Here is a 57,671-nt window from a genome sequence, read left to right as displayed (position 1 = left end):
CGGCCAAAGCGATCATACCAAAGCCATCCAACAACGGGCTTCTTCCTTTGATGGACTTTGCCAAACCTACCCCCAACGCAGTTACTAAGGGCACTGTCACCGTAGAGGTAGTCACGCCGCCAATATCGTACGCCAACCCTACAATCTCTGCAGGCGAGAAGATGGTCATGACCATAATGAGCAGATAGCCTCCGATTACTAGGTAATAAAGCGGCCAACCCTTCAAAATCCGAATCACCCCAATCAAAATTGCCAGCCCTACAGAAAGTGCAACAGACACACGTAGCCCCACCGTGTAGGCCTTAAGTACCGAAGGATCATCAGGAATCAGTCCGGCAAGCGCTGCGATGTTGCCTGCCTCCTCCGCCACTGCGATCAGAGCGGGTTCGGCAATCGCGGTAGAAAACCCCAGCAAGAATCCAAATGTCAAAAGCCAGACCAAGCTACCCTTTAGCGCCAACGCGTTTGCCATATTTTCCCCAATCGGAAAAAGGCTCATTTCCAAGCCCTCTATAAAAAGTAACAGGCCAATCATAACCAGTATGCTGCCGTAGATTACCTCCCCGACCTGGGGCAACGGCTGCCTGATCACGAATAGCTGAAAAAAGGCCACCACAATAATGATCGGCAGCAGATCCATAAAGGTGCGCTTTACTTTTTGGGCTATGTGCCAAAGAACCTTCTCCAATTTTACCTTACTTATCGGGGTCAGATGCGAGTTGCTACTGTTCCGGAATCAGAAGCAGATTTCGGTCTTGGGCTTCTGCCAAGAACTGGCTAAAAGAACCTTTTAGCAACGATTCCAGCATGGATTTCCTCCGTGGAAACGCTACTACCCATTGATCGGATGCAGCAGGCCTGTCACCAAGCTCTTCTTTGGATTCCAACAGGTTAATGGTTTCCAGCTTTGCCAATAGGGAGGCTGGAAGGGCATTTACCAACGATTTCTCAAGTTCGTCGTCAGTCAGATTCCGTCCCGAGGCATAAACCAAATCCCAACGCACTCCAAACAGTTCCAGTAAGGCCTCCACCAAATCAAAACGCGAATCGTCCGCCGGGGAATTAAGGTCCAGCGCGAGTAGAAGCTTTGAAATGCCCAGAGATCCCGACCCCGGAGAAACAAGCAGCATAGGAACTCCAACCTCACCTCTTCGTAAAAGACTGGTCAGGCCACTGCCTACGAACATACGTTCCAAAGCAGACCGTTTCTTTTTACCGAAAATCAGGAGACAATTCGGCGAAGCTTGCGCCGTCCGCTCCACTGCCTCTTCGAAACCAAGCTTGGCTATGACAGATGACTTGACCACAGTCGCTTTGTGGGCTTCTTCAAGCCGCTTCACGAGCGAGCTTAGCGTCAGCTCGGCCTCTGCTTTTGCGGATTCCAACAGCTCATTTCGCATGGCGACACCCGCCATTGATGGTATGGGGGGTGCTGTCAAAACGTGAAATACCTCCAACGGCCTCTTCAACCGCTTGGCCAACTCTACAGATACCTGAACGGCGTGCTGAGAAGGTTCGGAAAAATCTGTGAATACGATTAGCTTGTCGGGAAGTCCTAGAATCATGCGTTACGTGTTTTTTTTACCCATTTACCTAGATTTAATGGGAATGGAACTAACTTAAGTATACGTAGAATATGGCAAACTGTACAAAAAATAGGGCGATAAATCATTGATCGGGAAGGGTATTTTTATAGATCTTTCCATCCTTCATGATGACCAGAAATTTTTCAGACGGGTTGGCTACAAGGGAGATATCTGCCAGCGGATTGCCGTCTACCAACAAGAGGTCGGCCAAAGCTTCCTCTTCCACTACCCCAACTTTGCCCTGGTAGGGACTTCGGAGACCCGAAAGCTGAAGAAGGCGGCCATTGTCATAGGTAATCATCTTGAGTATTTCGGCAGGAGAATACCATTCGGTAAGCTTTAAGATATACTGGTTTTGTTGAAGATTCAGATCAGGCTCGAAAAGAAAATCCGTTCCCCAAGCCACATTAACCTTCAATTGCTTGGCCAAGGGCCAGATCTTTGCCTGCCCCTCCAGCACAGGTTTCCGCTTTTCCCGCCTGACGGGATCCATGTCCGGTGTATCGGCAACCAGGTTTTGGAGGCTTAGCCAAACGTCTTTTTTCGCCATCATGCGTAGCGTCTTTTTGTCTAGCATCTGCCCATGTTCTATGCAACGCACACCGGCAGCAATTGCTTTCTGCACGGCCCGCTCGGTGTAGGCATGTACCGTCACGTAGGTACCCCAATCCTCCGCTGCCTCCACGGCTGCCTTCATTTCTTCAAGGGTATATTGGGTTACATCCACCGGATCGTAGGCAGATGAGGTACCACCTCCCGCCATCAGCTTTATTTGGCTCGCTCCAAAACGAAGGTTCTCACGTACGGCGGTTAAAACCTCAGCTGTGCCATCGGCAATAAAAGTGGCATTGTATCGCTCGGCCCGGGATACCTCCCCAAAAAACCTCCTCGACCTTTCTTCGGGTGTCCTAAAATCACCATGCCCTGCGGTTTGGCTGATGGTTGCGCCCGATGGCCAAACCCTAGGCCCCACCGCCTTACCGTTGTCGATAAGTGCTTTTAAGGGAAATATAGGCCCTCCAACATCGCGAACAGCCGTAAAGCCACGCAATAAAGTCTGTTCCGCACTTTGCGAGGCTTTTTCCAGAATCAAACGCTCGGATAGCATCGGCGACATCATCTCCCGCATGGTCAAAGCACCAAACACCAAATGTACATGCACATCGATCAAGCCAGGCATCAAGGTGCGTCCCCCGCCAGCGACAACTTGCACAGGGCCGGATACCTCAATGGGACTGGAACTCATACGAACGATCTGATTGCCCTCAACCAAGACATGGAGCGGAGCAGTCAAAACGGTGGATCGCCCGTCAAATACACGAACATTCTCAAACAAAACTCGGTTGGTCGATTCTTGGGAAAAAAGTTCGATTGGATTACCCAGCAAACCAAGGCAGAAGGTCAATAAGAAAACGAGTCGGTTCATTCAAAAAGAATTTTGTGATGTATAAAAATAAACACTAGAACCCACAAAACGTCGATCATCACCCACTTTCTTTTATGGAGGCCTCGCCTACTGCTTGAGAAAACGCATTGACAACTCCCTTTCTAGGCCTAACCCCAGCTGATTAGGGTAAAGCACCTAGCCATTGAACACAACTCTCCATCCAGCCTTTCTGGGTTCCTTCTTTGGTAACAGAGAGCGAAAAACCATGCCCGCCTGTCGGATATAAATGCATCTCTGCCGGCACTTGGTGCAGGGTAAGTGCCTCGTAAAAACGTATGCTATGGCTTATTGGAACCACTGTGTCATCCTGAGAATGAAACAAAAAGGAGGGAGGTGTCTCCGAAGTCACCTGTTTTTCGTTGGAAAAATACTCCACCCATTTGGAATCAGGCTGTTGGCCGATTAGGTTATTTCTAGAACCGATATGGGTATAAGCCGGGTCAAAGGAGATCACTGGATACGCAAGTATCGCAAAGTCGGGCCTGCAACTAAACTTTTCAACCACATCCGATGCACTTGGATCTCCGCCGTCAAAATGCGTTGCCAACGAAGAGGCAAGATGACCACCTGCCGAAAAACCCATGATACCAATTTTACCTGGGTCAATATGCCATTCCGCTGCCCGGGACCTTACCAAACGCATCGCCCGCTGGGCATCACTTAAAGGAACTAGGTGAGGTTCGGTCTGATTTTCTGCAGATGGAAGACGGTACTTTAGGACAATGCCCACAATGCCATGACCGTTCAGCCATTTGGCTATATCTAACCCCTCCCAATCGTACGCCAACACACCGTAACCACCACCAGGACAGATAATCACAGCTTGCCCGGTTGCGTTGCGTTTGGCCGGCAAAAAAACCTGAAGCGTGGGTTCCTGCACCTTTCTGACTACCATAATATCACTCACCTGTACCTCTTCCTGCTGATCGGAAGCCTTTCGATAAGGGATGTCTCCATCGTAAAGAGGGACAAGAACAGGATCAAATTGCGCGCTAACTGCCGTCATCTGCAAGGAAACGAATAGTAGAAGAATCAGTTTTTTCATGTGTCTATAATTGTTTTTCAAAGGTCACAACTTGTCCCGGTTTATCGGGATGGAATCTCGCACGTATTCCCCGATAGCTATCGGGGCGTCCCTCCGTGTGTCGTTTGCGTCGTGCTCGATTTCATGTGTTTATAGTTTTAGCCTTACTGAACAACTATCGTGTACCATGGTCTTGGCAGGCTTGCTACATCGGTCGGGAAGACATGCGCAATATGAGCTCAATAGAACCGAGCACACAAAGGCTATTTCAGCATCAAAGCCGCTCCGTAAGCAGATCCCAGCGGAAAATCGGAGAACTGCAGGTCATAAAACGGCAACAATTCCTTCAGCATACGAATAAACAGCTTGTTGTTGACAAACCCTCCGTCGATATATACTTTCCTAATGTCCGAACTGCCCAATGCCAATTTTAAAGAAGCCACCTGCATGCGCACCAGTCCCCACATAACCTGATGGTAGGCCTGTTCAAAGGTCTGGTACTCGGACGGATTCCATTGGTTGTCCCCAAACACCTCCCGGACAAGGGGCGTCAATGCCATGGTTTCCGGGTAGAACGTCGCAGGAATTTCCTCAAACACAATATCCTGAAGCATACGCTCGTCACATGGAACGTCCTTATAATATTTCGAGGGCTTTTTGAACAGGGCATTTAGCTTTTCCACCTGATAATCCAGTTCGTAACCCAAAAAAAACCGACTCGCCTTTACCGTGGTACCATGAATGGAGAGGAAGTTCAAGCAGTCACTCTGAAGCTCCTCAAAGGTTAGATCACCCGTCGGGTACGGGTTTAGCGTGATAGACCAGGTACCGGTAGAAATCAGGGCAAATGGCTCCTCCGTCTTTATCAGGTAGGCAGCCAATGCAGAGGAACTGTCATGAATCCCTACTCCAACCTTCACCGATTTTCCGCAGATTTTTTTGGTGAAATAATGAGTCGTCGGAACGATCGTGGGAAGCTTCTTGGAGATCCCTTCATCGTAAACCCACCGGTGGTAATCCTTCTTGGGAAAATCCCACATCTTGGTATGACAACCTATCGAGGTAGGTTCAGCGACCGCTTCGCCCGTAAACAAGTAGGAAATGTACTGAGGCAAATGCAGCGAGTACTGAACACGGTCAAACACGGCAGGGCGCTTTCTCTTCAACCAATAGAGCTGCAGACCGGAGTTGAGCATACCTAAGGTAGGGGATGCCGTAACCCGGTTGATTTCCTCCTCCGGATACGCATTGTAAAATGCCTCATGGAGGTCGGTTGGAAATTCCTTAAGGTAATTATAAATTGGCGTCACCGGTTTTCCGTCTACGCCAATGGAAACAAAGGAAGCACCGTAGGTGGAGAAGTTGAGTGCTTTGAGCTCGTAATCGGGATTATCACAAAGTAAACGTACCTTTTCCTTTGCCCAAGAAGCTATTTTTTCCAAATCATCACATTCATCTCCATCTTCATCTTCGATCGTGGGGAACTTTATGTACTCTTCGCTTATCTCATTCAGTTCTTCGTCAAATAGGAAGAATTTCTTATTCGTTTTGCCTATATCAAATATTGCGATAACAGGTCTAGCCATGGGTCTGGTTTAGGTTGACAATAGTAAAATGAAGGGGCCTGACAGTAACATGTGCCCTATCAGGCTCCCCAATTATAATCCGGTAGAGATGGACTTTGCACCTCTCTCCTCTATCAATCGCTTTCGCACTTCGAGCGCACGGAAGGCCTCTATGGGCTGTATCGCCGCTCCGGCCCTTAGTCGGGCCTCGGCTATCAAGGGCCGAACGTCCGTCCTGTGTGCATCCTGTAGCAATTCCTGTGCCTTAGCTGGGTCATTGGACTCCCTGGCCTCTTCTAGGCGCGGGCGATCAATAAGCAGGGCTTGGGCATAAGCTAGCTGAATCGCTTCAACCGACTGGAGCAAATCCTCCAGCGGATCTTTGAGGTTGTGGCTGGCATCAATCATCCACGCAGGACTTGGGTTGGTACTTCGAGGGTCTTCCATCCCCTCTACCAGCTCATTGAAAATCAAAAACAACTGATAGGGCTTCAAGGCACCCACAGTTAGGTCATCGTCTCCAAATTTGGAATCGTTGAAATGGAAGCCTCCCAGCTTGCCTCGCATCATAAGCGTGGCAACAATCTGTTCGATGTTGGTATTGGGCAGGTGATGTCCCAAATCCACCAAGGTGAAGGCTCGGTCTCCAAGCTCGGAGGCCAACAGATGAGAGGTACCCCAATCCTGTATAACCGTCGAGTAAAAATACGGTTCATAAGGCTTGTATTCCACAAATAACTTCCAATCCTCCGGCATACCTGCGTATATCTCCTTCAGGGAATCCAAGGTACGTTGTAAGGCCTTTCTGAAATTCATCTGTCCGGGAAAGGAGGAACCGTCTGCCAACCACACCGTCAAGGATTTTGACCCCAATGCTTCTCCATGGCGTATTACCTCCAAATTGTGGTCAATCGCCTGTTGCCTTACCGCATGAGAAGTATGACACAGTGACCCAAACTTATAAGAATGTGCCTGTGCCGGTTGGTCTTGAAAGGTGTTGGAATTTACGGCATCAAAAACCAGTCCGTGTGAAGCAGCATGAGCCTTAATAGCATCCACGTCGGAAGGGATATCCCAAGGAATATGCAATGAGATTGCCCCTGAGGCTCTATTGAGGGCATGTAGGAGCCCAACATCGTCCACCTTTTCCTCCAGAGATCGGGGCTCACCCCCACCGGGAAATCGCCCAAACCGGGTGCCGCCAGTCCCAAGGGCCCAGCTGGGAATGGCAATTTGGAATTTACTGATTTTTTGGATAAATCCACTGACATCCACTCCTTTTCTATCCAGCTTTCCGCTTAAATAGGCAAAACTCTCCCGATGATCCGAGAGAGTTTTACCATTATGCGACTGGATGAATTCTGCATCAATACGCATAGTTCGTTGTTTATCTTACAAAAGCAGCAGCTACTCCACCGTCCACGTTTAATATATTACCTGTACTCTTGCTGAGGTCTCCACCTACGAAAGCAAATACCGCAGAAGCTATGTCAGCCGTGCTGATGATTTCGTTCATGATGGTTCGCTTCGCATAAAACGCCGGAAGTTCCTCGATACTAATACCATACGCCTTTGCCCGTCCTGCGGCCCAAGCGCCTTCCCATATCTTACTGCCCTCAATGACCGCATCCGGATTTACCACGTTAACACGGATTTTATCCGGCCCCAGTTCGGCAGCCAACAGACGGCTCATATGTACCTGTGCTGCCTTGGCTGTACCGTATCCTACGTTGTTTGGCCCGGAAACCAAGGCGTTCTTGCTCGCAATATTGATGATATCTCCTCCCTTGTTCTGGGCACGTAGGATGGCCACTGCTGCTTTGGAAACTGCAAACTGCCCCTTTACCAACACGTCCTGCAACAAGTCCCACTCTTTCTCTGAAGTTTGATCGATGGGCTTGGAAATAGCAAGTCCGGCACAGTTTACTACGACATCTACACCGCCAAATTTCAAAATGGTTTCTTTCAACGCTCTTTCTATGTCAGCCATGCTGGTGACATCCATAAGCGTACCTGCTCCGGTATCTCTGTTGTACGTCGCGACCGCGGCGTCCAGGTTGTCCTTGTTGATATCAGTGATAAAGACGCATGCACCTTCGGCAGCCAACCGGTCGGCGATGGCTTTTCCTATGCCACCTGCACCTCCCGTGACGAACGCAATCTTTCTGGAAAGTGGTTTTTCTTTAGGCATACGCTGTAGCTTTGCCTCCTCCAACAACCAATATTCGATGTCAAAGGCTTCCTGAAGAGGCAGAGCCACATACTCGGAGATTGCCTCGGCACCTTTCATCACATTGATGGCGTTGATGTAAAACTCGCTGGCTACCCGCGAGGTTTGCTTATCTTTCGCATAAGAGAACATACCTATGCCCGGCCATAGAATAATAACCGGATTGGAGTCACGTACCCCTGGACTATTGGGATGCTTGTGGTCTTCATAATAATTGACATAGTACTCACGGTATTTTTGGAACTCCACTTCCAGCTTTTCCTTCAGCGCAGCACCGTCGCTCAAATCATAATCTGCGGGGATATCGAGTACCAGCGGCCGAATCTTTGTTCTAAGGAAGTGATCCGGACAGCTTGTCCCAAGAGGAGCCAGCTTGTCCAGGTCATGGCTGTTGATAAACTCCAGCACACGGGCGTCGTCGGTAAAGGTGCCCACCATTCGGTTGTAACTGGAAGCCAACCCACGCAAAATAGGAGCGATCTTCGCTGCCTGATCCTGGCGCTGATCCGCTTCAAGCGATTGCACCCGCTGACCACCAAACACAGGGCGGGATTTTCCATAGTTATCCTCTAGGTATTGGGAAGCTTTTTCGATAACCTCAAGGCTGTTGATATAGCATTCGTAGGCCGTATCACCCCAGGTAAACAAACCGTGACCACCCAACATGATGCCCCGGATACCCGGGTTATCCTGTACGGCTTTTTCCAGCTTTAACGCAATGTCAAACCCAGGACGTTGCCAAGGCACCCAAGCAATCTGACCCTCAAATAACTCTTGGGTTATTTTTTCGCCATCTTTGGAAGCGGCAATGGCAATGGCGGCATCCGGATGTAAGTGATCGATATGCTTAAACGGCAAAAAAGCGTGGAGTGGTGTATCGATAGAGGGCGCCTTTGAGTCGAGGTCGTATATACAATGGTTAAATAATCCTACCATCTCATCTTCAAACTCCAGGCCTCTGTACACGTTTTTCAGTGAATGAAGTTTCTCTTGGTACAAGCCCGCAAGCCCACTGCGCTTCAGCGTACCAATATCGCCTCCAGAGCCTTTTATCCACATCACCTCGGTCTTTTCCTTCGTTAGCGGATCTATCTCCATGGTTTTGCAACTGGTGTTGCCCCCACCATAATTGGTAATCCTCAGGTCTGAACCCAAAATATTGGAGCGATAAAGTAACAGTGCTACCTGATCATCTCCCAGTTCCTTTTCCTTTTCTTTGTCCCAAAGGTAATTTACGTGTTTAAAGCTCTTTTCTGAAACTGACATACTGTTTTATTCTTTAGTTGTTAAAATACATCTTTTGGAAGTACGCAAATATAAATCATCTGGTTTGTCCAACTATCCTGTTCTATGCTGGAATAGGCCGAGAATTTATCAAAAAGCGGTTAATTCAGTGATAAATTCATACATCTACACACATTTTTCGAACCATTTTCGCCACTGGCGACAATTTCTTCGATGTTTTCAAATTCGTTTTGCCTTGCATTATTTATAGGGAGAGGGGCTTACCGAGGTCCAGCCTCCGTCGATGACCAAGCTTTGACCTGTAATATGCCTTGCCTCTTTGGAAACCAAAAAGGCAACCGCATGGGCTATATCCTCGGGGCTGGCGGGCCTTCCCATCGGTGTAATCGAGGACCAGATGCCCACAAAGTCCTCCTGCTCGAGGGTGCGCTCGGTAACCGTTGCGCCAGGTGCAACGGCATTCACGTTGATGCCAAACTCAGACACTTCTACGACCAGACCTTTGGCAAGCATTTCCAAAGCTGCCTTGGTCATGCCGTAGGGAACGAGGTTCTTATGGGCCTGGTGCCCGGTAACCGACGACATCAAAACAATTGATCCTCCCTGCCCCTGTTTTATCATTTGCCTGGATCCGGCCTGGGCCAAAAAGAAAGAACCGCCAAGATTGAGGCGAAGCACGCGCTCAAAATCCGACGGCTTATAGGTAAGGAAATCCCCGTAAATGGTGATTCCTGCATTGGCAATTACCGCATCCAATTGCCCAAAAACCTCCACCGCTGCCTCCACAAGTTGCTCGATGAAGCTGGGATCAGATGCATCACCGGACAGCCCAACACAGGAAGCTGGGAAGGATCCATTGATACGTTCGGTGGCCTGTTGGGTCAGTGTCGGGTCTAGGTCGTTTAGCAGGATACGGTAGCCCTTTTGAGCCAACACCTGGGCGATTGCCAAACCTATGCCGACACCCGCTCCGGTCACAATTGCGACCGGAGGGGATACCTGCTGTTGATTGTTCATGAAAGTCTGGTTGGTTTGTCTTTCCCGTGCATCATGAAGCGGGAATTTGTTAATTGGCTAGTGGGAGTCTTTCGAAACCTCACTCCCGGAGCTTCCTTTTAGAAAGTCCAGGTCAGCACCGAAGTTGGCCTGCTCTACGTGCCTCACATAAAGTCCCACGTAGCCACGGTCGGTAATAGGCGCCGGCTTTTTCCAAGATTCTTTTCTGGCGTTTAACTCCTCGTCAGATACGAGGACATTCAGTTTTCTCGCCAACACGTCCAATTCAATGATATCTCCTGTCTGGACGACGGCAAAATTACCCCCTTCTGCGGCCTCCGGAGTGGCGTGAAGCACTACGGTACCAAAGCCTGTACCGCTCATCCTACCATCGGAAATACGGACCATGTCCGTAATTCCCTTTGCAAGCACTTTGGGGGGAAGTCCCATGTTTCCGACTTCCGGCATTCCCGGATAGCCCCTGGGGCCTACGTTTTTAAGGATCATCACGGAATTTTCGTCTATGTCCAGGTCTGGATCATCGATCTTGTGCTTATAATCGTCTATATCATCAAATACGACGGCCTTACCACGATGTTTCATCAAGTGCGGGCTGGCGGCGGAAGGTTTGATGATTGCTCCGGTCTCGCAAAGATTCCCCTGCAGAACCACTATACCCGAGGTAGGGTTAAACGGCTTGTCCAGTGGGGCGATGACTTCTTCGTTGTAGTTTTTGAAGGATGCGTTTACGTCTCCGATCGGCAAACCGGTCACGGTGATGCTGTCATTGTTCAAATGATCCTTCAGCTGATGGATGATGGGTGGTAATCCGCCGGCATAATAAAAATCCTCCATGAAATACTTTCCGGAGGGCTGAAGGTTGGCAAGGAGGGGAATATTTGCCGAAAAACGGTCGAAATCTTCCAGCGTAAGCTCAACTCCGATACGCCCAGCAATTGCCAGCAGGTGAATCACAAAATTAGTGGATCCCCCTATGGCCGCGTTGACCATAATGGCGTTTTCGAAGGCTTTGCGGGTAAGGATGTCCGTAGGTTTCAGATCTTTCTCTACCATCTTGACAATCTCCATACCGGACAGGTGTGCCAAAATCCTTCGTCCGGAGTCGGGAGCGGGAATGGCTGCGTTTCCCGGCAACGTCAGCCCCAACGATTCAACCATACAGGCCATAGTGGACGCCGTGCCCATTACCCCGCAGTGTCCGTCACTTCGGCATAGTCCTCGCTCTGCCTCGTACAAGTCTTCTTGGTTCATCGCACCGGATCGGGAGGCCTCGCTAAATCGCCAAATATCACTGGTGCTGATCTGACTTCCTCTGTACCGACCGGTGAGCATCGGCCCTCCGGACACGACAATGGTGGGTATGTTCACGCTGCAAGCTCCCATTACCAATGCGGGAGTCGTCTTGTCGCAGCCACAGAGCAACACCACCCCGTCCAAGGGGTTGGCGCGGATGGACTCCTCTGTATCCATGCTGGCCAGGTTTCGGAACAACATAGCTGTAGGCTTCATCACCGTTTCCCCCAAAGACATTACGGGAAATTCCACAGGAAAGCCTCCTGCCTCTAATATCCCCTTCTTGACAAACTCCGCCAAGTCCCGAAAATGGGAATTACACGGCGTCAGTTCCGACCAGGTGTTACAGATGCCAATGATGGGTTTTCCTCCCATTTCATGGGTTGGGATTCCCTGCTTTTGAAACCAGGAACGGTAAATCAATCCGTCTTTACCGGTTTTACCAAACCAGCCCTGACTTCTTCTGTTGTTATTATCCATAGGTGTTAGGTTATTTTCTATTGTCGTCGTCAAAGTTACGGGGAGTTTGGATGCCTTTCGCTCCCATTCCCAAAAATAAAGAGCCCGAGATGAAAGCTTGTGTGGCCTTTTTCCGCCGTTGACAGTATAAGGTTAGCAAAAGTTTGAATGAAATTAAAATATTATTTGACGAAATACCCAGGTAAATATTTTAATACACCTTTCTTTGTTAAATTTAGCAGGCAAAAAATTAATAATAGACCAAATAAGTTGATCAGGAATGAGCTTTGAAATCAAATCATCGGCAGAGACCTACGACGCGATCATCGTCGGGTCAGGTGCCGGAGGAGGTATGGCAGCGAAAATACTTTCCGAAGCAGGATTGAGTGTGGCCGTCTTGGAGGCGGGCAGTGATTTTGACCCAGCTTTGGAGGAATACCGTACCCAACTGCGTTACCCTTGGGAATCGCCGCGAAGAGGTGCCAGCACCGTCCGGGCGTTTGGCGATTTTGATGCAGCCTATGGAGGCTGGGAAATCGACGGAGAGCCCTATACCCGAAAAGACGGCACTCAATTTGACTGGTTTAGGTCCCGTATGTTAGGAGGACGTACCAACCACTGGGGACGCATCTCCCTTCGGTTTGGCCCTGATGATTTCAAGCGAAAGAGTATTGACGGTCTCGGAGACGATTGGCCGATTTCCTACGATGATGTGAAGCCCTACTACGACCGGGTGGACAAGCTGATAGGTGTTTTTGGCTCGAAAGAGGGCATCCCAAATGAACCGGACGGCTATTTCCTGCCCCCTCCCAAGCCGCGCCTACACGAGTTGGCCTTTATGAAGGGGGGAAGTAAAATAAATATCCCTGTCATTCCTTCCCGTATTTCGGTACTAACCCGCCCGGTCAACAACGAGCGTGGCGCCTGTTTCTTCTGCGCACAGTGTAACCGCGCCTGTCAGGTCTATGGAGATTTTTCTTCCGGAACGGTACTTGTCAAACCTGCCATGAAAAAAGGGCATGTAGACCTGTATACCTATGCCATGGTACGAAAGGTGACCACCAACGATCAGGGAGAAGCGACCGGTGTTTCCTATGTGAGCAAGGTCGATATGCAGGAATACAAGCTCAAAGGACGGGTAGTCGTACTGGGTGCATCGGCCTGCGAAACCGCCCGCATCATGATGAACTCCAAATCTACCCGCCATCCAAACGGACTCTCAAACAGCAGCGGAACCCTTGGCAGGTACCTGCATGACTCCACCGGTGCGAGCCGGTCAGCGTTGATGCCCGAGCTGTTGGGCAGAGACAAGTACAACGAAGACGGCGTGGGCTCCATGCACGTATATACCCCTTGGTGGCTCGACAACAAAAAACTGGACTTCCCTAGGGGCTACCACTTGGAATTTGGCGGTGGTATGCGCATGCCCAATTATGGTTTCGGCTTTGGAATGGAAAGCATGCGGCAGCATATAAAGGATGAGTTTGGTAATCCAAGTCCAAACGGCGGTTATGGCGCAGGTCTGAAACGGGACATCCGAAATGTATACGGCGCCACCATCGGCATTGCCGGCAGGGGTGAAAGTGTTCCTCAATACGACAACTACTGCGAAATCGACCCACACGTTGTCGACAAATTTGGCATTCCTGTTCTTAGGTTCCATTACAAATGGACAGACTATGAAGTGAAGCAGGCCAAACACATGCAGGACACCTTCGAGGAGATTTTTACGGCGATGGGAGCCAAAATCCTGGGAAGCAGACCGGGTGCCGACACAGAGTATGGACTGGCAGCACCGGGCAGAATCATCCACGAGGTAGGTACCTCCCGAATGGGCAACGATCCCAAGACTTCGGTGTTGAATAAATATTCCCAGGCGCACGAATGCAAAAACCTTTTTGTCGTGGATGCAGGTTCCTTTGTTTCCCAGGCAGACAAAAACCCCACCTGGACCATCTTGGCCTTGTCCATGCGCACCTCCGAGTATATCATCGATCAACTGAATAAAAAGAATATCGGCTAAGTAACCGATAAACTCCTTTTTTCCCGGGCTGCCCTTGGCAATTTTATGCTAAAGGCAGCCCCTTTCATTATAGGAAATCATTAAAAATATTGTATGAAGACATTAGATATTACAGACGTAACTAACTATGTGGAGGAAAATATCGGGGATTTTCACTCCAGAAGAGTAGACAAACTGGGAGAGCTTAAATTAAAAGACGTCCTTAAACGGAAGAACCCATATCTTTTTAAAGCAAAGAATATTTTAACCGCTCAAGATTTAATCCAAGCAATTGTCGATGCTTTTATCTCGTCAAGTGAAGAGGGAATTTTTGGAAATTGGTTAGAGGGCCTAGCTATCCACGTGAACAGTTTGGTGTATGGAGGTAGGAAATCAGGAATTCCAGGTATTGATCTAGAGTTTACGAAAGGCAACGAGTTATTTATTGTTTCAATTAAGTCGGGGCCTGATTGGGGAAACGATAGTCAGATTAAAAAAATGGTTGATCATTTTAACTCTGCTAGAGCAGTCCTAAAAACTTCGGGTGCTAAAATCAACGTAACTGCAATCAATGGATGTTGTTACGGAAAAACCACTCCACGTAACAATTACAAGAAGAAGGGTGACTATTTCAAATATTGTGGGCAGGTATTTTGGGAATTTATTTCCGGCAACAGCGAACTTTACAAAGAGATTGTTGAACCCCTCGGCCATCTTGCCAACGAAAAAAATGATGAGTATAAAATCGCTTATGCCAAGAAAATAAATATGTTCACGAAACAATTAACAGAGGAATTTTTCACAGAATCAGGCGAAATCGACTGGAATAGATTGTTGGAATTTAATTCTAAAGGAACAATATAATCCAAATTGAGCTATATCGGCATTAGAAGCTTTTGCTTTTCAAATTGCTTTATTGTCGCTTGAAATTCCATTTTCCATTCTTTATCAGATGTATTTCTATAACGAGAATAGGAGAACCCATCGAAAGTTTGCACCTTCTCCCCATTCAATAACTTGATTATAAGTTTTCCAATCGCAAGGCCCAACCCCACGGGTACAGCGTTTCCTATCTGTTTGTATTTATCTAAAATGCTGCCCTGTATATCCCAATCATCTGGGAATTCTTGAATTCGCTTGTATTCTTGAACACTTAATGGCCTGTCTTCCTCAGGATGAGCTAAATCCGTTGCTGGCATTGCCGGATGAGTCACCAAGGTGGGACTGGGTTTATCCCAATGAAGTCTTCTTAGAAAGCCCGTCTTCCCTCCACCTGAAAAATAGGACTTGCCCATTGCTTCCCGTTGTAATTCATCGGGAAGATTTCGCCAATTCTCTCCAGATTTCAAAAGCCGATAATATTTCAACCTTTTTTCGGGAAATGAAATACATTCTAGATTACCACCAATGCCCTCAACTGCTTCCTGAAAAGTTTTCCATTTCGGCAATCCGAAACTGCCACCTTCTGAGTTGGTTGGTTCTAAATAGGGGGGCCTTTTTCCATCTCTTGAGCAGATTAACACGACACGTTCTCTTTGCTGGGGAGTTCCAAAATTAGCTGCGTTGTACAAATTGAAGCTCAGTGCATAACCCGCCGCTTCTAGTTTATTAAGTATCTCGTGTAGAGCACCACCCGGCAATTCGTCTACTGTCAAATTTGGGAATCCTTCTCCACGTTGGTTATGCGGTCGATGCTTTAGAGGTGCCGACAATAATCCCCGTACATTCTCTATCACCGCATACCTCGGATTCAACCCAATAATCATATCGATAAATGAAAGAAAAACATTTCCTCGTTCATCCTCAAACCCTTTTCTATTTCCCGCTGTACTGAAAGCTTGACAAGGGGGGCCTCCAACAACCAGATCTATTTCATCCGTCGCACTAAGGCCTGAAATCTCTCGAACTGATTTTGGGGAAAAGTCTCGAATATCACCGACAAGGGCGATTTCCGGCCTGTTTTTTACGATTGTCTTTCGACAGGCATTATCAATTTCACTCGCGAATAGCGTTTGAAAACCAGCTTGTTCTAGGCCAATATCCATACCCATAGCCCCACTAAAAAAACTCAGGGCTATTGGTTTGTTTGTCCGTTTGGGAATCCCTAGTCCATAAAAAAGTCGATCCTCCGCAACGCCGGCACTCGTAGATGAACAATATTCTTCCAAATCCCCCCTGTCAATAATCCAAGATTTTCCAACCCTCTCAGATCTTAATTTACCTTCCCGACACAAATTCCGAACTTGCTGTGGTGTAACTTTAAGAATATCTGCCGCCTCTTGTACGCTTAACATGGTACCTTATTTTTTTTCGCTTACGAAATTATAAAAGGTACCTTAACAAACAAAGTATTTCTAATAAAATTGAAAGTTGGCCAATACTTCCGAAGGGTTGTAAAGGAGAATAATAATATACTTCACAAGGAAATCCTGATATATTGTAGATCTGAAAAATCATATAACCCAAGCAAAATCTAATATTTATGAAAAAGAACCGATAAAATATATTTTTATACTGTTATATTGATTATCTTTATGAATTTAAAAAAATAATTTTCTGGGCTTGCTTGTCCGATTCCGAAAATTCGGCGGCGGATTCGGTTTCGTTAAAAGTTTAGAAAGCAGAAATGAACCAGGCCGATTAATGGTTGTTTGTCAGCTAGGAATCAGCATAAATGTATGGCCAGACGTTTGAAATTTACCTCTTTTATTCAAAACTATTTTTATTATGGATTTTCTGCACATTATTCCACTAGTTCTTGGACTGATCTATTTTTCTATCTTTTTCGGCATCTTGTATTTGGTGTACAAGTGGGTGAATACCTTTATTGCACTTCGTCGTGAGCAAAACGAACTGCTGAGAGAAATTATCCGAAAGATGGGGGAGCTGAGGTAGGGATCAGGAAAATTACGATGTGGTGAATCTCAAAAAACGGTGTAATGGGGCATGATTATACTCTTTTGTAATGCACCTGAACCAGTCCGGTATCAAAAGTATCGGTTTTGATGAGCTGCAGTCGCTGCGGAGTTCGGCCGTCTTTAAAGAGCTTGATACCGTCCCCGAGTAGAATGGGGACGATAGATATAATCATTTCATCAATGAGGTCACTTTTCAGTAACTCATGGATCACCTCTGCCCCGCCATCGCAATAGATGTTTTTGCCCTTTTCGCTTTTGAGTCTACTTACTAAGGTTTCGAGCTCACCGGAATAAAACCGTGTTCTACCAACCGGCGCGCGTTCGGAGCGGGTGATGACGTACACTTCCCGTTCCCCGTTATCGTAGTGCTCTGTTCCGATCTCCCGGAGCACCCAGTCGTAGGTCTTTCTGCCGATGATAATTGTGTCTACCAGGGACGTAAAGGCTTGGTATCCATAGTCCTCACCTTCTTTCTCCACGATTTTCAGGAAGTCCAGGTTTTCGCCAGGACCGGCAATATAGCCATCCAGGCTACAGGCAATAAACAGACAGAGTTTTCGCATGGCTTGGATAGGGATTGGTGACCCTATGGGAATCAAAGTTAGCATTTCTCAAAGAAAAGGCTCCGTTGTACCAAAAATATCGAGTTAGCAACTTGTCGTACGTCAGATTTTTCTGACTCTTACCTTATCCTTCGTGATCGTTATAAAAAGATGGTCCGAATTTCGATAATAGGTTTCCAGCGATTTAATAATATTTTTTTTAATATGAATGATTTCCTGTTTTTCATACCGCAAAAAAATCACTGAACAACCTTGGATACCATGAGAAAAAACCAACTCACCGAAATCTTTATCCTCCGTAAGTAAAAAGCCTTTTTTAGACTTTACGGTTTCGATGACTATCCGGTCGCTAACTCCTTGTAGGTGTTCTCGGATGGAAAAAACCTCGTATTCCAATTCCACTAGATGATCAATCAGCTCTTTTCAAACATTTTCATCAGCGACGATCATACGTTTTCCAAAGACTCCTCATTCGCAATTATATCCGCTGCATATTCAAGTGAAGCCAGAATATGCTCTTTAGTCAGATTGGGATAACTAGTTAATAGATCTGTCAGCGTATAGCCACCAGCCAGCTTTCTCATAAGGAGCTCAACTGTGATACGGGTTCCCTTTATGATCGGCTTTCCAAGCATGATCTCCGGATTCCTTTCTATATATTGGTTATGAGACATAGTATTCCGGCGTTAACAGCGATTTTCTGTGATTATACATCAGGGATGCGTTTTTAATGGGGAACATCAAATGATAATCAGAATGTTCCGTTTTCTTCTATCTGTCTATAAGTGCAAAATTGCAGTAGTATATTGTGAAAGGTACGAAAACCAAGGAATGTGTCCAAAGAAATCATGCCTTAGTTTCAAGCGTTTGGCCAATAGAACTTTGGGTCAATTCGTTTATAAACTCCATTTTTTTACACAAAACCTATTCAATCCGTAAAAAAACCAAGTCATCACCCGCCCTTGCGTCGTTCTCCAGATGCAACCAACTCACACACAAACAGCCTAAACCCCGCCTCGCTGCGGGTACCGATCAGAAATTGATTACCTCCGTCCCGGAGTCGATACTTCTTTTTCAGGTCTTCGGCACGGAGGGCATAGTTGCGGGTGATCACATTCACGATCCCCGAAGGAAACAGTTCTTTGAGCTCCCGTTTGGGCTGCCGGATTTCCTGCAAAATGCGGAAAACCCTCCCCGGTAAATCGTCGATCACCGAGGTTCCGGAGTACAAATGGCTGTTGGGATGGAGTTTCCTGAGATCGAATCGCCGAGCAAAGCTCCGAAAAGCACCCGCTTTTAAGATCGCCGCGTGGGGCTCGATCAGAAACTCCCCGGCCTCTCCGTATTCAGCCAGCACCGCTTCTTCTTCCGGATAAGTAAATGAATAGGTGTGGGTCTCCTCGGGATGAATATCGACGCAGTGGATATTCGGGCTGCTTACGCTTTTTCCTGCCTCCCAAAAAAACAAGAGCTCCTTCACCTCATTTTTATGCGCCAGCACCCAAACTTGCTGTATGTCCGGCAGGGAAGCCAGAGCTCCCTTGATGTCCAGCATGGGAGATACCTTAGCGAGTATTGCATTTCCTTTTTGGGTTAGTTCCGACCAGTTTACGACCAGATTGGGCTCACAATCCTCCAGACGTACCAACTTGCGGTTGTGCTCTCCCCTGCGGGCGGGATCCAGGTAGATTAGGTCGTATTTTTCGACACAACCGGCCAAAAACGCCAGTCCATCACCGGTATGGACACGAATGGATTCTGGAGCAAGGTGGGAAAAATTATGGGTAGCAAGTTCTGCCAGCTCCGGCAGCTTTTCCACGTAGTCGGTCTGGGCAAAGGATTGGGAAAGGAAAAAGGTATCCACCCCCAAACCTCCCGTGAGATCTATAAGGGTATTAGCCTGTACCAAGGAGGCCTTATAGCGGGCAGTGACCTCGGAGGAGGCTTGCTCCAGGGAAAGACCGGACGGAAAGATAAGATCCTCATTTTTTGCCCAAGAGGGTACCTTATCCTGAAGGCGCTGCCGGGCATATATCTGCTGTATAGCCAGCTTGAGGTCGAAGGAGGTCTTGCCTCGATGGCTTAAAAGCAAATGTGCAGGATCCCTGTCAAGGTTATCCTGCACAAACTGTTTTAGCGATTCGTTATCGTAGCTGGAAAGATCCAACGCTACGCCATACTGTGTTCCACGAGGTAGGAAGCAATCTGCACGGCATTGGTAGCCGCTCCCTTGCGCAGGTTGTCCGCGACGATCCACATGTTGAGGGTGTTTGGCTGACTCTCGTCACGACGCAGCCGTCCCACAAATACCTCGTCCCGCTTATGGGCGTTAAGTGGCATAGGGTATACGTTGTTGGCAGGATCATCCTGCACCACCACGCCAGGTGTATTGGATAGCAGCTCGCGCACCTCGCCGAGGTCAAAATCCTTTTTGAACTCCACGTTCACCGACTCGGAGTGTCCTCCCATCACGGGAATCCGTACGGTCGTGGCGGTGACTTGGATACTAGGATCGTCGAAGATCTTCTTCGTTTCATTGATCATCTTCATCTCCTCCTTGGTGTAGCCGTTGGGCTGGAACACGTCGATATGGGGAAGCACGTTCAGGTCTATTTTATAGGGGTACACCATGTCGGGTTTTTCGCCTTTGCGCTCGGCCATCATCTGATCTACCGCCGCCTTGCCAGTTCCTGTCACCGACTGATACGTAGACACTACGATCCGCTTGATACCATACTTCTCCCGAAGTGGCGCCAAAGCCAGCACCATTTGGATGGTGGAGCAGTTGGGGTTGGCGATGATCCGGTCGTCGATGCGCAGCGCTTTGCCGTTGATCTCCGGAACGACCAGCTTTTTGCTGGGATCCATCCGCCATGCGGAGGAGTTGTCAATCACGATGGTTCCCACTTCGGCAAATTTCGGTGCCCACTCCAAGGAAGTGCTTCCACCAGCCGAGAATATGGCAATGTCGGGCTTTTCTGCCACCGCCTGACTAAGTCCTATCACCGTATATTCCTTACCCTTGAAAGAAAGCTTCTTACCGGCGGATCGCTCGCTCGCTACCAAGAGCAGTTCATCAAAGGGAAATTGGTGCTCGTCGAGCACCTCGAGGATTTCGGAGCCTACCAATCCGGTGGCTCCCACTACGGCTAGTTTCATCTGTCTATAATTGTTTTTTAATGGTCAGAACTTGTCCCGGTTTATCGGGATGGAATCTCGCATGGCAGCCCCGGATAGCTATCGGGGCATCCCAGTGTGTGACGGCTACGTCATGCTCGATTTCATGTGTCTATAATTGTTTAGCTTTTTCCGTGCAAATAGTTACTTATCAAGCATTTTTTAAATCCGTTTTGCGGATTTATCGCATTTTTTCCTAAATTTCATACATGAAAGCCTTATGCTTTGTATGGGGTTTGGTTGCTTTTTCCATACTAGGTTTTACGCTATCATTCGAAACCGAAACTTTTATACTTCAGGATTTTGAAAGCAAGTTCGAAATCGTCAACTATCCTGAAGAATTTTTGCCGGGTTGGGCTGCCAACGAGGTGCGGAACGGCACCTCCAGGGTTTTCCAAGCATCCGGAAAGGGTATTAACGGTTCTACCGCCTTGGGCGTTCAGACCATTGGCAGTTTTGACGCGCAAATTTATATAAAAACAACTACTATCGGGCTGAAAGGCAATATATTTTCCTTTTATGCTCGCACGGAACGAAACGGCAGCGGCAATAGACCGGTAACGGTCAGCTATTATTTTTCAGACGCCGGTCAGGAATCCCAGCCACAAGTGCTCGGGTCGCCGGATAGCTTTCCGAACGCCGATACGGATTATCGCCTATGGGAGATTCCGATTCCGGAGGTTTGGAGGAACCTGGAAGCGGTCACGTTAATCCTAACGGTGCAGTATGGCGCAGGTAGCGGAAGTTCCGCTAGGTGGTATATGGATGATTTTGGGATAATGCTCTCCGAAGCGGCGGAGCCCGATCCAAACGATCCAGATCCTGCCGAACCCACCGACGGCATACCCGTTTTTCCCTCCCTTCAGCGCGCAGAGATGCTGGACGGGTATTCGGTCAACCTGGTGTTTGATAAGCCCATTCCAACTTTTGTGGGAGCCCCAATGCTTTCCGCAGGTTACGGGAGTCCGGAGGATTGGCAGCAGTTGGAAAATAGCCTTACCCTGCGCTTCTCGGATTACCTGTACAGCAACACCTACGAACTCACCCTTTCCCTGTCAGAGGAAACACGGGAGAGGATAACTTTTGACCTCCAAACCCCAACCCCTGCCGGAGCTATTATCATCAACGAATTCATGGCGGATCCCAATCCCAAAGGCCTGCGGCCAGCCGCTCTTCAGCTTCCCACAGCGGCAAACGACGAATACATTGAACTGTATAACCGCGTGGATAAAACAATCCGGTTGAGTGGTTTTAAATACAACGACAGTCCTGTAGAAGATGCCGTTTTACAGCCAGGATCGTATTTGCTTTTGGTACCCATGCCACGGAAAGCAAACTTCTCGGCTTGGCAGCCCCTTGCCGGGGTAACCGGATTTCGAGCACTGCCCAATAATGCAGGTCATATTCGGATACAGGATTCTTTTGGAAACATCGTCGATAGCCTGACCTACGATACGTCCTGGTACGGAAATGCCCAAAAATCCCAAGGTGGCTGGTCTTTGGAGCGGAAAAACCCCTATGTGGTCTGCAGCGATTCCTACAACTGGACATCCTCGGAAAGCACAATGGGCGGTACTCCAGGGCAGCGTAACTCCGTATATACTCAAGAGGCCGATGGCCGACCATTTGAGGTAAAGGAGGTGCTGCCACTCAACGAATCCCGGCTTCGGGTGCGTTTTTCCAAACCCCTCTCCCTAAACGGGTTACCCGAACCGATTGCAATGCTAAACGGATTCGATCTTCGGATGGACAGCCTCCGCGATAACAGCCTCTGGCTCTATTCCCCTATCCCTATGCGCTCGGGAGAAGCCTACTCCCTGATCTTTAATGGCCTCTCGGATTGCTTTGGGATAGTACTTGTAGAAAACACGGTGTCTTTTACCTACGACACGGAGCCCCCGAGAATTCTTCACGTCGGTGGCAGGGCCGAAAACGAGCCGGTGCTCTACCTAGACGAAGCAATCGATGGTGGTTCACTTCCCGATCCCAGCGCTTTTCAGCTGCTTCCGTTCCAGGGTCGGGTGACGCATCTTATTCCACAAGGAGACGACCGACTCAAGCTGCTTCTCAGTGAAGGGTTGCCACAGGGAAGAGCATACGAGCTGATAGCATCCGGATTGTCCGACAGGTTGGGGAACAGGATGGATACCACGCGCATCTCGTTTCATTGGGAGGATCAGGTAGATACAATCCACTTTCATACCCCAAACTCCCTTCGGGTACGGTACAAGACAGCTATTGACAGACCATCCGCCACCCACCGCGAAAACTACCTCCTAAACAGAAACCTTGGCCACCCCATTGCCGTGGTGCCAAACCTTCAGGAAGATCAGGTGGTGGACTTGCTATTTGACAGGGACTTCCCCGTCAATCAAGCCATATTGGTGGAGATAGAAAATGTGCTGGAGGAAGGGGGCCATCCACTAACCGCATTTCGTCGGTCGTTCACCTGGGATACCCGAGCGATCAGCCTGACTTCAGCCACACCAGTCCACCCAAATCTCCTTACCCTTCAATTCAATAAGCCCTTGGATCCCAAAACCGTACAGATCCTGGCCCATTTCACGTTGAATCCAGGCAACGAAAACCCTGTCAGCGTAGAAATCCTGAATCCGCAGACATTACGGCTGGCTTTCCCCTTTGCTTGGGAGGAAAATAGACCCTACCAGATACGGGTTCGCTCGCTGCGTGATCTCTATGGCAACGTACTCCCAAGAGACCTCACCTTTAGCTTTCAGCTTGCCCCGGCTTTGCCCCAAATCGACAGTGCCTTTCTTGCCTCGCCCTATCAGCTGTTGGTCGAAATAGATCGGGCAGTTGATCCTTCTTCCCGTTTTTTTGTAAATGGCAACAAACTAGGCAAGGTGGGAATAGTCGGGCCAAACCGCTACGAACTGGTCTCAGATACTCCCTTTGAAGCAGACGGATTACACATCGAATTGGAACTCGCCAATGGGGATAGAACCGAATACACCCTGCCCAATCAAAACCTGTTGGTGACTGAGGTGCGTTTGGTGGATGAAAAAAATATCCTTTTGACCTTTTCTGGTTTCTTGGATCCCCTCACCGCGCTTTTCCCGGAAACCTATTTGGTAAACGGTACCGCAGTAGAAGAAACGACCCTTATGGAGGAGGGCTATCAGGTAGCGCTGCGGCTGGCGAAGGCACTTGAATTGGATACATCGTGGGAATTGGAGCTCGGTTACTTGGTCAGCATCAGGGGAAAAACCCTCCCTACAACCCTATGGGAGGGATTATATACAGATGGGATCGAAGCGATTTGGATTACCCAGGCCCAATCGGCCGTCTTGGTACATCAGACTCCGTTAGCCATAGAGGATATGATCAGGGGGAGCTTCGAATTCTTTGACGAAGACATACGCGTTGATGCTTGGGTTAACCGCACTCAGCCCCGCCAGCTGCAGCTGCTCTTTTCCCGACCGTTGGATCCAAACCGTAGCTACCGTTTGCGGGTTCCTCCCAGATTGGACCAACAGGGTAATTGGCTGTCGGGAAGCCTTCGGGAAATCCTTTGGGACAACCTTCCACCGAGCCTTCAGCAGGTGGAAGTAATTCGGGACACCGAGTTGATCCTTTCTTTTGACGAACCGCTGAATCCGGTTTTTGCAGTAGTCACCTCCTTCTATAGCCTGGAGGGTGTTCAGCCGGTGGAGGCAAAACTTGGCTCCGCACCGCACCAAGTGTTACTAACGTTTGCCGAACCGTTGACAATGGTAGGAACGGAAGCGGAAATAACCCTATCGGGAATAGAAGATATGCACGGAAATGCGGTCGGCGAACAGGTATTTACCTTTGTTATTGATCCCCCCCTCCCGCCCGCTTTCAGGGAAATTGTCCTTAATGAAATCATGCCCGCACCACGCAGCGGTGGTTCCCTACCCAATGTGGAATACGTGGAGCTATATAATAGCTCGGGACGTCCTATACAACTGGGTGGCATGCGTTTCGGAAACAACCGCACGTATACCACGCTCCCCAGGAGGGTGATCGAACCGGGGGAATACCTACTGCTATGCCCGGCCAGCCAAGTAGCCCAGTTCGCATCCTTTGGAGGGGTAGCGGGTATTTCGCCCTGGCCAACCATGCTGAATACAGGGGATGAAATGTGGATCGCAACGGTTGACGGAGAGCTGGTGGATCGATTGGTGTATACAAATGCAAGCTTTGGCAGCAACAGCCTAGCACAGGGTGGCTACAGCCTGGAGGTGGTCAATCCCTATTATCCCTGCGAATCACCGAACAACCTACGCCCGTCCGAATCACCCCTACGAGGGACTCCCGGTAAGCAAAACTCCGTCTTCGATGATACGCCGGACCGAACACCTCCAAGCCTACTGCGGGCAGACCCGTTTGGCGAAAACCAGCTCCGCCTGATTTTTTCAAAACCGGTGACCGAAAGCAATCTTTTGGCCCAGTTCCTCCTTTACCCTTACCTAAAGGTTTCCGCGGTTACCGGCGACCCATCGAACCGCGAAGCGGTTTTGGTGATGTTTAGCGAACCTTTTAGGCCCAACCAACGCTACGAAATCTCCGTGAGTGGGTGGTTCGACTGTGCCGGAAACCCGCTAAAAACCGATGCCTCTTCGATGTTTTTCACCATCCCTTCGACGGCGGAACCTGGCGATGTGGTGCTTAACGAAGTGCTCTTCAATCCCCATACAGGAGGCCCAAAGTTTGTGGAAATTTACAACGCATCGGATAAATACATCGACCTGAAAAACTGGAAGCTGGCAAATTCCACCACCGGAGAGATTGCCAACCGGAGGATTATCTCCTCGCAAAGCGACCTATTGTATCCACGTGAATTCCGCGTCTTTACCACTGATGGAGCCCTATTGCAGGAACAATATCCCCGGGGCAAAGCAGCTACCTTTCGGGAGATAAACCTGCCCTCCTATCCGATTCGCAGTGGCACGGTCATCTTGCTGAATCCAGAGGAGACCATCCAAGAGCGCTACGCCTATCACGAGCGCCATCACCATCCGCTGCTGCGGGACCCAAGAGGGGTAAGCCTGGAAAGAATCAGCCTCATTCGACCTCCTGACGACCCCGAGAATTGGCAGTCTGCTGCAGCGAACGCAGGGTATGCCACACCAGGATACCGAAACTCCCAGGTCACCTCCTTGGATGTACTGGAAAGAGGTATTCAGGTATCTCCAAAAGTCTTTATCCCCGAAGGCGCGGGCGAAACCCCGTTTACAACGATCTCATACGAACTAGACCGGCCCGGTTTTGTAGCCACACTCCGGATCTATGCCACAAACGGGCAGCAAGTGCGCGAACTTTGCCAAAATCAGCTCTGGGGCGAGTCCGGGTTTTATATTTGGGACGGAACCGACGAGCGGGGGGCACGAGTGAAGTCTGGCTACTACGTGGTTTGGGTGGAGTTGTTCCACCCGGATGGAACAGTGAATCAGCTCAAGAAAACCGTGGTGGTGGGGACTAAATTTTAGTACCGTTTACCAATGTCTATGGATTTTTTGTATTTTCGGGTTGTGCCATTTGGCCATATTTGCCAAAAAACCCGAAATGATACGAAAAAGCCTTGCCCTAGTCCAATTGACGTTACTTGCCTTGGCTATGGCGTCCTGCGCGGGTGGTAAATCGGATAAACCCGAGTATGTGCTTCGTTTTGGGCACCTCGCCAACCGACAACATGGCTGGCATCAGGCCGCAGAACGTTTTGCCGAAGAGGTGTCCCGGCTTTCAGATGGCCGAATGCAGGTTAAGGTGTACCCCAGTGAACAGCTCGGAAAGGAAATGGACGTGCTAACCGGAATTTTGGTGGGCAGTGCAGATATCATGATCACCGGCGAATCCCTACAAAGTTGGAGCCTGCCCTATGCCATTCTGTGTGCCACCCCCTATGCCATACGGGACAGCGAGCACCTGAAAAAGGTTGCCGGAGGGCCCATCGGAAAAGAAATCGAACAGCACATTATCGAGGGTGCCGGATTCAAACCCATCGCATGGTTTGAACGGGGTGCCAGAAACCTCACGGCCAACCGAATCATCCGCCACCCGGATGACCTGAACGGGATGATCTTAAGGGTGCCGGCCGTCTCCTTGTATGTAAAGACTTGGAGTGCGCTCGGTGCCAAGCCTACCCCGATGGCTTTTTCCGAAGTTTTCACTGCGCTGCAACAGTCGACCATCCACGGTCAGGAAAACCCTTTCGCCCTGATCAAAGACGCCGGACTCTACGAAGTGCAAAAATACTGCATGCTCACCGAACACGTTAAAGGCTGGTCTTATGTGGTGATGAGCAACAAGAAATACGAAAGCCTCCCCAAAGACTTGCAGCAGGTGATCGATCAGGCGGCCCATACCATGCAGCAGTACGAACACGAGCTGTTTCTCCGGCAGGAGAAAATAGACTACGAACATCTACTTGCAAGGGGCATGGAGTTTATCGAGGTAGATAAGGGAGCCTTTCGGGCAGCTGCAAGCAGCGCGGTAACAGCGAGCTTTGACGAGGGGCAAAACGATCTTTTACGACGAATCCAGGAAATCCAATGAAAAGCAGCCAACCCCTTCGTTTCCTGGACAGGGTATTGTCCTTTTTTACGGTAATCAGCTTTGGATTGATGATTGCGGTGGTTTTGCTTCAGATTTTGGCCCGCTACGCCCTGCCTTGGTCCCCGGAATGGACAGAAGAAATGGCCAGGTTTTGCTTTATCTACTTGGTCAGCCTCGGTGCAGGTCTAGCCCTTAAAGATCGCCTTTATGTCAGCGTTGACTTTCTTCTCGAACAGCTGGCCCCGGCGAAGCGCAAGGTGCTCGAAATCGGGATTCTCTCGATTATTGTATTGCTTATGGCCACCATGGCCGTGGTCAGCATCCCCTTGGTATATATCGTCCGGATACAGCAATCCCCCGCCATGCAGTTCAATATGGCCTTGATGTACGCATCAATGGCCTTGATGGGTGTTTTTGTTGGGATATATGGCGTGGTTCAACTCATCGAACGGATAAAATCTACTTAAATGGCCTTACTTTTATTTGCTGTATTTCTGTTGTTATTGGTGCTGGGCGTGCCGATTGCCTTCACCTTGGGGATTTCTGCATTTGTATATATCCTATTCAGTGACCTCCCGCTTATGGTTATCCCGCAGAAAATGTATGCGGGCTTGGATGTTTTCGTCCTGCTGTCCATCCCGGGATTTATTCTTGCCGGAAACCTGATGAATGCGAGTGGAATCACCGACCGCATCATCCGTTTTTGCAATGCACTGCTCGGCCATGTGCGAGGAGGGCTGGGGCTGGCCAATGTGGGCGCTTCCATGCTTTTTGGAGGCATTTCCGGTACTGCGATTGCCGATACGGCAAGTATAGGATCCGTAATGATCCCCGCGATGAAAAAGGAAGGATACGACACCGCTTTTTCCTGCGCCGTTACCGCTTCCTCATCGACCATTGGGCCTGTTATTCCCCCAAGTTTGCCCATGATCATCGCAGCTACGCTTACTGGACTTTCTGTCGGAAAACTGTTCGTCGCCGGTATGCTGCCGGGAATCGTCCTGGGGTTGGGCTTTATGGTCGTGACCTACCTGCTTTCCGTCAAGCGGAAGTATCCCAAAAACAGCCGCATGCCCATGGGTCAGATCGCAAAGTCCTTTTTCCAAGCATTTTGGGCGATTATGATGACACTCGTGATTTTGTTTGGGATTATCGGAGGGGTTTTCACGCCTACGGAGGCTTCCATAGTAGCGGTGATCTATGCAATGGCCGTCGGGTTGTTTGTGTATGGAGAACTTCGCATCAGGGCCATTCCCAAGATCATGCTCGAATCGGCCAAAACCACCGCTGCCCTAATGGTATTGGTAGGATTCGCAAACCTGTTTGCCTGGATTATGACAGTAGAGGAGTTGCCACGACTTATCGCCGATACACTACTCGATCTAACGGACAATAAATTTATTCTGCTGCTGCTGATCAATCTGCTCCTGCTGTTTGTAGGTGCATTCATGGAAACCATTGCGGCCCTATTGATCCTGTTTCCCGTTTTATTGGGAGTGGCGGTGCAGGTGGGCGTAGATCCCGTGCAGTTTGGGGTGGTCATGGTATTTAACCTGGTGATTGGCCTGACCACGCCACCAGTCGGTGTATGCCTGTTTGTAGCCTCAAGCATAGGCCAGATATCCCTGGAGAAAATTGCCCAGGCAGGATTGCCCTTTCTTTTGGTAAGTCTGATTGTACTACTATTGGTAACCTACATTCCAGCCTTTTCCCTTTGGCTACCGGGGCTGTTCTACGATTGATCAGGTTGCCAAAATGGCATTTTTTTGATAATAAATAAGTCATAACGACAGTCAACCTTTCCCCAAGTATGCCGTAATGTCTTGGTTACTAGCATTTTCAAGTATTTCCTTATGATTTTTATCCTTGGCATTTCATTTGGTCATTGATCAAACGAGAAATTTACCAATAACCTAAAAAACAAAACAGCCATGACACTGATGAAGATTTCAAACGAGGGCAAAAAGAACCAGTTCCCTGTGTTCGACACTTGGTTTGACCAATTGTTCGATTTTCCAGCCAGTATTGACCGCGTAGGAAGAATGGGGAATTTCAGAACTACCCTTCCTGCCGTAAACATCAAAGAAGATGAAAAATCATTCCAGCTGGAAGTAGCGGCCCCTGGTTTTTCCAAGGAGGACTTCAAGATAAGCTATGACCACGAGCAGCTCACCATATCCTCTGAAAAGAAGGAAGAGTCAGTGAGTGAGGAAAAGGTAACCCGCAGGGAGTTTAGCTATCAAGCGTTTAAGCGCTCCTTTTACCTTCCCCAAGAGATGATTGACGTGGATGGGATAAGTGCCCAGTACAAAGACGGCATATTGCAGGTTGTTCTGCCTAAAAAACAGGAGCCCAGTAAGGAAACCAAGCAGATCCAAATACTGTAGGATTGGATCATGCGATAAATTAGGTGGATGCAGGGCAACCATTTTGGGGAAGCTGCTTCGGGAGATCCGAGGCAGCTTTTTTTGATTGGTTACCTAACGATTTGGGTATTCAAGCCGCATTGGTGACGTATAGAATTCAACGGGAAAGATTTTTAATTCCTCCTGGCAACAAAGTCGAACAACCTATCACCTATTTTCCTTAAGGTCTCAGCACCTTTTCGTGAACCTCATTAACGGATCGAATGCCATGGGAAATGGGTTGATGAATTTTGCGTTGTTCAAAAAAGGAACAGACAACCGGGTGCAGTGTGGGTACAACGCCAAGTCTGAGTTGGGATACGCTTGTAATATCTGCCAAAATATGCGAGATTTAAGAGATAAACGGAATGGTTATGGAAACACTGGAAAAACTCCGCAGCGAATTAATCGATAGAATCGGTGCTGTCAAAAACAAGGAACTTCTTGTTGCTCTTGATCATCTTATTTCATCTTATGATGCCGGCGATAGACCGTTAAAACTGACTACTGAACAACAAGAGATGTTGGAAATGAGTGAATCAGACATCAAAAATGGGCGATAGATTTCCCAGGAGGCGATGGACAAACGAAACCTGGAATGGCTAAATGGACTGTAAAATGGATCAGGACCGCAGACATCCAATTCGTTGGCATTTTGGACTATTGGGTTAAGCGGACCAAATCAACCGCCTATTCCAAAAAGCTGATCAATCTGGTTTCAGAGAAAACGTTACAAATTGCGAAATCACCTTTTTTGAATAAAGTCACCGACTTTAATGATACGAGAGTTGCCGTAGTGGGAAATTCCAGCATTTATCACAAAGTAGCGAATCTAGAGATCATAATTACTGCTTTTTGGGACAATCAGCAGGATCCTAAAAAAACTTATCGAGGCGCTAAAGGAAGCAAAATAATCGAAAACGTTTCCTGATATTTTTTTTTGAACCCCGCGCGACGGATCTGTGAAGATAAAGTGGCTAACGCCCTAGGGCGGTTCGAAGACGTTGCTTCTGGTATCTTTGATTCTTTTTCGCCACAATAGAGACGAACTTATCCCCTCTATTTCCTTTGCGTCTTGGCACCTCTCCGTGAACCTTATTCCCAGATATCCTGCCACTATAAATGGCTTGACGAATTTTTCGTTATTCAAAAAAAGGAAAAGACAACCGGATGCAATGGATATTACGCCCAGTTCGGGAGAACAGATCCTAATACCTCTAGAAGAACAAGGGATAAAAAGTAAAGCCCGGAACACTGTCCCGGGCCTATAGCTTTTAAATCAAACCGATTCGGTCGGTCGTCATGCTACATACATTTTTACTTTTCTACCCACTCCACGCCGGTATCCTTCCAGCTTCTGGATGAAGCCGAATCTAACACCGCCTGACATACCTTCTGTGTCTCGTAGGCGTCGCGGAAGGTAGGGTGACAGGGCTCGCCGGTCTCCAAGCTCTTGAAGAAGTCGGCCACCTGATGGATAAACGAATGCTCATACCCTACGCTGGTACCGGGTATCCACCATCGGTTCATATAGGGCTGATCGCCGTCGGTCACGTGGATGGACCTCCAACCTCGTACGATGGAGTCGTCGCCGTGGTCGAAGTATTCCAGCCGGTTCATGTCGTGCAGGTCCCAACGGATAGACGCATACTCTCCGTTGATTTCGAAGGTATACAACGCCTTATGTCCCCGGGCATAGCGGGTAGCCTCAAACAAGCCCAGGGAGCCGTTGTCAAAATGGCAATGGAAGGTACAGGCATCGTCTATACCGACCTTTTTCTTCTCTCCGCTGCCCTGGTGTACCCGTTCCTTGATAAAGGTTTCAGTAACCGCAGAAACATCCACAATGCCTCCGTTCAGCCACATCGCCGTATCGATGCAGTGTGCCAACAGGTCACCGGTAACGCCGGATCCGGCAGCATCCACATCCAATCTCCACAGCGCATCACCACCCTGAGGCAATTCCGGACTGATGGTCCAATCCTGCAGGAAGTTCGCGCGGTAATGGAATACTTTGCCCAGCTTTCCGGAAGCAACGATCTGTTTGGCGAGCGTTACGGCAGGAATACGTCGGTAGTTGTACCACACGGTATTTTTCACACCTGCCTTTTCGATCACCTCAACCATTTCCTTGGCTTCCTCCAAGGTGCGGGCTAAGGGTTTTTCGCAAAGAATCATCTTACCGGCCTTAGCGGCGGCGATGGAAATCTCGGCGTGGGTGTCGTTGGGCGTACAGATGTCTACTGCATCTACATCATCCCGCTCGATTACTTTTCTCCAGTCCGTTTCGTAGGAGGCATAGCCCCACTGCTCGGCAAAGGCCTTGATTTTTTCCTCTCTACGTGAACAGGCTACCTGCAGCACCGGACGGTATTCGTATTCGGGAAAGAAGTCTCCCAGTCTTTTATATCCGTTGGTATGGATTCTTCCCATCAAACCCGTACCTATCATGGCAATTCGTATTGGCTTCTTTTCACTCATGGTTATTTCACATTTAACGTTAAAACTACATCAAAGAAACTGCGGTGTCTATTCACTCCAGCCGTGGGCGTTTCGCACCTTGATCAGCGCAGCCAGAATATCGTTCCAGGTTTGCTGCTTGCCCATGACGGCGTTAGGGAACATACAGCCATCCCAGCAGATATGCTTGAAGGCCTTGGTAAGCTTACCGTTTTCATCCCTAAGCCAGTGGGCAGAGTCTTCCACCACATTGAGCTTGCCATGGGGATCAGTAGCCAGGCAGTGCCTGCCAGTCTTGTCGTGTGATCCAGAACCGAACACGGTGCCGTCATTTTGCGCCACGTGAAAATCGATCGTCCAGGGACGTAGGGCAGCGGTCATTTCTTTCAGTGCTGCCGTGAGCACAGCTCGGTCTTGCCAATCGTATCCATCCGGTAATATCCTGTGCTCGGGAAAGTTATATCCCATGGTGTAGAGCAGGGTATGGGCCATATCTGCCTGAAAGCCCAAATTTGGGCTGTTTACCGATTCCAGCGTCTCCAGCATGGTCTTCCAGGAATGCATGCCACCCCAGCAGATTTCACCCTCCGCAGCCAGGCGCTCACCATAATTACTTGCGATATTGGCAGCTTCTTTCAGTGTCTCAACAATCAATTTTTGGCTTCCTTTGGGATCCTTCGCCCATTGCTCTGGACTGCTGGCCGTATCCACGCGCACAATCCCGTACTCTCTTACGCCAAGGTCTCTAAGTTTTTGGGCAAATTTGCAGGACTTCTCCACCATATCGAGGTAAGTCGCTCTATCTTCATCGGAGCCTAGTATGGGCCCACCCCAGATGGGTGCCACCACACTGCCAATCTTTAGACCTAAAGCCGAGACTTTGTCTGCCAGCCTCTTGGCCTCGTCATCTCCGCCTTCCAAGTTTACATGGGGTTCAAACAGCCCCACATCCACACCGTCAAACTTGACACCGTCTACCTCTGCATTGGCGGTGAATTGAAGCATCTCGTCCAGCGAAATTACCGGCTCGGAATCAGGCCCTTTACCTACAATCCCAGGCCAAGTAGCATTATGTAACTTTGGAAAATTATTTTGGGACATAATTAAAATGGTTTTAGGTTAACTAACTGATTAATGTACTAATAGAAGTAAGGCGGATAAAAATAATGCATTTATCCTAAAATATACGCATATTTTAACGCCTTTCTCCAGTCAATGTTTACAATTTCAGATCAGGGTTGTTGGGTCCGAAATGCTTAAGCATCACGATGGGGTCCGTCTTGGAGAGATTGGTGATCTTCACCCCTTCCATGGCTGCTTTTTCCGTCACGAAGTACTCGTCGTGGGTAAGCTGCCCGTAACGGATCAACGCCGGGGTTTCTATATCCCACACCCCTATGGTGCCGTGTCCCTGCATCATGATAAAGCCGTAGGCGGCGCTGTCTTTGATAACGACCGTCTGTCCGGGTAGGACGGTTAATTCCTTCGCAGAAAAATCAGCCGAACGGTAACAAATCCACTTGTCAATGTATCCCGCAGCTTCCATTTCCTCCAACGGCTTCACCGGAATAGGCTCCATGAAGCGCGTCTCAAGCAAGTTGGGGTTAACGTTCAATTCCCAATCGATCACCTCCATCAACTGATCGTAGTCGCCGATTCGGTCTTTGGGCGTACCCTTCCAAAGCAGTTCTTCCGGTATAATCGCTTCATTTACCAGCGACTGGTACATGGCAAACACGTCAGAAGCCTTCTGCGGCTCGTACGTACACAAGCTGCCCGGCGCGTGAAGCATTCCCGGAGGCACATCCCATCCGGTGCCCGGCTGTAGCCTGAAGGCTTGGGAATAATTGGTGATCTTGTTATCCCCTTTCGTGAAATTCATCAAGCATTCTTTGATCTGCTCTTTGGTGGTACCTGGCGCAATGCCAAAGAAAGTGTAGGGGAAATCACCCCCGTGGTTGTTCAACTGAGGCGGGAAGTAATAGGCCTCGGGCTTGCCTTTTTGGCCTACTTTGGCGGCATGCTCGTCGTTGTGGTGTATGTGGTGGGGAAGGGGCCCCATGTTGTCAAAAAACTTCGAGTACATGGGCCAGCTTTTGTACTCGTTCCATATCCTGTCACCGATGATGGCTCCTTGAAGCTCATCGATTACATCCTTCAACAGAATCAATTCCTCTTTGCCCTCAGGCCCCACTACCACCTTGCTCAAGCCTTCGTCTTTGCCTGTCAGCGGACCGTTTTCGGCGGGGGTGGTGGATGAAAACCAACGCTCGTCAATGCCACCGCGCTCGCCGCCCAAAATGTAATAATCATCCGGATGCAGCTTGATCCTTCTTCCTGGTACGCAAAATGAACGTGGAACCCAGTTAGGAGCCAGTCTCAAAATACCCTGGCCTTCTTCTAATGCTTTTTTTGCCAAACTCATAGGTAGTAAATCGATTTATTGTTAGTAATTCTTATTTGCTGTTTATCTTTAGAAATTGCTCGATGGGCTCAGGCTCGGTGAGAATCTGAAAATCCAATCGGTAGCTGCGTGACTCTCCGGGCTCCATGAAAATCAATGTCCCCTCCTCCCGCGCTTTGGCCTGTCCTATGGGCGGGTTGGTTCCCGGCTCCAGTGCCATGACATATTCAAGTTCTCCCCAGTGCTGCCAGTTGATCAGCCAAGGCAATTGCTTTTTCTCAAATACAATTTGTAGCGCAAACCCTAAGCTTGGGTTGTATACTCCGGTGAAACAGCGCCCGTTCCGATCTGCCTCCACGTCTATAAAGGCCACGTCCTCCCCACTGCCCGCATGGTCTGAACGCGGTGCTGGGCAGGCTTTGAAATTATTGGACGGGTTAAAGATTCGGTTGTTGGGATCCTGATCCCGTGAGTGCCAGTTTCCGGACCACACAATTTCTGCCCCCTCATCGAGCAGCGGCCACCCCAAGTTCAGGTGGTACAAAAGCATATGCGGTGCCTGCGTATTTCCCCGGTTGATCACTTCGTCCTCTACACGGAGCGCGGGAATCCCCAAGACACCGCTGATTTTTCGTCGAAGTAGCAGGTGGGGGCCAAACACTTGGCTTTCAAAGATCTCTCCCACAAGACAGAAGTCCATTTTACCAATCAAGGGATCCGGTTGGTCTACCTGAATTAGCTCCGCCGGTGTATTGCTGATTCTGCCATGCAGACCTCTGTTTCCATGAGAATCCTCCTCGGGACCACCGGTATGACTCAGGCCGCAGGTGGTGATCAAGCCTCCGGCGAAGGTCCGTAGCCAGTCTATGCCCCTGTCGGACATAGGCTGGGGATTGACCGGACCCGAATGGCTCATCCAAGCCAGGGAATGCTGCTGGTAAAAGGCCTCTGCTATATCCATACCACGATCCAGCAATACTTTGTACCGGAGACCGGCACCCGTATCTATCCAAGCAATCCGGCTTCCCCTTGCAGGGCCATTGTCCAAGACCGCCAGCTCTATTCCTCCCACCTGACAGCGGTTCCCAACCTTTCCTTGTAGTCTGCGCAGTAATTCCTCGGCGTTTTTTTCCATACCTGTCCTTTTTCAGTCCGAATATACATAATCAAAAACTAACCACTATCCTGCTGTGTCGGGTATTCCGAGAACACCAGGTAAGTGGCTAGTTAGTAAGAACGGGGGCTGTGCCCGGATACAAAATAATATTTCTCTACCCGCTGTACGCAATCCCTCTTGGATGCGATTGAAGGTTGAATTGTTAGCGATTCCAGCATTAACTTCGGAATAGAAAACCACCGTAACCAACAGCAATTACAATTCCTTCAGATAAAGATTTTTAAGCTCAACTTTCATGGGAGGTCCCACGTGAACTTGGATACCCAAATAACCGGAATCCGCACGATTGACAGGATCCTCGTCAGTAACGTCGCTCATCAAAATCCCATTGATGTAATGCTGAAGACGGTTTCCCTTGATGACCAAATGAAAGGTATTCCAGTCTTCTGCTTTGATCTTCTCCTTCAACGCGTCACGGTCACCCAACTCCTCCATTACTTCGAGGCCCTTCCATGCGTTCCGCTCTACATAATCGCGGGGATTTCCACCACCTGGCTGGGGATTGATCTTTGTTTTTTGGCCACGGTAGGCCAACGTGGTACGCTTACGCTCCTCGTAGTTTTGTCCGGTGTAGGCGTTTCTTCCATCTATGTCCGCTTGATATCCCCTTAGTGCAAATGGAACATCCGCTACCTTATCGCTGCGGTATTGAATGCCGGAGTTACCTCGCTCGGTAATGCGGAACTCACCCTTCAACTCAAAATCAGCAGGCTGTCCGCCTTCCCATATCAGGAAAGTATTCGCTTTGAGAGGCGTGTCCTCGGTAAGTTCGCCGACAATCACCCCGTTCTCGACCCGCCAATAGGTTGGATCACCTTCCCAGCCCTTTAGCGATTTGCCATTGAATATGGACTTAAACCCGGCAGGAACTTTTGACTTGGCGGGCCGCTGCCCATTGCAACTGAATATCACTAGGCCGAAAAGGGCCATGAACATTATAACGTTTCGTTTCATGTGTCTATTATTGTTTTTCAAAGGTCACAACTTAGTCCCGGTTTATCGGGATGGAATCTCGCATGGTTGCCCCGGATAGCTATCGGGGCATCCCAGTGTGTGAAGGCTACGTCATGCTCGATTTCAGGTGTCTATAATTTATTTCATTAAAGGATGGCCGGGCCTGGCTGCTAGTATAAGGCAGGCAGTCGACCAAGACCCTGGGACAAAAATAAAAGGGGGCTGGTTCCCGCAACCTTCACTGGCAATACTACACCAGCTTAGTTGCGGAAACCGGCCTGACCTAATCAAAGGATGGGTGGTTATTGAAATACTTCGTGGTTTGGATTTCCTCCAGAAACCAAGTAAGCCATCAAATCCTTTAGTTCTTCCTCATTTAGACGGTTGACCAATCCAGGAAGCATGACGGAGACCTCGGAAACCTTTGTACTTTTCACCTGGCTTTTTGGAAGCTCCCGCAGATCGTTGGGAGCAAAAGGATTCTGGGAAACGTAATAGGTCGTATTATCCTCGGAGATCAAGCGGCCAACCACCGAAGACTCGTCTTTCATGACAAAAACGATGGCTTCGTATTGGTCCGAGATTTCAGCGCTCGGATTAATCGTCGCATCCAAGATGTCCCTCGTAGAGAAGCGGGTACCCAATTGGGTAAGATCGGGTCCAACTGCGCCCCCTTCGCCCCGCATGGAGTGACAGGACTGGCAGAGGGTTGCCTGATACATGGCATGGCCACGTTCAAAATCCCTACCACTAAGCTCTGCCATTAAAGGAGCGGCCTCCTCTACGGTCCACCTTCTGCCAGGACCTTCCGGTTGCACGGCTGCTACCTGTAAATCGTTGCCGGATCCTGTCAAACGCTCCGCTCCGGAGAGCTTATTGTAATAGTCAAACTTATCCTTTGGCACGGTTGCCAGTGCCATTTTCCTTGCCCTATCTATAAATCCTACGTAGCTTCTTCCTCCCTTGTATTGGAAGGCATTATCCACCCAGGTGAAATATTTCTCGTAGTACTCGTCAGTCCAACCGGCCTTTGCCCCACCAAGCACCGTAGCATAATAGGTTTGCTGGGCAGGAGGAACGGCTGCCAGCATGCCGGCAATATCCAGTCCATACTGGGGGTTCCTCATGATAAGATCTGAGGAAGCCGTAAAGGTTTTCTGATAATTGGGATCGTCTTCGGCAGTCTCCAACAGCGCCAGTAAGTTCGGCACGGCAGATGGAGCCTCGAGCTTCACGAGTACCTTACCCATTACGCGGTTCAGCCGGTTAGTAGATGCCGGGAAATGATCATCCAAATAGGCAACAACCTTGCTGCGAAGCGCACCGGCAGGAATACCATGGCGGAATAACACCACCTCAAAGGCCCTGCTCAGGTTCATCTGATCCTCCTCGCTGAGAGAGCCAAAATCAGGCCTCATCAAAGCTTCCAACATGCCGTTAAGGTGGCCTTTGTTCCCGTGCCTAGCCAAGGCAATGATCGCTTGCGCCAACGCTCTTGGGTTTTCCTCCGCGAGTGCTTTCGCTTGCCACTCACCTAGGGGCTGATGCTCCACCGCGATCCTTGCCGCATATTGCACAAATCGGTCTGCGTGGCTTAGATGTGGCCAGGCTGCGTCAATCGCACCTGCTTTCGGCCCACCTACATGAAACTCCTCCAGCTTCCTGCGAATCTTATGCTCTTCTGGAAGATCGGATACTTTAAGCTCCTGCTTCTGCTCTTTGCTAAGATCCCCGGTATAATGCACCCGGTATAGATCCGACTCCAATCTACGTCCTCCTGTGGCGAAATAAAACGCTCCGTCCGGACCAAAAACGCCGTCGGTCAAAGGAAGCGGTGATCCGGAAATAAATTCCTCCGCCTTTACGGTGTACGTGCCGCCCTCCGGAATCATTTGCATGGCGTAGATAATGCCGAAGCTCCAATCAAACGCAAAAATAGATCGTCTGTATTTTTCGGGAAACTTGGCATTGGCACCTGACACCACATTGGTAGGGGATCCCTGACCGATATTAAGGATAGCGGGAAGATTGTCCGTGTAGTCCGGAGACCATTTTTGGTTTCCAGTTCTCCATCCAAACTCACTGCCGCTGGTTACGTGGTTGATCCGTGTGGGGCGGTACCAAGGCATCCCAAAATCCCATTCCATGTCCGAATCGTAGGTGAAAATATCTCCTACCTCGTTAAAGGCAATGTCAAACTCGTTTCGGAAGCCTACACTGATAAGATCCCAGTGTTTTCCTTCCGGATCGATCTTTGCAATCCAGCCTCCCGGAGCCCCCCGGTTATTTGCGTGTCCACGGGGATCCTTGATCTCCGGAAGCAAATTGTCGTCCTGCCAAACCCTAGGTATGCGGTAATGGTCCATTTCCGGCACGTCGATGTGGTTTCCTACCACAATGTACAGGGACTGCCCATCCGGAGAGATCACAATACTGTGGGGGCCATGTTCTCCCTGGCCTCCGGTAAAAGTTCTGACCTCGATCACTTCATCAAATTGATCATCCCCGTTGGTATCTTTAAGTCGATACAGACCCGTGGCTTTGTCAAATTGATCGTTGGGATTGTGGTTCACCATCACGTACAGGCTATTGAACGCATAGGTCACCGCTTGGGCAAAACCCATTCCCAACTTCTCATCCCCATTTGGCCCGATCTTCAACTTCTCCACTTTGGGGGTAAGCGAATCGGACCCGATAGGAGGAATCTCCAAGCGATAAATGGCACCGTACTGGTCTGAGGTGATTAACCTCCCCTTATCGTCAAATGTCATCCCTACCCAAGATCCTTGGTCATTTTCCCCCGGGCTGTAGAGGTGTTCGACTTCAAACCCGGCAGGAAACTTCAACTTATCCACCTTGGGGTTGGGTTCCCGCTTCTCTTCTTGTCCACCGCAGGCAATAAACAAAGCGGAAAGAAGCATCACCGGAAAATACGTAAATGCATTTCTATAATTCATTGGTTTTCAGTTATTGTTTTTAATCTGGTAGCGTAAATTCATATAGTTTGGTTACCGAGTTAAAATTATGGGAATTTATCGGAGTTTGAAAACCGATGGGAAATGGAGTAAACCACTCGTAACTTAAGAAGGGTTCTTTGTAGGATAAAATAAGCATCGGAAAGTGGCCGAAGTCACAAATCCGATGCTTAAAGGTAACCCAAGACCTGTATCAGGCCTTCTGCTTAGAAGTGCGGAGTGATCTCCGACTCGGCTGCAGGAAGGGTATAAAACTTGGTGATATTACTAAAGGCATGATTTCGGAAGGTGTTGCCCGCAGGATAGTAATATTTAACCGGATCAGCTTTTGCTCTGACACCAAAATCGGTAATTACCTGTCGGTAGGTATCGGTTCGGGTCAGGTCATGCCAACGCTTATTTTCGAAGGCCAATTCCACCCTACGCTCATGCATAATGGCGTCCCGCATTGCACCTTGTGAACCAGCGGTGGTGTCATCCAACCCTGCCCGGTTCCTTACCATGTTGATATACTGAGCAGCCTCACTTGTTTTTCCTTGTTCGTTCAAGGCCTCTGCCAAAAACAACAAGGTTTCCGCATACCGGTAAATAGGCCAGTTCATACCGTGATTGTTGTGCAGCGCGTGTGGCTTCGCATACTTCTTTATATAAGGGTAAACTTTGTTCTCCCGAAGACTTCCACTTAATGTAATAAAACCTATGGATGCATCTTTGCGCAGGTCACCTTCTTCATAGGCTTCAATGATATCCGGAGTGGGAATATTATTTCCTTGACCATCCAGGTTTTGCGGATTAGCGGTACCTGTTATTGTCCCAAGCTCACTTGGATTGATCGGTCTAGGCATAAATTGGTACAGGAAATTGCTTTGCAAACCTTGGGGCCCTTCCAGAAACTGAACCTCAAAGACAGACTCCACATTATTTTTGTTTGCGGTGCTTTCGCTAAATACATTGGCATAATCTGGAATAAGTTGATATTGCCCGCTGTTTACGATCTCTTTCAACAAAGCTTCTGCTTCTGCCCACCGCTTTTGACGGATAAACACATCGGCCAACAGCATTCGTGCGGCACCCGAGGTTACCCTGCCAAGTTCCTGTTGAGATCGGTTGGGAAGCAATGGAATGGCCGCTTGTACGTCGGAAATCAACTGTGCATACACGTCTGCCTCAGGTGAGAGGGGACGACCCGCCTCCTCACGCGTGGTTACCGGGGCAAGGTGAATGGGCACACTTCCAAAGAACCTCGCCAAGTCATAGTAGGCCATGGCACGCAGAAACAACGCTTGTCCCTTGATGTTGTTCTTGGAATTCGCATTGAAATCCACATCATCTATCGTGGTTAGAATCTGATTTGCTCTGGCAATGATTTGATAGTCCAATCGCCAGTGGTTTAGCACATGGGTATTTGCATTGATACCCTGTGCGTCTGGAATAGCATGGTCTGAGATATCCTCTTGTTGCTCGGTAGCCCCAAACATAATGTTACGGGCATACATCGTGTTATCAGAACGCATCTCGGAAAGCATCCAAGCGCGATCATTCACGATGGCTCGCATTGGCGCGTAAGCTGCATTTACTGCCTGCTGAAAGTCGGCCTCACTTTGAAAGAAGGTCGCTGTACTTAGGTTGGTTTCCGGCACAACCGTCAGGAAATCCTCGCAACCGGAGAGGATCACGGCCAAAACCCCAAATAATATTGATATCTTTTTCATATTGTTTTCATTTTAGGTAGTACCACGTTAAAAGTTCAAGTTTGCCCCAATGGTTATGGTACGTGGTACTGGATAACCGATAAGATCTACACCTTGAGACAAGTTACCTCCATCCCCTTGACCGTTGTTTTGCTGGCTAACTTCTGGGTTTCCACCACCCCAATAGTTGGTGAAAATATACAGGTTCTGAACCGACGCATAAATACGGGCAGAGGAAACAAATTTTTGGATTGCCCCTATGTTATAACCTACCGTCAGGTTCTTTATGCTGAAAAAAGATGCGTCAAACACATAGTGGCTGCTGTTCCAGTCGCGTTCAACCCCGGTAACATTTCCTCCACCCACAGTGGTTCCAAAGATTCCTGCTCCGGGATTTTCGGGAGACCTAAAACGATCCGCGGCTCTGCGCACCATGTTAAACACGCCATCCAAATTGGCTGTACTAAATAGGTGCCTCATCCACAATTGATTTCCGTAAGAGCCGGAACCCACAATGCTGGCGTCCCATTTACCGTACTGAAAGTTATTGACTAAACCGTAAGTGAATTTTGGAAAAGGGTTACCAATAATCTGTCGGTCATCGTTACTTCCTCCAATCGTGATAATTCCATCGCCATTTACATCCTTGAATTTGATAGATCCTACTGTAGATCGGCCGGGTACTTGAGGGGAGTTAGCCAAATCCTCTTCGTTCATGTAAAAGCCTTCTTTGACCAATCCATAAAACATCCCAAAGGGTTGCCCTACCTGAGTAATATGATGGGTTCCGTATATCCGGTCGATGCCATCTGCCAACGCTTCTACTCGGTTGCGAACAAAGGATATGTTGGCGTTTGTAGTCCACTTTAACTTTCCATCCAAGTTACGGGTATTCAAAGCGATTTCATGACCCCAAAACCTCAACTCACCGATGTTGTCGTTAAAGCTGCCAAAGCCGGATTCCTGCGGAATCTGTACGGCATACAACAGGTTGGTAGTCGTCTTATTGAAGTAATCGTATACCAATTGGATGCGGTCGTCAAACAAGCCCAAATCCAACCCCAAATCCACCTGATGGGTTGTCTCCCATCCGAGGAAAGGATTTGCCAGGGAGCTTACCGCGGCACCTGGCGCCACATTGTTGTTGAAAACGTGGTTTACGGTATTGTTGATCAGGGCGTAGTGGGTATAATTACCGATGTTGTTGTTTCCGGTCACCCCATAGCTACCTCTTACTTTCATAAAGGAAACGCGGTCACTGGTATTCAGGAAACCCTCGTCAGACATAACCCAACCAGCTGATACGGAGGGAAAGATTCCCCAACGGTTTTCTGTTCCAAAACGAGAAGATCCATCCCCTCTTACCGAAGCGGTGAAAAGGTATTTCCCTTGATAATTGTAGTTTAATCGAGAGAGGACGGAAGTAAGTGCCCATTCGTTTACGGTATTATTGGTTGCCCCTCTGTTGATATTGATTGCACCCTGAACGGTTGGCAATCTATCCTCCGCATAAGTATCAGCCTGCACGCGGGTCGTTTCCCTTCGGAAATGCTGATTGGTATATCCCCCTAATAGCTCAAAGTTATGGTCATTAAAGCTTTTCGTATAGGTTACCAGGTTTTCGTTGAGCCAGGAAAAGTCCTGTAGTCCCTCTCGAATGGACATGGCAACCGTAGGAATAGGCACATTCATCGCAGCACTTGCCGTAGAAGGATTAAACCAAAAATAATTCTGGTTACGAATCTCTGCGTTTATGGTAGACTTTATAACCAAATCCTTAATCGGACTATATTGGATCATCCCGTTTGCCAGCACATTGGTAACTTCCGTTTCGTTGGTAATCTCCTGCGCTGCCCTGACGTAGTTGGGATAAGCGAAGATGTTTCCAGTTTCAGCAGGAAATCGATTATAATAGGTCAGCTCACCATTTTCGTCATATATCGGCATGTTTGGCCACGTGTGAAGGGCATTAAACAAGATACCTGTTCCTCTACTTCCATCGGTTCGGGGGGTATTGTCCTTCACATAGGTGGGAGCAACGTTAAAACCCACACGTACTTTATCGGAAACCTTGTATTCAGAATTTAACCGCAATGAATAGCGTTTGTAATCCGTGTTTAAAACCACCCCTTGTTGGTCAAAAAAGCCTGCCACAATCGACGTGCTTGCCCTTTCTGTGTTGGATGTAATGGTAAGGTTGTAGTTCGAGATCGGAGCTGTCTGAAGCAGGGCATCGTACCAATCGTTAGTTTGACCCTCATAACTAGCTGGGTTTTGGAACATCGCCGGTACCGGTCTACCTGCATCTTCAAAATACTCTTTCTTGAACTGTGCAAATTCCACGGCATCCATCATTTCCAATCGGTTGTAATGAGGCACATGCTGAATACCGGTGTAGTAGTTGAGGGACACATTGGTCTGTCCCGCCTTTCCACGCTTGGTAGTGATCAGTACAACGCCATTTGCAGCTCTGGAACCGTAGAGAGATGTTGACGATGCATCTTTCAAAACGGTGATATCCTCTATTTCATCCGGGTTCAGCACACCGATGTCACCGGTGATCGGAAAACCATCTACCACATACAGAGGCTCACTTCCAGCCGATACGGACAATTGGCCCCGAATCCGCACGGACATGCCACGTCCAGGTCGTCCGGTGGTCTGATTGATCTGCACACCAGCCAACCGTCCCTGAAGCTTCTGTCCAATTTGGGAAACCGGCATATCCAATAGATCCGATCCACTCACCGACTGTACGGCACCGGTAATCTCTTTTTTCAACTGACTGCCGTATCCCACCACGATCACTTCGGAAAGATCGCTCATGGAGGAAGCGAGGCTAATGTCATAGCTGGTCTGTCCAGACTGTACGGTCACTTCTTTAGTCGTGTAGCCGATGTAACTGACGGTCAGTACTTCTCCAGGAGAAGCATTGACCTGAAATCTGCCGTCTAGGTCAGTGACACTGCCCCTAGTCGTACCTTTTACCAACACGGAAACACCCGGTATGGTCTCGTTGTCGCCTTCTGAACGCACTACGCCCGTGATGGCTGACTGCGCCCAACTGCCCACTGCAAGCAGCATGGCGACAAAGGCGAGGAGCAGCGATTTACCACTCCCTGTCAAGTAATGGTTTACCTTCATAATTTAATTTGGTTTATTTGGAAAATAGTTAACTGATCATTGGAAGGTTACGTTACCCTTCCAACTTTGTCACTAATAAACGGACTTATTTTTTATAAACTATCCTGCACTATCCTGTTTATGTATATACATCTAATTAGATCAAAAAATGGCTGGTAAAAATCCAATGTTAGATTTTTACCAGCCATCTGCTACTTTATTTCTAAAAGGCGCCGGATTAATACCCGGGATTCTGACGCATAGATGAGTTGATTCTCATCTGAACCTCAGGTATGGGAAACAGCACCTGGTAGGCCTCGAAAACAAAATCGTCGTTCGAAAAGGGGATGCCTCCGCGCGATGTGGTTGGATTAGCCCTTTCCCTGAGGCCATAGGCATTCAGAAAGCTGACCAATTGGGGCGTGGTCATCGTCCGCTTAAGATCCAGCCAGCGATGATTCTCAAAGGCAAGCTCAATTCTACGTTCCTTTAATACAGCTTCTCTAAAGGCTGCCTGACCTAGGCCACTCAGATCGGAAAGCCCTGCTCTTCGGCGTATCGCGTTCAGGTGGCCGTAGGCCTCACCCGTAGGACCACTCACCTCATTGATCGCCTCCGCCAACATCAGCAGTACATCCGCATAGCGGATCACCGGCCAGTTGTCATTGGTCACTCCTCGGATCGTATGGGGGTGGTTGTATTTGTTGATAAAGGGAACCGGCACCCATTGTCCCTGAAGATTAGTGTACCCCTCCTTAAGCGAGACATCCTTTCTCAAGTCACCCGGTTCGTAGGCAGCGATGATATCCCGAGTCGGCGTGTTCCATCCTCCACCCTCTTGACCAGGGAAGTTGATAACCGCCCCGTTGGACTCCCTGGGCGCAAAGGTGTAAATAAAACTACTGTGAACACCAAATAGGTTATCGCCCTGGTACTGGACATCCCAAATTGACTCCTTGTGGTTTTTATTGGCAGGCAGAAAGATACTCGCATAGCTTGGCAACAGCTCATACCCTAGGGAAGTCACTTGATTAAGTGCATTGATCGCTTCCGGAAATTCCTTGCGCGTTAACCTCACCTTTCCCAACAGCGAGAGGGCTGCCCCGCGGGTTACCCTTCCAACCTGATTGGCAGGATGGCTGACGGGGAGTGCCGCGATTGCATCGTTAAGATCCGAAATGATAAACTGATACACTGACTCTACCGGCTGTCGCTCCAGCGCAAAGGCCTCGGAAGGCGTCCGAACCGGTTCGGTCACTATGATCACATCTCCAAAATGCTGTACAAGTTGAAAATACAAGTAGGCCCTGATCATTTTCATTTCGCCCTCCGCCCTTCTTTTTACGGCATCCGAAGCATTGGCATCTGGCAACCGCAGCAGAGTGGTATTGATGTTGACCATTATACTGTAGATGGTATTATAAAGCGTACCAACGTTGGGCGTGGCGGCATTATATTGCCAAAATTCGATGGCCTCTAGGGCCGGGCCTTGGCCACGGTTCCCCACATTGAAATGTAGGGTAGTGTTATCAGAGATATACTCGTTAAACTGCCATTCGTTGTTAAAATGGCCGCGTAGCATACCATACACCCCTGCTACCGCCTGCTCGAGCTCTTTTTCATTGCTGTAAAAGGTATCCGCTACCAAGACCGTGGGGTCGGTTTTGTTCAAGAATTCATCACTACATGAAGTGAACGCCAAAACAATCCCCGCTAAAATGGAATAAATGTTTGTATTTTTCATGATTACTGGGATCTGTGTTAAAATTTGATGGTGGCACCCATGGTAAAGGTTCTTGGGATGGGGTAACTCTCGTCATCCACTCCGATATTGATCCCACCACGTCGGTTCACTTCTGGGTTCGATCCAGGATAGGATGTAAACAAGAAGAGGTTTTCCGCACTCACAAATAACCGTGCATTTGGGATGACAGGATTGTTCGGAATGGCATAGCCGAGGCTCACGTTACGCAGCCACACGTGGGTGGCATCGTAGATGTATCTGGAATTGGATTCACGCTGCCACTTCCATGTATTGGTAGTTGCGCCCACGCCATCGCCGGGATTTTCGGGAGACCTCCATCGGTTGATACCGGACCGTAGAATGTTAAACACCCCGTCCATATTCATGGTAGTCGCCTCGATGTTTCTCATCACGTCATAGTTGAAAGCACCGGTAAAGAGGATATTAAAATCGAATTTCTTGTAATCCCCACCAATGGTCATGTTTAGGATGTAGTCCGGATGTGGATTACCTATCTCGATCATATCCTGCTGGTCATAGGAAATCACGCCGTCCCCATTGGCATCAAAGTATTTATAGGTACCGGGGATAGCACCATCTTGGGTCGGCCAGGCCAAAATCTCTTCTTCCGTATTGAAAATTCCCATCATACGGAACCCATAGAGCATAGCCATAGGCCGGCCAGCTTTGGACACGTTATACACACTGTAGAAGCCACCGGTCCAAATCTCATCATTGTCTCCGCGTATCTCGAGTACCTTGTTTCGATTGAGGGTAAAGTTCAAATTGCTCCTTAAATTAACCTGGTTTACCCTCGTACGGTAATCCAAGGCAAGTTCAACGCCTCGGTTTCGTACGCTGCCCACGTTGTCCAGCGAAGAACCAAAACCGGAAACGATCGGCATCTCCACGGAAAGCAACATGTCATTGGTCAATCGGTTATAGTACTCTGCGGTAAATATCAATCGGTTATCAAACATGGCAAGGTCCAACCCAATATCGGTCTGTTCGGATTGCTCCCAACCAAGGTTGGCATTGGCAAAGTTGGCGAGTCGCTGCCCGTTTGCAATGGTACCTCCAAACACGTAGTTGGAAATCGCCATATTGGACAAGCTAGAGTAGTTACCGATTGCATTGTTACCGGTGATACCGTAGCTGGCCCGAACCTTCAAATCCGTAATCCAATTGGACTGAGGCATAAAATCCTCTTCGGAGATCCTCCATCCGGCAGAGAAGGCCGGGAAATTACCCCACTTGTTGTTGGCACCAAAACGAGAACTTCCTTCCCTCCTCATGGATGCCGAAAACAAGTATTTATCGTTAAAGGAATAGTTTGCCCGGGCAAAGTAGGCCAATAGGCTCCAAGAAAATTCCCCTGAGGAGGAGGTCTGCCGGATCGCTGAATTCAGGTAACGGGTCACGTCGTTGGGGAACTCATTACCGTTCCCTTGAAGACGTTTAAAGGTCTCTTCCTGGGCAGAATACCCTAGTAAGCCCTCCATGCGGTGTTTCCCCAATACTTTATTATAGGAAAGTAACTGATCGGCACCTATATTGAGTAAGTTATCGGCACGCTGCAAAAGATTGGCCTCTCTAGGCGGTGGTTGGTTGAAGCCCGTGCCGGCCAGTGTAGAGGGGCGATACTCCTTCTGTTCGGTACTGGTCAGCGTAGCGTTCACCGAGGTTCGAAACTTGAAATCTTTCAAAAATGAAAACTCCAGGTAGCCGTTACTTAACACATTGTTTGTGTTAAGTGTCCGCTCCATCTCATATAACTCCTGTACCACGTTGGCTGTACCAAAAATACCGCTGGTCCCACCGATGTAGGTATTGAAGGAGCCATCTTCCTTATATACAGGGTACCGGGGATCAGCCCATAAGGCTCTTCCGATCAGTGCATCCCGACCGTCGGTAGAGGCATAGTTTTCGCGGGAATGCGACGCAGCGACATTCCAGCCCATACTTAGCCAATCGGTGACTTTACCATCCAAATTCGCCCGAACGTTAAACCGGTCAAAATTGGTATTGATCACGGCACCCTCCTGATTGATGTAGCCGACTGAAATAAGTGAACGGATATCCCCCCTTCCTGCCGTAAGGGTAGCATTGTAATTCTGGAATTTGGCATTCTGGTTCATGATTTCCTGAAACCAGTCTGTGCTGTACTGGGTCTGCTCCGGAAAGCGGAACTCCAGAGGTATCTCCTCCAATGAGGGCTCTCTGCCTTCAAAATATCGGACTCGGTCCTGAAAACTTTCCTTCTTGAATTGGGCAAACTCGGGACCGTTCATCATGATGGTCCTTCGGGAGTCAGGTACGTTTGTAAAACCTTGGTTTACCACAAAGTCAATCCCGACTTTGCCTTCCTTAGCTGATTTGGTAGTAATCAAAATTACCCCGTTGGATCCCCTAGCACCGTAGATAGCAGTGGATGCCGCATCTTTCAACACCGTAATGCTTTCAATATCGGCCGGGTTGAGGTTCTGCCCTAGGGTAGTACCAATGGGGAATCCGTCTACGACGAATAGCGGTTGGCTGCCTGCACCCAACGATCCGAGTCCTCGGATGGTGATCTCCATCTCCTCACCTGGTCTGCCGGATCGCTGCCTTACCTGCACACCGGCCGCTTGGCCTTGCAATAATCGGGTCACGTTGGTAGTCGGCACGTCTCCAATGTTTTCCATGTTAATGACGGATACGGCCGAGGTAATATCGGCCCGGCGCTGGGAACCATATCCCACGACCACAACTTCTCCCAAGTCCCCCAACGAGGCATTCAAAGAAATTTGATAACGTGTTTGGGAGGTAACCGGAACTTCGGTCGTTTGAAAACCGATAAAGCTTACGGTCAACACTTCACCGGAACTAGCCTGAATGGAGAAATCTCCCTCCATGTCCGTAACGGTACCCCGGTTGGTACCTTTTACCAGGATGGAAACTCCCGGAAGTGGTTCGGAATCCTCCGCTGAAACCACCTTACCGGAAATCACTCCGCCCTGCTGGGCATGGAGAAATCCCGGTATCAACAATAATGCGCAGAGAAAAACACTAAGCTTTCCACGGATCCATCGATCATAAATTTTTTTCATACAGGTTTGGGTTAGAATTAATTTGGTTAGTTAAAAGGTTTTAAAAACCAACAGGAAGTAACAAAAAGGAGACAGAAGAACCATCCTGTACTGTGCTGGTTTTAAAAAATTTATTTTCGGATATACTGATGAACAATACCAAAAATACAGCTAATTCAATATATTTTCACCATATTATTTATCAAATCCTTTGCTTTTAAAAAATAACGCGCCACCTAAACCGAAAAAGTTCCTACTATACTCAGAAAGCTCCGAATATAGAAATGTGACCTTACATGGCCTACATTTTCCCGTTCCGATCATTCCGATTGAACGCAAAGCTGTGCCTGACCCGGAAATGTCGCCATTCAAAGAAATCTTCTCCACAGATCCTCCATCGGTCCCTGCTTAAAAAAGCCAAGATAAAACCTAGAAATACCCACTTGAATGAAAAATATCAACCCCGTCAACACTAGCAACTGTGTCGGTGCCATGCTGCCAAAAAGACCAAGTCCTAAAAAAGAAAAAATCAACAAACCTGCAACGGTCTGCATGAGGTAGTTTGTCAATGCCATCCTTCCTGCAAAGCCCACCAGAATAAATGGTTTCGAAAGCATGCTATACTGCATAAGAGAAAAAATGAGCAGGATATAGCCAAGGCTTTGCATCACATCAAAAGCCATTATCTGCATTCCGATTCTTACCGGTAGTAACTCCCGTCCAGTTAACTGAAGTAGATCAAACACTATCTCCTTATACATATGCATCAAAACGCTAGCCGCAAGGAACAACACGGCCAAGCCGATATAATGGCCTGGTCGGATGCGTATAAGGCCCAATCCATTTCGTTTTGCAAAAAGAAATCCGACTATAAAGGCCGCCAAAGCTTTTGGCATGTAAACCCATACTGTCTCATTTTTCATGGACAAGTATTGGTGAAGGTTTACCTTGAAGAACTCTGGGTAGCCGCCGTTCTGATAAATAGAAATAACCTCTGAGAGGCTGTAGTTCAACGCGGTTCCAAGCGGTACGGTAGGCCAATAATCCATCGTCGCTACATAAATCGCTGGGGATAAAAAAAGCAATACTGCCAATCCCGACAAAAACCAACTAGGCATTCGGTAAAACAACAACAATAAACAGCCCATTAATGCATAGGCGAGTAGAATATCTCCATACCAGAAAAAAAGGATATGAGTTATTCCGAACCCCGCCAAAACCAGCATCCTACGTAAGTATAACCTCCTAAAGACCTGAACCGACTTTTGATGCTTTTCAGCCTGTAGATAAAATCCGTATCCGAAAAGGAAAGCAAAAAGGAACATCGCCTTGCCTCCAAAAACAGCATACACGACCTCCAAGAGAATCAGTTCCCTAGCCCCAAACTGACCGTAATATTCATCCAAATAGGCGTAAGGGGCGTTGAATATATAGAGGTTAATGGCCAAAATACCTGCTAATGCCAAACCTCGCGCGGCATCAAGTTCAATTAGTCGCTCGAGAGACTTCCCTTTTTCCATAACATTAAAGGCGTCAAAAACAATGAAGACTGCCAAGTGCAGCCTTCGATGAACGTATAAACAATTTATGGCACTAAACTACCTAGTTAGATAGTAACCAAACCAGACAAAATTAAACTCTCTGCCAAACGAAACTCTTCCTGATTATTTTCGGCTAATTACACCCGCTCCAACTTCACAGGATAGGTCTTCTTGGACGCCCACTGAGGCACATAGATATTACCATCCCGGTCCACACATACGTCATGTGGATGCATAAAACCCATAAATGACCTGTCTTTGCGCTGCTCTTGCAACACGCCACCCACGTACTCCGGAGCGGTACCACCTGGCGTGCTGACCACTTTGTCGTTGGCATCTAGGATGGTGATGTAACCGGAATTGGGATATTCTTGGGTGGTGCTTCGGTATACCGCCGCGTAAACATTTTCACCTTGCAGAACGGGTCTACATACAAAAGAGCCCGGCATAGGGATCGTTTTGATATACTTACCGTCGAGTGTAAAGCGCTTGTACTGCATGTGGCCTCGGTCGGTAATAAGGAGGGTTGGGTTGGATTTATTTCTCGTGTCCACCACAATACCGTGGCAACAGTTAAAGGTCTCATCAGTGGTTCCGGCACCACCAAATGCGCGGATAAGCTCGCCTTTGGCGTTGTACTGCATCACGTGGTTCTTGCCGTATCCATCCACGACATAAATGTCTCCGTTTGCCGGATTGATGGCTGTCTCAGTAGGCACAAATTGGTTGGGAAAGTCGTACTTACCGGTTTCCCGGGGGTAATCCAACTTCAGCACTTCCTTGCCCTTCAGGTCTGTCTTGATCACTTGGTTCCGGGAAGTGTCGGTTATAAACAAAAACTCCTCTCCTCCTTCGTTGCTCAACGTAAGCCCATGGGCTCCCGGAAAGGTGGTTCCCCAGCTATCCAATAGCTTTCCCGATTTGTCGTATACCAAAATATTGTTTTTAGTCTCGTTGGTCAGCATAAAAAGCCTGCCTTTGGAGTCTTCTACCATTTCATGGCAGTCATTTACAGGGTTTTTGCCTGCGTCGAGGATTCCCCAACCTTCAATGACTCGATAGCGGTGTGAGCCGTGGCCCAGAATGGTTTCTTTTTTCATAGCATGGGTTTTTTGAATAATGACAGTGGGAGCAACTGCGCCGGCAAGGGCCACTACTCCGGTTTTTTTGATAAATGATCTTCGCGAATGACCTGAATTCTTCATGTGTTCATATAGTTTTGGGTTGGCTAGTCTGCCCTGAAACGCCCCTAGAATGAGGCTTTGTTTTTTCTAGTTGACCTAAATATTAAATAACCTTTACTACAAGAGAAATCACCGACAGAACAGGATGTAAGTCTTGTCAAGCGGTACAAGAGCGTATGTAAGGCTATGGATTTGTAGGGTCAAGGTAGTACAATTCTATCAAAAAGAGAAAAAAGCCCACGTACCCGCAGGCCTCTCCACTGCTTCCTGTTACGTTAGGAGATCCAACTCTGCTTTCCCCAGTCCATCCGGAGTGGTATAGAAGGGTCTCTTTTCGATTTCATAGTGCTTCTCCGGGTCTATACCCAATGCATGATACATGGTTTGGTGGATGCTGTCGATCTTGATCGGGTTTTCAATGGTCTTACAGGGACGCTCATCCGCTGTCTTGCCATAGACATGACCCCGCTTGATGCCTCCCCCAAACATGAGCATGGAACATCCATCTGTAAAATGGCGGTGCATGCCGTAATTTTTCAGGTCCTCGATGATATCTGGAACTTCTACCTGATCCTTTACTTTAAGATCGGGCCTACCCTCGGTAAGCATATCCCTGCTAAACTCACTCGCCAAAATAATCATGGTCCTGTCCAGCCGGCCACTCTCGTCCAAATCTTTGATCAATTGGGCGACGGGAGCGTCGATCATTTTTTTCATATCAACCAATCTGGTATGGCCGTTTTCATGGGTATCCCAGCCAAAAAAAGGCTCGTATTCTGTCGTAACGCTGATGAATCGGGCACCCTGCTCCACCAAGCGCTTCGCCATCAGGCAGCCTAACCCAAATTTTCCGGTATTGTAGATGTCATACTTCTCCTTGGGCTCTTGACTCAGGTCAAACGCCTTGGCTTCGGGAGAATTCAACAAAATATAAGCTTGCTCCATGGAGCGTTTCAGGGATTCCTTCTGGTAATCACTGCCAAATTCACCCATGGCACCCTCGCTGATCAGACGCTCGTACAGCTGATTTCTTCCTTCAAATCGCTTGGTGGACATTCCTACGGGAGGGCGGACACTTTCCAGTCCTCCGGTAGGATCCGGTATAAGGAAGGGGCCATACTCACTGCCCAAAAACCCCGCACTGTGAAAGGCTTTGAGCTCTTCCCCTTCACCCACGGTAAAGCGCTGACCAATATTGATAAATGCCGGAATTACGGGGTTCAACGGCCCAAGTTCCCTGGAAACCCAAGATCCCATATGGGGGACAAGCACTGATTGGGGCGGTTCGTAGCAGGTATGCCAATGGTACTGATGCCGGGTGTGTAGAATATGTCCCAAATCGGCAGCCACGTAGGATCGAATCAACGTGCCCCGGTCTATAATCTGCCCGATGTTCTCCAAGCCTTCTGAGAAATGGATTCCATCCAATGCCGTAGGCACCGACGGAAAAGTACTCAATACCTCCTGAGACTCCATTCCCTTACGAAAGGGCGTATATCTTTTGGGGTCAAAGGTTTCTGTATGGGCCATCCCCCCTGCCATGTAAAGCAAAATGACACTGTCTGCCGTAGTAGGCATGGCTTTCGGTCGCTGACAGGAGCTGAGCAGGCCTGAAATAGGTGCCCCCATCGCCATGGTGGCTATTGCCGCGGCACTGGTTTTCTTTAGAAAATCCCTTCTGTTCCTATGTATGTTCATTTTTCTATCAATTCCTTTTTTGTCAATAAATCAACTGAAACTCTGGCAGTAGCACCAGCGCCCAAAACAGGTCCTGAATATCCTCTACCGCAGGTGACTCACCTAACACTTCGCTGGCGATCCGGTATTCATTTTGATGAGGATCCCGGGCAAAAAGCTGCCTAAACACTTGGTGGATCAGTATCTCCCCGTCCGGGTATTTTTCCTTCCATCGCTCGGCTCCTTTTCTGAGCGCTTCATTCAGTGTCTCCCCGTTCGTTAATTCCAACGCCTGTAACAGACTGGCCTGGGAATCTCTGCTCGTAGATACGATTTCCCGGTTTGGTCTTCCCAGTGCCTTCAGGAATTCGTTGTTCTGTACAAGCGAAGCCCTCGGGTACTCAGGCTTAGAAGTCTCCGAACTAACCAACTGAAATGGATCATACTTGACCTGTTTTTCCTCAAAAAGCGGAAAGAACAGGTTGCTTACCGCATCGGAGAACTGCTCGGCCGTAAGTCTTCTGCGGACCATCCCTTCGAAGACATAGCGCTCATCCACCAAATCCAAGGGATCTTCAAAGCTGATGGAAGGTTGCTGATAGGCTTTTGAAGTAGCGATCATGCGGATTAGGTGGCGTAGATCGTATCCATGGTCGGCAAAATCACTCGCCAGCCAATCCAACAAATCCTGACTCCAGGGTTCGTTATCCATTTCATCCACAGGCTCCACCAAACCACGGCCCATCATCTGCTTCCAAATACGGTTGACGATTGTTCTGTACATACGTCCGTTTGCCGGCTGCACGAGGTACTCGGACAGTTGGCGCAGTTTTTCAGCTCGGTTGGCGGTGCTGTCAATCTCCCCTAGCTCCTCCCACAGCAGTTTGGTGCTCGCTTTCTTACCTATGGGCGTTTCACAGCGGGCCACGTCCAAGTCCTCCTCGGCAAAAATATTGGCAAATGCGTAGGCTTCCTCCAGTTTCCAGTCGCTGATAAAGCTGTCATGGCAGGACGCACATTTCAGGTTTAGACCTAAGATAACCTGCCCCACATTCTGTGCAGCCTGCATCTCGGTAACCTGACTGGCATTCACATCACCCCTCCAGCGTATCCCTTCAATAAAGCCCTTGGATTTCTCGTCGGGATTCAACAACTGTTTTACAAACAGGTCATAGGGCTTGTTTTCGCGAAGGGAGGCATACAGCCACTCGGTAATCGCAAACCTTCCCCGGGTAATATATCCTGTACCGGTGTAATCGTTGCGAAGGGCGTCATTCCAGAACGTAAGCCAATGGATGGCATACTCATCGTTCCTTGCCAGCAACTGATCTACTACGCGCTCCCGCTTATCGGGACGGGTGTCTGAACCAAATGCCTCATAGACCGCAGGCGTCGGCAATAGCCCTATTATATCCAGGTAAACCCTGCGTAGGAACGTTTTATCATCTACGGCCTGCTTCCATCGAATCGATTTCTGGGAAAAATAATCATCTACCAGCAAATCTACCGGGTTATCCAAACCGGCCTTGGATGCCGGAAGGTTAGGGCGCCTGGGTGCCAATTCCGCTACCCTATACACACTTTGGTTCTCTACGGCATCCGGCCAGGGTGCTCCCTTGTCTATCCAAAGTGAAATCAACGCTATTTCGTCCTTGCTGAGCGTTTTCCCCTTGGAAGGCATGGCTTCTTTATGGTCTTTGGGCAATTTTATTCTTCGTACCAGTTCACTTTTGGCCGCATCACCGGGCATGATCACCGGGCCTGATTCACCTCCCTTAAATATCTCCTCTTTGGTATCAAGCCTTAACTCGCCCTTAATTTTGGCAGTACTGTGACAGTTATAGCAATTATGGGCGAATATCGCCCTCACTTGACCTACCAACTTGACCTGACGCTCCTCGGAAAGGTCAGTCCCTTGATAGGAAACCAAATCAATATCCATGGGAACGCCTGCATACGAACTGCCTTCGTTCCATGGCAAAACACTCGTAAGGTAGTCCTCTCCGTGGGTAAGGGAAGCTCCAAAATGGCCGGCAAACGAAACCCCAAAAGCAGCCACAAACAGCACCGCCCGGTATTGCTTAACGGTCGCGGAACTTAATTTATGCTCCGTCTTTTTCAAGCTAAAATAGAGCGGTATGCCAATCAAGGCCGTGACCAACCCAGCCCACCTGTGCAATTCCAAGGTACTGCCACCGTAATCCTCTATATTTGCCAACAAAATACCAAACACGGTGGACACGATGGCCGCAGCCACTCCGGCCAAAACCAACATACGGATGCCCGGTCGAAGTTTACCGTTAAAATTACCAAGGGTAAAAAGCTCCAAGAAGGCGGCAAACACAAGTAAGCTGACAGGAAAATGCACAGCCAAGGGGTGAAGGCGCCCCAAAAATCTCCAGAACCAAAACGCTTCCCCGGAACCCGCAGAAGCCCCCTCCGCTGCCCAAGCATGGGAAACCAAACCAAGTATCAACAAAATGCATACGCCAACCAACTTGGCCGCTCCCTTCCTAAAGGCTGAAGGAATTAAATCACTTTTCATAATTCACCGAAATTTGGATCGAGATTGAGTGGGTATTTGAATGCTGCCCTATCGGAAAGAATCCGGGATTGGGAAGAAAATGCAAAACCTCAACTACAATAATACCGATTTTTTTTGGCTTAACCTTCCTGTACTTACCTGCTCGCCAAAAAGTTAATTTAAAAGGTCAGCCCCTTGTTTCTGTGGCTCTCTGGGCCAGCATCACGCATCCTCCAGCGCATTCATTATGGACGGCCCTGCGCTAGTACCGATCCGGTCTGCTCCCGCCTTGATCATCGCTATCGCCTTGGGCAGATCCCTTATGCCACCACTTGCTTTGATACCTACCTGACTTGGCAACCGGCTTCTCATCAATCGAATCTGCTCCTCCACCGCCCCCCCGGGTGCAAAGCCGGTAGAGGTCTTTACAAAATCCGCTCCCGCATCCCGGCAAATATCACAGGCCTCCAACAGCTCGGATTCATCCAAAAACGCCGTCTCAACGATCACTTTGATCAGACGTCCTTCCTCATGGCACAACTGCGAGAGTTTGGCCAGTTCAATCTTCGGCCAATTCATCCCTGATTTGTAGGCCGTAAGTGACCAAACCACGTCAATTTCATCTGCCCCATCCCGGATTGCTTGAACGGTCTCATGAACCTTGGCCTCCGTAGTAGAATACCCAAACGGAAACCCCACAACGGTAACAACCTGAATATCCATGTCCGACAGATCCCGCTTTACCTTTTTGACCCAAAAAGGCGGGACACATACCCCCATAAACCGGTACTGTCGGCAATCTGTCAGCAGCATTTCTATCTCATGTTGGGTACAATCGGGTTTTAACAACGTATGCTCTAGGTATCGGTTCAGGTTTTTCATGGGCAAAGCAGGTTTGATCCGAAGGTACTAAAACCTGAGGGAATATACCAGACTGAATAGCCACCGGAAAGGCAAGAAACACCATCTCACAATAAAGCCACGAGGCAAATGAAAAAAAATCTACCGGTCACCAATAAGGCAGTCCCCATGTCAAAGAGCTTGCAGATGCGCACAGAAAAGCATAAATTCCACGAAATTTGGATCACCTTACAAATCAGAACTGGATATGAAAAAAATCGAAAGAAGATCGTCTCTCAAAAAGCTGTTTGCATCGTTGGCAGGATTTGCTGGTATCAGCACCGTGGCAAGTGCAAAGTCGGAAACCTCAGCTCCTGAAAAACAGGCCTTTAATGTAGTAGAAGATCAGGATATACCGCTATTTTCCGGATCCACCAAATTGGGCAATATGGTGTTCATTGCCGGAAAAGGTGCCCACTTTGACGGAGACATCAAGGCCCATACCGACCACGTATTGAAAGAACTGGAAAAAGAATTGGTCAAAGCCGGATCGTCGATGGAAAAAGTGCTAAAGGTCAATGTATACCTACACGACCTTAACGATTATAAAGGAATGAACGAGGTATTCAGGGGCAGATTTGGACCAAAACCTCCGGTGAGAACTACTGTCGCAACTTACGGTGGTGTGCCTGGAGACTCACTGGTCGAAATGGACTGTATCGCTTATATTTAATCTAGTTGTATCGTTAGCCCTCTTACTCCCCCTAAACCCAGTTGGCCTTGAAACACGAAAACCTATTCAAGGGTCTGTTAATCGGTGCCCTCGTGCTACTATTTG

At 48.6% G+C, this 57,671-nt stretch carries 41 protein-coding genes (2 of these 41 only partly in view); 11 read left to right on the top strand and 30 right to left on the bottom strand.

The annotated features are described in order from the left end of the window. The 9 genes from ADIS_RS20150 to ADIS_RS20110 all read right to left on the bottom strand — a co-directional run. Window positions 1-688, bottom strand: partial view of a DUF1538 domain-containing protein gene (locus ADIS_RS20150; RefSeq protein ID WP_010856569.1) — the 5' portion only. The gene continues 56 nt to the left of window position 1, outside the view; only the first 688 of its 744 coding nucleotides appear in the window; its start codon is at window positions 686-688; its stop codon lies beyond the left edge, outside the window. A gap of 34 nt (window positions 689-722) precedes the next feature. Next, the gene (locus ADIS_RS20145) at window positions 723-1,565 is read right to left on the bottom strand and encodes a universal stress protein (protein ID WP_010856568.1); all 843 of its coding nucleotides are present in this window, start codon (window positions 1,563-1,565) and stop codon (window positions 723-725) included. Between the two features lie 103 nt (window positions 1,566-1,668). After that, complete coding sequence (locus ADIS_RS20140; RefSeq protein WP_081634994.1) at window positions 1,669-3,012, bottom strand: metal-dependent hydrolase family protein; 1,344 nt, start codon at window positions 3,010-3,012, stop codon at window positions 1,669-1,671. A 142-nt stretch (window positions 3,013-3,154) separates the two neighbouring features. Further along, on the bottom strand, window positions 3,155-4,078 hold the full coding sequence (locus ADIS_RS20135) for an alpha/beta hydrolase (RefSeq protein ID WP_010856565.1): 924 nt from the start codon (window positions 4,076-4,078) through the stop codon (window positions 3,155-3,157). A 242-nt stretch (window positions 4,079-4,320) separates the two neighbouring features. Further along, entirely contained in the window at window positions 4,321-5,643 is a 1,323-nt protein-coding gene (locus ADIS_RS20130; RefSeq protein ID WP_010856564.1) for an FGGY-family carbohydrate kinase, read from the bottom strand. Window positions 5,644-5,715: 72 nt separating this feature from the next. Next, window positions 5,716-6,999: a TIM barrel protein gene (locus ADIS_RS20125; RefSeq protein WP_010856563.1), complete on the bottom strand. Its 1,284-nt coding sequence runs from the start codon at window positions 6,997-6,999 to the stop codon at window positions 5,716-5,718. A gap of 10 nt (window positions 7,000-7,009) precedes the next feature. Further along, complete coding sequence (locus tag ADIS_RS20120) at window positions 7,010-9,118, bottom strand: bifunctional rhamnulose-1-phosphate aldolase/short-chain dehydrogenase (protein WP_010856562.1); 2,109 nt, start codon at window positions 9,116-9,118, stop codon at window positions 7,010-7,012. Between the two features lie 219 nt (window positions 9,119-9,337). Next, window positions 9,338-10,114, bottom strand: coding sequence for an SDR family NAD(P)-dependent oxidoreductase (locus tag ADIS_RS20115; RefSeq protein WP_010856561.1), 777 nt, complete (start codon window positions 10,112-10,114; stop codon window positions 9,338-9,340). A 57-nt stretch (window positions 10,115-10,171) separates the two neighbouring features. Further along, window positions 10,172-11,887: an IlvD/Edd family dehydratase gene (locus ADIS_RS20110; protein ID WP_010856560.1), complete on the bottom strand. Its 1,716-nt coding sequence runs from the start codon at window positions 11,885-11,887 to the stop codon at window positions 10,172-10,174. 259 nt (window positions 11,888-12,146) lie between these two features. Between ADIS_RS20110 and ADIS_RS20105 the strand changes: the two genes are divergently transcribed. Together ADIS_RS20105 and ADIS_RS20100 are read left to right on the top strand one after the other, a co-directional pair. Further along, window positions 12,147-13,889, top strand: a complete 1,743-nt coding sequence (locus ADIS_RS20105; RefSeq protein WP_010856559.1) for a GMC oxidoreductase — start codon at window positions 12,147-12,149, stop codon at window positions 13,887-13,889. Between the two features lie 93 nt (window positions 13,890-13,982). Next, window positions 13,983-14,732 carry a PmeII family type II restriction endonuclease gene (locus ADIS_RS20100; protein ID WP_010856558.1) on the top strand — a complete coding sequence of 250 codons (750 nt, stop codon included), beginning with the start codon at window positions 13,983-13,985 and terminating at the stop codon, window positions 14,730-14,732. A gap of 11 nt (window positions 14,733-14,743) precedes the next feature. Here ADIS_RS20100 and ADIS_RS20095 read toward each other — a convergent pair whose 3' ends face one another. Further along, a complete protein-coding gene (locus tag ADIS_RS20095; RefSeq protein ID WP_010856557.1) occupies window positions 14,744-16,162 on the bottom strand; it encodes a DNA cytosine methyltransferase in 1,419 nt (472 codons plus the stop codon). A gap of 433 nt (window positions 16,163-16,595) precedes the next feature. On the opposite strand from ADIS_RS20095, the gene ADIS_RS23270 reads away from it, so the two are divergent. Beyond that, window positions 16,596-16,763, top strand: a complete 168-nt coding sequence (locus tag ADIS_RS23270; RefSeq protein WP_010856556.1) for a hypothetical protein — start codon at window positions 16,596-16,598, stop codon at window positions 16,761-16,763. Between the two features lie 55 nt (window positions 16,764-16,818). On the opposite strand, the gene ADIS_RS20090 is transcribed toward ADIS_RS23270, so the two are convergent. The 5 genes from ADIS_RS20090 to ADIS_RS20070 all read right to left on the bottom strand — a co-directional run bounded on the left by ADIS_RS20090 (window position 16,819) and on the right by ADIS_RS20070 (window position 20,508). Next, window positions 16,819-17,349 (bottom strand): dihydrofolate reductase family protein, encoded by a 531-nt coding sequence (locus ADIS_RS20090; RefSeq protein ID WP_010856555.1) that lies wholly within the window; start codon window positions 17,347-17,349, stop codon window positions 16,819-16,821. Window positions 17,350-17,451: 102 nt separating this feature from the next. Beyond that, a complete protein-coding gene (locus ADIS_RS23730) occupies window positions 17,452-17,763 on the bottom strand; it encodes a DUF5615 family PIN-like protein (protein ID WP_394330321.1) in 312 nt (103 codons plus the stop codon). A gap of 32 nt (window positions 17,764-17,795) precedes the next feature. Continuing rightward, window positions 17,796-18,023 (bottom strand): DUF433 domain-containing protein, encoded by a 228-nt coding sequence (locus tag ADIS_RS20080; RefSeq protein ID WP_035807106.1) that lies wholly within the window; start codon window positions 18,021-18,023, stop codon window positions 17,796-17,798. A gap of 278 nt (window positions 18,024-18,301) precedes the next feature. Next, window positions 18,302-19,606: a class I SAM-dependent methyltransferase gene (locus tag ADIS_RS20075; protein ID WP_238325465.1), complete on the bottom strand. Its 1,305-nt coding sequence runs from the start codon at window positions 19,604-19,606 to the stop codon at window positions 18,302-18,304. Then, entirely contained in the window at window positions 19,519-20,508 is a 990-nt protein-coding gene (locus tag ADIS_RS20070) for an aspartate-semialdehyde dehydrogenase (protein ID WP_010856551.1), read from the bottom strand. The genes ADIS_RS20075 and ADIS_RS20070 overlap by 88 nt, the downstream gene beginning before the upstream one ends. Window positions 20,509-20,735: 227 nt before the next feature. Here ADIS_RS20070 and ADIS_RS20065 point away from each other — a divergent pair, with 227 nt between their 5' ends. The 6 genes from ADIS_RS20065 (at window position 20,736) to ADIS_RS20040 (ending at window position 30,034) form a co-directional block, all read left to right on the top strand. Further along, on the top strand, window positions 20,736-26,000 hold the full coding sequence (locus tag ADIS_RS20065; RefSeq protein ID WP_010856550.1) for a lamin tail domain-containing protein: 5,265 nt from the start codon (window positions 20,736-20,738) through the stop codon (window positions 25,998-26,000). Between the two features lie 76 nt (window positions 26,001-26,076). After that, window positions 26,077-27,066, top strand: a complete 990-nt coding sequence (locus tag ADIS_RS20060) for a TRAP transporter substrate-binding protein (RefSeq protein ID WP_010856549.1) — start codon at window positions 26,077-26,079, stop codon at window positions 27,064-27,066. Continuing rightward, the gene (locus tag ADIS_RS20055) at window positions 27,063-27,533 is read left to right on the top strand and encodes a TRAP transporter small permease (protein WP_010856548.1); all 471 of its coding nucleotides are present in this window, start codon (window positions 27,063-27,065) and stop codon (window positions 27,531-27,533) included. Before ADIS_RS20060 ends, ADIS_RS20055 begins: the two co-directional genes overlap by 4 nt. Beyond that, the gene (locus ADIS_RS20050) at window positions 27,534-28,808 is read left to right on the top strand and encodes a TRAP transporter large permease (RefSeq protein ID WP_010856547.1); all 1,275 of its coding nucleotides are present in this window, start codon (window positions 27,534-27,536) and stop codon (window positions 28,806-28,808) included. Between the two features lie 189 nt (window positions 28,809-28,997). After that, entirely contained in the window at window positions 28,998-29,453 is a 456-nt protein-coding gene (locus ADIS_RS20045; protein ID WP_010856546.1) for an Hsp20/alpha crystallin family protein, read from the top strand. Window positions 29,454-29,845: 392 nt separating this feature from the next. After that, window positions 29,846-30,034: a hypothetical protein gene (locus ADIS_RS20040; protein WP_010856544.1), complete on the top strand. Its 189-nt coding sequence runs from the start codon at window positions 29,846-29,848 to the stop codon at window positions 30,032-30,034. A gap of 754 nt (window positions 30,035-30,788) precedes the next feature. Here ADIS_RS20040 and ADIS_RS20030 read toward each other — a convergent pair. The 15 genes from ADIS_RS20030 to deoC all read right to left on the bottom strand — a co-directional run bounded on the left by ADIS_RS20030 (window position 30,789) and on the right by deoC (window position 56,875). Next, window positions 30,789-31,952 carry a Gfo/Idh/MocA family protein gene (locus ADIS_RS20030; RefSeq protein ID WP_010856542.1) on the bottom strand — a complete coding sequence of 388 codons (1,164 nt, stop codon included), beginning with the start codon at window positions 31,950-31,952 and terminating at the stop codon, window positions 30,789-30,791. Between the two features lie 48 nt (window positions 31,953-32,000). Further along, window positions 32,001-33,032: a sugar phosphate isomerase/epimerase family protein gene (locus ADIS_RS20025; protein ID WP_010856541.1), complete on the bottom strand. Its 1,032-nt coding sequence runs from the start codon at window positions 33,030-33,032 to the stop codon at window positions 32,001-32,003. A gap of 118 nt (window positions 33,033-33,150) precedes the next feature. Next, window positions 33,151-34,356 (bottom strand): class I mannose-6-phosphate isomerase, encoded by a 1,206-nt coding sequence (locus ADIS_RS20020; protein ID WP_010856540.1) that lies wholly within the window; start codon window positions 34,354-34,356, stop codon window positions 33,151-33,153. Between the two features lie 31 nt (window positions 34,357-34,387). Continuing rightward, window positions 34,388-35,470 (bottom strand): aldose 1-epimerase family protein, encoded by a 1,083-nt coding sequence (locus ADIS_RS20015; RefSeq protein WP_010856539.1) that lies wholly within the window; start codon window positions 35,468-35,470, stop codon window positions 34,388-34,390. A 237-nt stretch (window positions 35,471-35,707) separates the two neighbouring features. Continuing rightward, window positions 35,708-36,466, bottom strand: coding sequence for a 3-keto-disaccharide hydrolase (locus ADIS_RS20010; protein WP_035807105.1), 759 nt, complete (start codon window positions 36,464-36,466; stop codon window positions 35,708-35,710). Between the two features lie 302 nt (window positions 36,467-36,768). Then, window positions 36,769-39,423 (bottom strand): c-type cytochrome, encoded by a 2,655-nt coding sequence (locus ADIS_RS20005; protein WP_010856537.1) that lies wholly within the window; start codon window positions 39,421-39,423, stop codon window positions 36,769-36,771. A 224-nt stretch (window positions 39,424-39,647) separates the two neighbouring features. Then, window positions 39,648-41,153, bottom strand: coding sequence for a RagB/SusD family nutrient uptake outer membrane protein (locus ADIS_RS20000; protein ID WP_010856535.1), 1,506 nt, complete (start codon window positions 41,151-41,153; stop codon window positions 39,648-39,650). A gap of 27 nt (window positions 41,154-41,180) precedes the next feature. Next, a complete protein-coding gene (locus ADIS_RS19995) occupies window positions 41,181-44,276 on the bottom strand; it encodes a SusC/RagA family TonB-linked outer membrane protein (protein WP_010856534.1) in 3,096 nt (1,031 codons plus the stop codon). Between the two features lie 217 nt (window positions 44,277-44,493). Continuing rightward, window positions 44,494-45,999 (bottom strand): RagB/SusD family nutrient uptake outer membrane protein, encoded by a 1,506-nt coding sequence (locus ADIS_RS19990; RefSeq protein WP_010856533.1) that lies wholly within the window; start codon window positions 45,997-45,999, stop codon window positions 44,494-44,496. Window positions 46,000-46,016: 17 nt separating this feature from the next. Beyond that, window positions 46,017-49,088 (bottom strand): SusC/RagA family TonB-linked outer membrane protein, encoded by a 3,072-nt coding sequence (locus tag ADIS_RS19985; RefSeq protein ID WP_010856532.1) that lies wholly within the window; start codon window positions 49,086-49,088, stop codon window positions 46,017-46,019. Between the two features lie 347 nt (window positions 49,089-49,435). Then, the gene (locus tag ADIS_RS19980; protein ID WP_155907639.1) at window positions 49,436-50,587 is read right to left on the bottom strand and encodes a DUF418 domain-containing protein; all 1,152 of its coding nucleotides are present in this window, start codon (window positions 50,585-50,587) and stop codon (window positions 49,436-49,438) included. Window positions 50,588-50,745: 158 nt separating this feature from the next. Beyond that, complete coding sequence (locus ADIS_RS19975) at window positions 50,746-51,813, bottom strand: twin-arginine translocation signal domain-containing protein (RefSeq protein ID WP_035807104.1); 1,068 nt, start codon at window positions 51,811-51,813, stop codon at window positions 50,746-50,748. 249 nt (window positions 51,814-52,062) lie between these two features. Next, on the bottom strand, window positions 52,063-53,490 hold the full coding sequence (locus ADIS_RS19970) for a DUF1501 domain-containing protein (protein WP_010856529.1): 1,428 nt from the start codon (window positions 53,488-53,490) through the stop codon (window positions 52,063-52,065). 22 nt (window positions 53,491-53,512) lie between these two features. Next, on the bottom strand, window positions 53,513-56,014 hold the full coding sequence (locus ADIS_RS19965) for a PSD1 and planctomycete cytochrome C domain-containing protein (protein WP_010856528.1): 2,502 nt from the start codon (window positions 56,012-56,014) through the stop codon (window positions 53,513-53,515). A gap of 201 nt (window positions 56,015-56,215) precedes the next feature. Then, window positions 56,216-56,875: a deoxyribose-phosphate aldolase gene (deoC, locus tag ADIS_RS19960; RefSeq protein ID WP_010856527.1), complete on the bottom strand. Its 660-nt coding sequence runs from the start codon at window positions 56,873-56,875 to the stop codon at window positions 56,216-56,218. Window positions 56,876-57,101: 226 nt separating this feature from the next. Here deoC and ADIS_RS19955 point away from each other — a divergent pair, with 226 nt between their 5' ends. Beyond that, a complete protein-coding gene (locus tag ADIS_RS19955) occupies window positions 57,102-57,566 on the top strand; it encodes a RidA family protein (protein ID WP_010856526.1) in 465 nt (154 codons plus the stop codon). A 47-nt stretch (window positions 57,567-57,613) separates the two neighbouring features. After that, a protein-coding gene (locus ADIS_RS19950; protein WP_010856525.1) for a bile acid:sodium symporter family protein crosses the window boundary here: on the top strand, window positions 57,614-57,671 show its beginning. It continues 1,049 nt past the right edge of the window; the window shows 58 of its 1,107 coding nt (coding positions 1-58); it begins with the start codon at window positions 57,614-57,616; its stop codon lies off the right edge, out of view.

Origin of the sequence: Lunatimonas lonarensis (genome assembly GCF_000390185.1) — a bacterium.
Classification (GTDB): Bacteria; Bacteroidota; Bacteroidia; order Cytophagales; family Cyclobacteriaceae; genus Lunatimonas; species Lunatimonas lonarensis.
This window is presented reverse-complemented; position numbering and strand designations above follow the sequence as displayed.

Excerpts from the sequence above, each read along its gene's own strand:
- ADIS_RS20070 (WP_010856551.1), bottom strand. The coding sequence starts at position 20,508 with ATGAAACTAGCCGTAGTGGGAGCCACCGGATTGGTAGGCTCCGAAATC.
- ADIS_RS20065 (WP_010856550.1), top strand. The coding sequence starts at position 20,736 with ATGAAAGCCTTATGCTTTGTATGGGGTTTGGTTGCTTTTTCCATACTA.
- ADIS_RS20045 (WP_010856546.1), top strand. The coding sequence starts at position 28,998 with ATGACACTGATGAAGATTTCAAACGAGGGCAAAAAGAACCAGTTCCCT.
- ADIS_RS20125 (WP_010856563.1), bottom strand. The coding sequence starts at position 6,999 with ATGCGTATTGATGCAGAATTCATCCAGTCGCATAATGGTAAAACTCTC.
- ADIS_RS20040 (WP_010856544.1), top strand. The coding sequence starts at position 29,846 with ATGGAAACACTGGAAAAACTCCGCAGCGAATTAATCGATAGAATCGGT.
- ADIS_RS19965 (WP_010856528.1), bottom strand. The coding sequence starts at position 56,014 with ATGAAAAGTGATTTAATTCCTTCAGCCTTTAGGAAGGGAGCGGCCAAG.
- ADIS_RS23270 (WP_010856556.1), top strand. The coding sequence starts at position 16,596 with ATGGATTTTCTGCACATTATTCCACTAGTTCTTGGACTGATCTATTTT.
- ADIS_RS20145 (WP_010856568.1), bottom strand. The coding sequence starts at position 1,565 with ATGATTCTAGGACTTCCCGACAAGCTAATCGTATTCACAGATTTTTCC.
- ADIS_RS20115 (WP_010856561.1), bottom strand. The coding sequence starts at position 10,114 with ATGAACAATCAACAGCAGGTATCCCCTCCGGTCGCAATTGTGACCGGA.
- ADIS_RS19995 (WP_010856534.1), bottom strand. The coding sequence starts at position 44,276 with ATGAAGGTAAACCATTACTTGACAGGGAGTGGTAAATCGCTGCTCCTC.
- ADIS_RS19955 (WP_010856526.1), top strand. The coding sequence starts at position 57,102 with ATGAAAAAAATCGAAAGAAGATCGTCTCTCAAAAAGCTGTTTGCATCG.
- ADIS_RS19980 (WP_155907639.1), bottom strand. The coding sequence starts at position 50,587 with ATGGAAAAAGGGAAGTCTCTCGAGCGACTAATTGAACTTGATGCCGCG.
- ADIS_RS20055 (WP_010856548.1), top strand. The coding sequence starts at position 27,063 with ATGAAAAGCAGCCAACCCCTTCGTTTCCTGGACAGGGTATTGTCCTTT.
- ADIS_RS20105 (WP_010856559.1), top strand. The coding sequence starts at position 12,147 with ATGAGCTTTGAAATCAAATCATCGGCAGAGACCTACGACGCGATCATC.
- deoC (WP_010856527.1), bottom strand. The coding sequence starts at position 56,875 with ATGAAAAACCTGAACCGATACCTAGAGCATACGTTGTTAAAACCCGAT.
- ADIS_RS20050 (WP_010856547.1), top strand. The coding sequence starts at position 27,534 with ATGGCCTTACTTTTATTTGCTGTATTTCTGTTGTTATTGGTGCTGGGC.
- ADIS_RS20130 (WP_010856564.1), bottom strand. The coding sequence starts at position 5,643 with ATGGCTAGACCTGTTATCGCAATATTTGATATAGGCAAAACGAATAAG.
- ADIS_RS19970 (WP_010856529.1), bottom strand. The coding sequence starts at position 53,490 with ATGAACATACATAGGAACAGAAGGGATTTTCTAAAGAAAACCAGTGCC.
- ADIS_RS20140 (WP_081634994.1), bottom strand. The coding sequence starts at position 3,012 with ATGAACCGACTCGTTTTCTTATTGACCTTCTGCCTTGGTTTGCTGGGT.
- ADIS_RS19990 (WP_010856533.1), bottom strand. The coding sequence starts at position 45,999 with ATGAAAAATACAAACATTTATTCCATTTTAGCGGGGATTGTTTTGGCG.
- ADIS_RS20120 (WP_010856562.1), bottom strand. The coding sequence starts at position 9,118 with ATGTCAGTTTCAGAAAAGAGCTTTAAACACGTAAATTACCTTTGGGAC.
- ADIS_RS20000 (WP_010856535.1), bottom strand. The coding sequence starts at position 41,153 with ATGAAAAAGATATCAATATTATTTGGGGTTTTGGCCGTGATCCTCTCC.
- ADIS_RS19975 (WP_035807104.1), bottom strand. The coding sequence starts at position 51,813 with ATGAAGAATTCAGGTCATTCGCGAAGATCATTTATCAAAAAAACCGGA.
- ADIS_RS20135 (WP_010856565.1), bottom strand. The coding sequence starts at position 4,078 with ATGAAAAAACTGATTCTTCTACTATTCGTTTCCTTGCAGATGACGGCA.
- ADIS_RS20080 (WP_035807106.1), bottom strand. The coding sequence starts at position 18,023 with ATGTCTCATAACCAATATATAGAAAGGAATCCGGAGATCATGCTTGGA.
- ADIS_RS20060 (WP_010856549.1), top strand. The coding sequence starts at position 26,077 with ATGATACGAAAAAGCCTTGCCCTAGTCCAATTGACGTTACTTGCCTTG.
- ADIS_RS20110 (WP_010856560.1), bottom strand. The coding sequence starts at position 11,887 with ATGGATAATAACAACAGAAGAAGTCAGGGCTGGTTTGGTAAAACCGGT.
- ADIS_RS20010 (WP_035807105.1), bottom strand. The coding sequence starts at position 36,466 with ATGAAACGAAACGTTATAATGTTCATGGCCCTTTTCGGCCTAGTGATA.
- ADIS_RS20100 (WP_010856558.1), top strand. The coding sequence starts at position 13,983 with ATGAAGACATTAGATATTACAGACGTAACTAACTATGTGGAGGAAAAT.
- ADIS_RS19985 (WP_010856532.1), bottom strand. The coding sequence starts at position 49,088 with ATGAAAAAAATTTATGATCGATGGATCCGTGGAAAGCTTAGTGTTTTT.
- ADIS_RS20030 (WP_010856542.1), bottom strand. The coding sequence starts at position 31,952 with ATGAGTGAAAAGAAGCCAATACGAATTGCCATGATAGGTACGGGTTTG.
- ADIS_RS20020 (WP_010856540.1), bottom strand. The coding sequence starts at position 34,356 with ATGAGTTTGGCAAAAAAAGCATTAGAAGAAGGCCAGGGTATTTTGAGA.
- ADIS_RS20015 (WP_010856539.1), bottom strand. The coding sequence starts at position 35,470 with ATGGAAAAAAACGCCGAGGAATTACTGCGCAGACTACAAGGAAAGGTT.
- ADIS_RS20090 (WP_010856555.1), bottom strand. The coding sequence starts at position 17,349 with ATGCGAAAACTCTGTCTGTTTATTGCCTGTAGCCTGGATGGCTATATT.
- ADIS_RS20095 (WP_010856557.1), bottom strand. The coding sequence starts at position 16,162 with ATGTTAAGCGTACAAGAGGCGGCAGATATTCTTAAAGTTACACCACAG.
- ADIS_RS20005 (WP_010856537.1), bottom strand. The coding sequence starts at position 39,423 with ATGAATTATAGAAATGCATTTACGTATTTTCCGGTGATGCTTCTTTCC.
- ADIS_RS20025 (WP_010856541.1), bottom strand. The coding sequence starts at position 33,032 with ATGTCCCAAAATAATTTTCCAAAGTTACATAATGCTACTTGGCCTGGG.